Source organism: Pseudomonas sp. S2_A02, assembly GCF_054668495.1.
The window spans coordinates 4,883,953-4,940,633 of sequence record NZ_CP162776.1 but is presented as its reverse complement, the minus strand read 5'-3'; the positions used below and the strand labels follow the sequence as shown (position 1 = coordinate 4,940,633).

Sequence of the window (56,681 nt, the reverse complement as noted above, 5' to 3'; positions counted from 1 at the left end):
ATAGGGGGTGGGAAGCGACATGGAGCCGATGGGCTAAAACTCCGTTGGTACATGAGAATCCTGAGATTAAGGGTGGGCAGGTCCGTTTAAAAACATCCGAATACCATCCCCCCTAGTGCCTGACCCGGGCGTGACCGCAACGGCGACCTAAAGTTCCGCTTATTGCTGAATAACCCCGTAAAGCCTCAAAAAACAGCTGTAACTTCGCCTTTTTTAGTTTTTTTTTCGGCATTGATTATTTTTATGATGAATTGTCCTACAAGCATCGTGTAAATTTGCACGCGCTTGAATCAGCACTTCACTGACAAGCTGGCAGGGATGCCTAAAACAGACGCTGATGCGCAGGTTGTTCCCTGTCAGTTTCTGCCCTGTAAGGATACTGCCTTGAACATTTCCCACCTGCGCCGCTCGTTGTTGGCGCTGTCCGTCGCGGCTGCCACTGCCACGGTCCATGCCGCACCCGCACCCGACCTCAACTACGACCTGAGCACAGGGGCATACAGCAGCTCCGGTGATGTTTTCAATAACGCCATCTTCACCGGGACGTCGCAAAACGCAGGTGTAGAACTGACCGATGTGACCCTGGCGGGCAACCTGGTCAACCAGGGCAAAATCAACCTGACGGCCGCGAACCCCAGCGACATCCCGGCCGGTATCTCCATGACCCTCAATTCCACCGTCGCTGGCGATCTGGTAAATAATGGCGACATTACGGTGAGCGGCAACGGCGCCATGGGGCTGGACCTGTATCTGGCGAATATCGCGGGTGAAGTGAACAACAACGGCAACATCACTGTGACTGGTCAAAATGCCAATGGCATGATGATCACTTCGACCCAGTCGCGCATCAATAACTCGGGCACTATCACCGCTCGCGGCATCGACTCTGCGGGTATCGAGATCGAGAACGCTCGCTTTACCGGTCAGATGACAGGCGCCCCCTTCAAGAGTGATATCAACAACAGCGGGACTATCTCGGCCGAAGGGGTGGGTATCCACTTTATCAGCCTCGACCCCTCCAGCTATACCTTCTCCATCACGCAGACAAGTGGCCTGATCGAGGGCGGCACCGCAGCGATTCTGGCGGACGACAATGCATCTCCCTCGTATTTTTACTGGCAAGGAGGGCAAGTAAAGGGTGACCTGCTGGGCCTCAGTGGTGTGCTGGTGCGAGGGGACGCGATGTTCGATGGCTCGACCATCCGCGCCGGTTACGTCGATATCGGCGATGGCCGCCTGACTCTGCTTCGCCCGCAGACTACGATTGTGGGCGACCTCGACATGGACAGCGACACTGCGCGCTTGCGCTTGCTGCTGGATAACAACACTCTGCCCAACACGCCGATCCTGAAAGTCACCGGCAATACCTTCTTCGCTCCAGGCAGCCAGATCGAACTGCAGGCTCGCTCCGACGACTTCCGCACGTCGGCCCAGGGCACCCGCTACACCCTCATCAACTCTGGCACTTGGGAAGAGCCGCAGAACCTGTCCGTGGTTTCCTCCTCGGCGCTGCTTGAGGTGAGGAACTTCGGCATCGAAGGCCAGGACGTGAAAGCACTGGTTGCCACCCGCAGTGATGAGGTGATCACGCAAGACCTGCTGGGTGCCCGTGGTTCGCGCAACGCGGTGAACGCCATCAAACCGTTCAAGAACACAGTCTTGGGCCTGATGGACGAAAGCGACCCGGTATTCCAGCGTTTCGCCAACGCCGCCACCAGTGAAGATCTGGCCAAACTTGCCGAAACCCTGACCCCGGACGTCAGCCGTGGGGCGATCAACGCCGCCACCAACAGCCAGAACCTGGTCGCAAGTGCCATCAACCGCCGCGCCAGCAAAGCGCGTAGCGGTCTGTCCTCCGGCGACGTCCTGGCAGAACAAGGCGTATGGCTGCAAGCGCTGTCCAGCGATGCCAACCAGGACAGCCGCCACGGTATCGACGGCTACGACGCCAACACCAACGGCATCGCCGTGGGTGCCGACGGCAAGCTCAACGCCGATACCACCGTGGGCCTGGCTTACAGCTACCTGACCAGCGACGTCAAATCCGACCTGGGCAACAAAACCGACGTCAGCGGCCATGCACTGACCCTGTACGGCAACTGGGCCCGTGACAACTTCTTTGTCGACACCTCGCTGATGTATGGCTGGAACGACAACGAGTCCAAACGCTACATCGCCGGTACCCGCGCCAAGGCCGACTACGACAGTGAGATCTTCGGCGTCAACGCACTGGCAGGCTACACTTTCCAGCTCGACAAGCAGTGGCTGCTGGAACCACAGGTCGGTGCGCGCTATGCCAACGTATCGATGGATTCGTACCGTGAAAAAGGTAGCTCAGCCGCCCTCAACGTCGGCAGCCAGCGCTATGAAATCGGCGAAATGGGCCTGGGCGCTCGTCTGGCGGCCGCTTTTGACGTAGGTGTGGGCAGCCTGGAACCGGAAGCCAAGCTGATGGCCTGGCACGATTTCATCGGCGACAAGGCCGGCACCACCTCCACCTTCGTGCTCGGCGGTACCCCGTTCACCACCACAGGCGCGACACCGGCGCGCGACAGCTACGAGCTGGGACTGGGCGCGAACTACCGCGTAGGCGCGTGGAGCGTGGGAGGGACGTACAACTACCTGACCAGCAGTGGTTTCGACGCCGACACCTTCACTGCGAACGTGCGTTACGACTTCTGATCAACGTCTTCGTCTGAAACAACAAAACCCGCCAATGCGGGTTTTGTTGTTTGAGGCTGATGGTAAAGCCCGTAAGCGTCTGGGCACTGAATCAAAACCGCCCCAGGCTGTAACTGTCTCTGCGCAGAAAAGCGCTATCGATACCATGTCGGCATTGCTCTACCGAACATGGTGTCGATATTCGTTTCTGATGAGACCGGCACCACGTACCATGAACCAAGCCATTGATGACGTGGAAGAAATCGCAAACATTCTGATTTTTTACTTATAAAACAGATAGTTGCGGATCAACCCTACTCCCACTCAATGGTCGCTGGCGGCTTGCTCGACACGTCGTAAGTGACGCGGGAGATGCCTTCGATTTCATTGATGATCCGGCCGCTGACGGTTTCCAGCAGTTCGTAAGGCAGGTGTGCCCAACGCGCGGTCATGAAGTCGATGGTTTCCACGGCACGCAGAGCAACGACCCAGGCGTAACGACGGCCATCGCCCACCACGCCAACCGATTTCACCGGCTGGAACACCACGAATGCCTGGCTGACCTTGTGGTACCAGTCGGCTTTACGCAGCTCTTCGATGAAGATGTGGTCGGCGCGACGCAGCAGGTCAGCGTATTCCTTCTTCACTTCACCGAGGATCCGCACGCCCAGGCCCGGGCCCGGGAACGGGTGACGGTAGACCATGTCGTACGGCAGGCCGAGTTCCAGGCCCAGTCGACGGACTTCGTCCTTGAACAGCTCGCGCAGGGGCTCAACCAGCTTGAGGTTCATTTCTTCCGGCAGGCCACCCACGTTGTGGTGCGACTTGATCACGTGAGCCTTGCCGCTTTTGGCGCCAGCCGACTCGATCACGTCCGGGTAAATGGTGCCTTGGGCGAGGTATTTGATGTTATCCAGTTTGTTGGACTGGGCATCGAAAACGTCGATGAAGGTACGGCCGATGATCTTGCGCTTTTTCTCTGGGTCGCTTTCGCCTGCCAGATTGTCGAGGAACTGGTCCTCGGCGTTGGCGCGAATCACCTTGACGCCCATGTTCTCGGCGAACATGGCCATCACTTGCTCGCCTTCGTGCAGGCGCAGCAGGCCGTTGTCGACGAAGACGCAGGTCAGCTGGTCGCCGATAGCCTTGTGCAGCAGCGCGGCAACCACCGAGGAGTCCACACCGCCGGACAAGCCGAGCAATACGTTGTCGGTGCCGACCTGGGCGCGTACCTGAGCGATGGCGTCTTCGGCAATCTTCGAAGGCGTCCACAGGGCTTCGCAGCCGCATATGTCGAGGATGAAGCGCGAGAGGATGCGACCGCCCTGCTTGGTGTGGGTCACTTCCGGGTGGAACTGCACGCCGTAGTAGCCGCGAGCATCGTTGAACATGCCGGCAATCGGGCAGCTCGGGGTGCTGGCCAGGATGTGGAAGTCTTCCGGCATCTTGGTGACCTTGTCACCGTGGCTCATCCACACGTCGAGGCCGAACAGGCCGTCAGCGTCGATGTGGTCTTCGATGCCATCGAGCAGGCGGCTCTTGCCGACCACGTCAACGCGGGCATAACCGAATTCACGCAGCTCGGAACCTTCGACCTTGCCACCCAGCTGTTCAGCCATGGTCTGCATGCCGTAGCAGATACCGAAGACCGGTACACCCAGGTCAAACACCGCTTGCGGGCAGCGCGGGCTGTCGGCTACGTGCACGGACTCGGGGCCGCCGGCGAGAATGACGCCTTTTGGAGCGAATTCGCGAATCGCTTCGTCGTCCATGTCGAACGGATGCAGCTCGCAGTACACGCCGATTTCACGCACGCGGCGGGCAATCAGCTGGGTGTACTGGGAACCGAAGTCGAGGATCAGGATGCGGTGGGCGTGAATGTCGAGGGCCATGTGGTCAGTCTCGTCTATGCAGTTCGGTGAAGAAAATCAGAAACAACTCGGGGCTGAAAACAGCCCCGGTTACTTAACTTATTGCTGGAAGCTTCAACCTACGCGGTAGTTTGGCGCTTCTTTGGTGATTTGCACGTCGTGAACGTGGGACTCGGCCATGCCAGCGCCGGTGATCCGCACGAACTCAGGCTTGGTGCGCATTTCTTCGATATCGGCGCTACCGGTGTAGCCCATGGAAGAACGCAGGCCGCCCATCAGTTGATGGATGATGGCGCTCAGGGTGCCCTTGTACGGAACACGCCCTTCGATGCCTTCCGGAACCAGTTTCTCGGCGCCTGCCGAGGAGTCCTGGAAGTAACGGTCGGAGGAACCTTGAGCCTGGGACATGGCGCCCAGCGAACCCATGCCGCGGTAAGCCTTGTACGAACGGCCCTGGAACAGTTCGATCTCGCCTGGCGCTTCTTCAGTACCGGCGAACATCGAGCCCATCATCACGCAGGAAGCACCGGCAACGATGGCCTTGGACAGGTCACCGGAGAAACGGATGCCGCCGTCGGCGATCAACGGAACGCCAGTGCCTTCAAGGGCAGCGGCGACGTTGGCGATGGCACTGATTTGCGGGACGCCAACACCGGCGACGATACGGGTGGTGCAGATCGAGCCAGGGCCGATACCGACCTTGACTGCGTCAGCGCCGGCTTCGGCCAGGGCCTTGGCGGCAGCGCCGGTGGCGATGTTGCCGCCGATGACCTGCACTTCAGGGAAGTTCTGTTTAACCCAGCGAACGCGGTCGATCACACCTTTGGAGTGACCGTGAGCAGTGTCGACCACTACCACGTCAACGCCAGCGTGGACCAGGGCAGCGACGCGGTCACCGGTGTCTTTACCGGTACCGACTGCAGCGCCAACGCGCAGACGACCTTGATCGTCCTTGCTGGCCAGCGGGTAAGCCTTGGCTTTTTCGATGTCGTTGACGGTCATCATGCCTTTGAGGGCGAATTTGTCGTCGACGATCAGAACGCGCTCGATGCGGTGCTTGTGCAGCAGTTCACGCACATCGTTCTTGTTGGCGCCTTCCTTGACCGTGACAAGACGTTCTTTAGGCGTCATCACTTCACGGACGGAGGCGTCCAAGCGGTTCTCGAAACGCACGTCACGGGAAGTGACGATGCCGACCAGGTCGCCATCGTGCAGTACCGGAACGCCGGAGATGTTGTGCAGGCGAGTCAGTTCGAACAGTTCACGAACCGTGGCATCAGCCTCGATGGTGATCGGGTCCTTGACCACGCCGGCCTCGTACCGCTTGACCTTACGCACTTCGGCAGCTTGCTGCTCGATGGTCATGTTCTTGTGGATGATACCGATGCCACCTTCCTGAGCCATGGCAATTGCCAATCGGGCTTCAGTAACGGTGTCCATGGCAGCAGAAACCAGTGGAATATTCAGCTCGATGCCACGGGTAAGGCGGGTCTTGAGACTGACTTCGTTAGGAAGCACCTCGGAATAACCGGGCACTAGGAGAATGTCGTCGAATGTCAGAGCTTCTTGGCTGATACGCAGCATCGCGGGGGCTCCCGAGCGGGAAAATGGAAGCGCGCCATTATAGTCAGACACCCCCTCGGGTTCAATGTAAAACTCTGTCTATTATCGACACAGTGATCGACGGAGGTTTTGACACACAAATCCCGTAGGAGCGAGGCTTGCTCGCGAAGGGGCCATCACTGGCGCCAAAAGCTTCGCGGGCAAGCCTCGCTCCTACCTTTACAGTTCGACTTTGATCCAGCTCACGGGTTGATCCAGCCAATCGGCAAATTCGTCGATGAAGCTCTGCTTGAACCCGGCCTCGAGCCAGTTGTTGAAAATGAAACCCAGGTTGGAAAAGCCGCATTCCTGCAAGAACAGAAACCCGTTGATGTCGTCTTCATGTCCGCATTCTGGGCACGTGAAGTTATCGGTGCGCCCCGGCATCCACTCTTCCAGGCTTTCGAACAGCGCTTCGCCGATCTCCTTGCGGCACTCGGCGCAGCCGGCTTCTTCGAGAAACCCCTTGGCCGGTGTATAGATGCAACGCTTGGTGATGATCTCCAGGCCATTGATCGGCTCACCGAACGGCAGCGCGTCAGGGTGCAGGACCACGGCGCGGGCACCGTCGGCGATGGCGTGGGCCATGCGATTGCCGGTGCGGCCACAGGTGGTCAGTTCTTCTTTAATGATGTTCTTGCGCACCAGCCAACGCACGACCGCCCGGGCCCGGGGTTCGTGTACCGGCAGGGTGGAGATTTTCGGGACGATGATGCTTTGGGAATTCATGGTGCAAGCCTACAAATGCTGAATGATCCACCCTTGTGGGAGCGAGCCTGCTCGCGATGAGGCCATTGCAGCCAACATTGTTGTTGCCTGACCTACCGCCATCGCGAGCAGGCTCGCTCCCACAGGATTTGCGGCCGGCAGCTTAATCCCTGACGAAATCCGGTCAAGTACTCAAATAGCGCCCGATCAAGGCAATCCCGCTGGCCAGTACCAGCCAGGTCACCAGCCGCACGAATGCCTCGCGGGACAATTGCATGGTCAACCGCCGACCGACCCACAACCCCAGCGCCATCGCCGGCAACAAACACAGCGCCAATACCAACAAGGGTAGCTCGGCATACACACCGGCGATGGCAAACAGGCTCAAACGCACCACGGTGCTGCAACTGATCAGCGCACTCTGGGTTGCCCGGGCCGCATCCTTGGGCAGACGACTGTTCAAATAGATCGCATATAAAAAGCCGCCACTGCCAAACAGCGCCCCGAACATCCCCCCCACCGTGCCCATCGGCACCGCCCACCCGGCAGACAATTGCGCCGGACGGGTTTTAATCCACAGGCTGTAAATTGCATAGGCGCTGATAAACAGCCCCATCAACAGCAGCAAAACATCGGATTTGAGGTTCAGCAGAAATATCACCCCCAACGTGCAGCCCACCGCCATGCACGGCAGCAGCCGCAGCAATTCGGGCCTCGCCACATCCCGTCGCGAGGGCAGCAGATTGCCAAACGCCGCGACGAAATCCAGCAGCACCAGCAGCGGCACGATTTTCGACAGCGGCATAAACAGGATCAGAATCGGCCCGGCCACCAGCGCAGTGCCAAAACCGGCGATACCGAACACGATGTAGGCTAGGGCAACGCCCAACCCGATCACCAGCCAATCCACCGCCCCCCACGGCCATTGGTTTAACAGCTCCAGCACACTCATCGTCACGGCTTCCTTTAATTCCTGTGATGACTTTAGCCAGCGCCGAGCGTTGCGACTAATATCTTCAATGTCGACCACCTATCTCGAAAAGGCATGTCTCGTGCTTTCAACCCGTCAATTGCGCTACTTCGTAGAAATCGCCGAGAGTGGCAGCTTCAGCGCTGCGGCCGAACGTCTGTTTATTGCTCAATCAGCCTTGAGCCGACAGATCAAGGACATGGAAACCCAGCTGCAAACGCCGCTGTTCGAACGTACCGCGCGCCAGCCCCGTTTGACGGCGGCGGGTGAAGCCTTTTTGCCTCGGGCCAGAAACCTGCTGAACGAACTGACCAAGGCCAGCGAAATGGCCACTCAGGTGGGTACCGGTCAACTCGGCGTGTTGCGCCTGAGTCACTCCAGCACTGTGCCCATTAGCGGTCGGCTGCTGCGAGGCATCAGCGTCTATCTGGATCGGCACGCCGGTGTGTCGATGGACATCGTCAAGCTGTCCTCCGAGGCGCAACTGGAAGAATTGGCCGAAGGTCGCCTCGATGTGGGCCTGTTGCGCCTGCCAGTATTGCGTCAGCGTGAAGGGGTGCAGATTGTTCCGCTGTACAGCGAGCGTCTGTTGCTGGCGGTACCGCCGAATCATCGGCTGGCTGTGGATAAGTCCGCGCAAGGCATCGATCTGGCGCAGTTGAAGAATGAAGCGTTTATTTCCATCCCCCATCCACAGCGTGGCGGTCTGAGCTATCTGTCCGCCGAGTTGTGCATGCGCCAGGGTTACTTTCCCCAGGCGGCTCGGGTGGTGTCACGCAAAACCACGCAACTGCAATTGATCCAGGCCGGGTTCGGCATCGCGCTTTTACCGGAATCGATGCAGGACATCGCGCCACCGGATATCCACTTTCTGCCCTTGGCCGACCCGGATTGCCACAGCACCGTCGCCCTTGCCTGTCGGCAGAGTCCCACTGCGCTGGTTCAGCAATTCATCAAAACCTGCACAGATCATTGTGGGAGCGAGCCTGCTCGCGAAGGCGGTGTGACCGTCGACATTAATGTTGAATGTTAATCCGCCTTCGCGAGCAGGCTCGCTCCCACAAGGGATTTGCGTGGACGCATGGAGATTGATCGCCGAATGCCTTTAAACTGCGCCCCATGATTAAAGATCCCTTTGCAAGACTCGGCCTGGACCGGGAAGTCCTGACTGTCAGCCAGCTCAACGGCCGCGCGCGGGTGTTGCTCGAAGACGTGTTCAGCAACATCTGGGTCGAAGGCGAAATCTCCAACCTCGCCCGCCCGGCGTCCGGCCATGTGTATTTCACCCTCAAGGACAGCGGCGCCCAAGTGCGTTGTGCGCTGTTCCGGCAGAACGCCGCGCGGGTTCGCCAGGCGCTGAAGGACGGTTTGGCGGTCAAGGTTCGCGGCAAGGTTTCGCTGTTTGAAGGCCGTGGCGATTACCAACTGATTCTCGACACCGTGGAACCGGCCGGTGACGGCGCCCTGCGCCTGGCGTTCGATGCATTGAAGGAAAAACTCAGCGCCGAAGGCCTGTTCAGCTCCGAGCGTAAAGTGCCGCTGCCGGCGCATCCGCAACGCATCGGCATCATCAGCTCGCCCACCGGCGCGGTGATCCGCGACATCATCAGTGTGTTCCGCCGCCGCGCGCCGCAGATCCAACTGACGCTGATCCCCACCGCCGTGCAAGGCCGCGAAGCCACCGCGCAGATTGTCCGTGCACTGAAACTGGCGGACGCCCGCGGTTTCGACGCGTTGATCCTGGCCCGTGGTGGCGGCTCGCTGGAAGACCTCTGGTGTTTCAACGAAGAAGCCGTGGCCCGCGCCGTGGATGCCTGCGTGACGCCGATTGTCAGCGCCGTCGGCCACGAAACCGACGTGTCGATCAGCGACTTCGTCGCCGACGTCCGCGCCCCGACACCGTCCGCCGCTGCCGAACTGCTCGCGCCGGACTCCAGCGATCTGGTGCGTCGCGTCGAAAGTCTGCACCGACGCCTGGTGATGCGCATCCGCGACCGTTTGATGCGTGACCGGCTGCGTCTGGAAGGCATGGCCCGGCGCCTGCGTCATCCCGGCGAACGACTGCGTCAGCAAGCACAACGTCTGGATGATCTGGACATGCGTATGCGCCGCGCCTTCGAACGCAGCCTCAATACCCGTCGCGAACGTTTGATCCGTCTGGAAACCCGCCTCGCCGGGCAACATCCCGGGCGACAACTGGCAATGCTTCGCCAGCGCCTCGACAGCCTCGCCGAGCGCCTGCCCCGGGCCATGCGTGAAGGTCTTAAATCCCGTCGCCTGCAACTGCAAAGTCAGATGCAGACGCTACATGTGGTCAGCCCCTTGGCGACCCTCGCGCGTGGCTACAGCATTCTGCTGGACGAGCGCGGCAACGCGATTCGCAGCGCCGCGCAGACCCATACCGGCCAGCGCCTGAAAGCCAAACTGGGCGAAGGCGAACTGCAAGTGCGCGTCGAAGACAATCACCTGACGCCTGTCACCCTTTCTCTACTGGATTGATCCATGCCGCGTTTTTTAGCTCCGCTGCTGTTGCTGTGCCTGACCTTTAACGCCCACGCCGACAGTTACATCAGCCGCCTGTTGAACAAACCGGTGCCGGGTGGCGTGGCGGTGGTGGATCTGGGCAGCTCCGCCCAGGCCCCCAAAGCCAGCTATCAAGGCAAACCGGTATTGGTGATCAAGGAACAGAACAACTGGCTGGCCATTGTCGGCGTGCCGCTGACTGTCAAACCGGGCAGCCAATCGCTTAGCAGTGATGGTCGCAACCTGAGCTTCACCGTCGGCGGCAAGAAATACCCGGAACAGCACATCACCCTGAAAAATACGCAGCAGGTCAATCCGAACCCGGAGAATCTCAAGCGCATCGAGGGTGAGCTGGCGGAGCAGATCCAGGCCTACCGCAGCTTCAGCCCGAACACCCCGAGCAATCTGCTGCTGGACAAACCGGTCAACGGGCCGCTGTCGAGCAAGTTTGGCGTGCGCCGCTTTTTCAATGGCGAAGAACGCAATCCCCACGCCGGCCTCGACTTCGCGGTGCCTGCTGGCACGCCGATCAAAACCCCGGCCGCTGGCAAGGTGATTCTGATCGGTAACTACTTCTTCAACGGCAATACGGTGTTCGTCGACCACGGCCAGGGCTTTATCAGCATGTTTTGCCACATGTCGAAGATCGACGTGAAAGTTGGGCAACAATTGGCGCGTGGTGGCGTGGTCGGGAAAGTCGGCTCCACCGGGCGCGCGACCGGGCCGCATATGCACTGGAACATCAGCCTGAATGATGCGCGGGTGGATCCGGCGATTTTTATTGGGGCGTTTCAGCCTTAAATAGTTGTTGAGGCTGATGGCCTGCTCGCGAAGGCGGCCTCATTGGCGCCGCTTATTCCGCCTCAAGGTCCTCAATCCCGTGGACCTCCCTATGCGCCAGACACTCCTTGATCCGAGTCCGGGTTTCCTCCGAGAAACCAGCCAATTCTTCAGATGTGATCAGCTCATGAGTACACAGTCCCAGCAAGTGAGCAGGCGCCTCATTTCGTGAGTGACGAAAAACGCCAAACGCCCAATACAGCTCTTTTTGCCCGGCCTTCAGCAGTTCTTCACTGGCTTCAATACGTTCATAAGGCGCCAGGCTTTTATCCAGCACCGTACGCTCGACCGCCTCCATGATCCGGATACACATCCGCTCATGGGCTACCGGACGCAATGCGCTATAGAGCTTCCAATCCGACTCGTTCATTGCCAACCCCCGCTTTCTGGTCGTCTGGTTGAGGCTTTAAGAATAGCTGTGTCGACCGAACTGCAATCGCCAACCTTCAATTGCGCATCGCTCAAACCTCGCGCAAACATCAACACAATCCCGATCATTTACCGCAACAAAACCTCAATAAACTCGACTTTTCGAGTATTCCTCTCAATTTTTTTCGACTGCTTGCCATCCTTCACCCCCGCGGTTAGGGTTGAAGGCATGAAAACCTCTCACACCCTCATTCAGCTTCGCCAGCACCGCAGCCTGTGCCTCGTCAGTGCACGACTGCCAGGCTGAATCGCGGTGCCTCGTCTTACGCTTTACCCCCAGAACATTTGATCCACCGGCAGGCCGCCTTTTTCGGCCCACACAATAAGGATTTCCCGATGAGCATGCTCAAAGACCCGTCTTCGAAATACCGCGCGTTCCCGACCATCGACATCCCGGACCGCACCTGGCCATCGAAGACCATCACCGCAGCGCCGATCTGGTGCAGCTCGGACCTTCGTGACGGCAACCAGTCGCTGATCGAGCCCATGGACGCGGTCAAGAAGCTGCGTTTCTGGAAAACCCTGGTGCAAGTCGGCGTGAAAGAAATCGAAGCCTCGTTCCCGGCCGCCTCGCAGACTGACTTCGACTTCGTGCGCACCCTGATCGAAGACGGCCACATCCCGGACGACACCACCATTCAGGTGCTGACCCAGGGCCGTGAAGACTTGATCGCACGTACCTTCGAGTCCCTGCGCGGTGCCAAGAAGGCCATCGTTCACCTGTACAACGCGACCTCCCCTTCCTTCCGCCGCATTGTCTTCAACCAGGACAAAGACGGAATCAAGGCCATCGCCGTGAACGCCGCCAAGCTGTTCGTCAAATACGCCGCCCAGCAGCCGGAAACCGAGTGGACCTTCGAGTACTCGCCAGAAACCTTCAGCGCCACCGAACTGGAATTCGCCAAAGAAGTCTGCGACGCGGTCATCGACGTGTGGAACCCGACGCCTGAGCACAAGGTGATCCTCAACCTGCCTGCCACCGTCGAATGCGCCACCCCGAACATCTATGCCGACCAGATCGAATGGTTCGGCCGCCACATCAACCGTCGTGACAGCGTGATCATCAGCCTGCACACCCACAACGACCGTGGCACTGGCGTAGCCGCCACCGAGCTGGGCCTGATGGCCGGCGCCGACCGTGTCGAAGGCTGCCTGTTCGGCAACGGCGAGCGGACCGGTAACGTCGACCTGGTGACCGTGGCATTGAACCTCTACACCCAGGGCATCCACCCTGAACTGGACTTTTCCGATATCGACGGCGTGCGCAAAGTCGTCGAAGAATGCAACCAGATCCAGGTGCACCCACGTCACCCGTATGTCGGCGACCTGGTACACACCGCGTTCTCCGGTTCCCACCAGGATGCGATCCGCAAGGGCTTCTCCCAGCAGAAACCGGACGCCCTGTGGGAAGTGCCATACTTGCCGATCGACCCGGCCGACATCGGTCGCAGCTACGAGGCGGTGATTCGCGTCAACAGCCAGTCGGGCAAGGGCGGTATCGCTTATCTGCTGGAACAGGAATACGGCATCAACTTGCCGCGCCGCATGCAGATCGAGTTCAGCCAGGTCGTGCAGCGTGAAACTGATCGCCTGGGCCTGGAGATGACAGCCCAGCAGATCCACGCATTGCTGCACAGCGAGTACTTGCAGGCCAACACCCCGTATGCGCTGGTCAGCCATCGCTTGCAGGAAGAAAACGGTCACAGCGCCGTGGAAGTGGAAGTCTCCAGCAAAGGTCAGGGCGAAACCAACCTGCACTGGCGTGGCAAAGGCAACGGCGCCCTGGAAGCGCTGGTGGCCGGCCTGCCGATTCCGGTGGAAATCATGGACTACAACGAACACGCCATCGGCGCGGGCACCAATGCCAAGGCTGCGGCCTACATTGAACTGCGGGTGAATGGTGAGCGTGCGGTGCACGGCGTCGGTATCGATGAAAACATCACCACCGCCAGCTTCAAGGCGTTGTTCAGCGCGCTGAACCGTTCCCTGAGCCAGCCGGAAGCGAAAGCGGCGTAAAGAGCCCTGCGCTGCAATGCAAAAGGCCCCGGGGTGTGAACCTCGGGGCCTAATCGTTCCCACGCTCTGCGTGGGAATGCCTCAAGGGACGCTCCGCGTCCAGTGACGCGGAGCGTCACGGGCAGCATTCCCACGCAGAGCGTGGGAACGATCTGTTACGTGAACTCGAAGGTATCCGCATCCAGATTCGCCGGAAACCGTGCGCGATAGGCCGCCAGCTCCGCCGCGTCCAGAACGACCTTGAAGACCCCATCGGCATCGCCTGCGCTGAGCAACGTCTCACCCTGAAAATCCAGGACCTGACTGTCACCGGTATACGCAAAGCCTTTGCCATCGGTACCAATGCGGTTCACCGCCGCCACGTAGCAGAGGTTTTCGATCCCCCGTGCCGGCAGCAAACGGTTCCAGTGCTGACGCCGGGCGCCCGGCCAATTGGCGGTGTACAACAGCAAATCGGTATCTTGCGGGTCGCGGCTCCAGACCGGGAAACGCAGGTCGTAGCAAATCAGCGGCCGTACTCGCCAACCCTTCAATTCGAACTGCACCTGACGCTCGCCCGGGGTGAAATGGTTGTGCTCGCCCGCCATGCGGAACAGGTGACGCTTGTCGTAGTGCCACACCTCCCCGTCCGGCCGCGCCCACAACAGACGATTGCGATGGCTGCCGTCAGCCACCTGGACGATGATGCTGCCAGTGATTACCGCATCCAGTTTCGCCGCCTGAACCCGCAACCATTTACTGGTAGGGCCATTTTCCGGCTCGGCGAGGGTTTCCGATTCCATGGAGAAACCGGTGGTGAACATCTCCGGCAGGATGATCAGGTCCGCGCCGCGAGCCTGTTCCAGCAAGGGCTCGAAATGCTGCAGATTGGCCTGACGATCATGCCAGGCCAGGGTGGTCTGGATCAGCGCGACATTCAGATTGGGCAGAGCACTCAGATCACGCATAGTTTTGCCGCTGCTTCACGCAGGGTCTCCTCGCGTTTGGCAAAGCACAGGCGCACCAGGCGCTGGCCTTCGGGTGGCGTCTGGTAGAACACCGAGATCGGGATACTCGCGACGCCATGTTCGCGGGTCATCCACAGCGCCATCTCGACGTCATTGAGGTCCGGGCGAATCTGCGAGTAATCGACCAGCTGGAAGTAGGTACCAGCCACGCGAGTAAAACTGAAACGCGACGGCGTCAGCAGATCGCAGAACAGATCGCGCTTGGCCTGATAGAAGTCCGGCAACTCTTCGACGTGTTCCGGGTGTTCGGCCATGTAATCGGCCAACGCGTATTGCAACGGCGTCACGCCGCAGAAACTGACGTACTGGTGAACCTTGCGCAGCTCCGCGGTAAGGGCTGGCGGAGCCACCACATAACCGGTTTTCCAACCGGTGACGTGGTAAGTCTTGCCGAATGAACTGACCACAAATGCGCGCTGATAGAGTTCTTCGTGGGCCAATACGCTGACGTGAGGCACACCGTCGAACACCAAGTGCTCGTAGACCTCATCACTGATCACATAGATATCGCGGTCGCGGATCAACGCCGCCAGTTGATCCAGTTCGGCACGGCTGATCAGTGCGCCGCTAGGATTGTGCGGGGTGTTAAGAATGATCATCCGCGTACGCGGGCTCAGCGCCTCGGCAAGCTTCTGGAAGTCGATGCTGAAATCGTTGAGGCCCAGTTGCACATGCACGCAACGGCCGCCGGCCAGCTCCACCGAAGGTTCATAACTGTCATAGGCCGGATCAAACACGATGACTTCGTCACCGCTGTGGATCACCGCCTGAATGGCGCAGAAGATCGCCTGAGTCGCGCCGGGAGTGACCGTCACTTCGCTGTCGGCATCGACATGGGCGCCGTAGCTGCGAGCGATCTTCGCCGCAATCTGCTGACGCAACACTGGCAGGCCAGTCATTGGCGAATACTGGTTGTGCCCACTGGCGATATGCCGACCGACTGCATCGCGCAGGGCCTGCGGGCCGTCGAAATCGGGAAACCCCTGAGACAGATTGATCGCCCCGGTTTGCGCCGCGAGCTGAGACATCTGCGTGAAGATGGTGATGCCGACATTCGGCAGCTTACTGGTGATCATCGATGATTCCCTGCGCTACACCCGGCTCTAACGGCGGCACGGGAGAGCCCGAGGATAGCCCAAACGGCGCCCATAAAAAAAGGGCGCCCATGGGCACCCCTCTTTAATTTGATCGTTCCCACGCTCCGGCGTGGGAATGCATCCCGTGACGCTCTGCGTCACATTCGCGGTGGACGCAGAGCGCCCATGGCAGCATTCCCACGCAGAGCGTGGGAACGATCAATATCCACCTGAATCAGCGCTTGTCGCGGCGCTTTTTGTCGGCCTTCTTGTGGTGCGACATCATGCGACGCTTCTTGTTGACCTGACGGTCGGTGAGCGAATTCTTGTTGCCTTCGTACGGGTTCTCGCCGCCCTTGAACTCAATACGGATCGGAGTACCGACCAGCTTCAAGACACGACGGTAGGTGTTTTCCAGGTAACGGACGTAAGACTTCGGAACCTTCTCGATCTGGTTACCGTGGATCACGATGATCGGCGGGTTGGCACCACCCAAGTGGGCATAACGCAGTTTGATCCGGCGGTTGTTGACCATCGGTGGCGCGTGCTCGCCGACCGCATCTTCCAGAATCTGGGTCAGGCGGTTGGTCGGCCAGCGGGTGACCGCGGACTTGAACGAGTTCTGTACCGACGCGTAGAGGTTGCCTACGCCAGTGCCGTGCAGCGCCGAGATGAAGTGGATGTCAGCGTAGTCAACGAAGAACAGTCGACGTTGCAGTTCGACCTTCACGAAGTCGCGCTCGCTCGGCGTCATGCCGTCCCACTTGTTGATCGCGATCACCAGCGCACGACCCGATTCAATGGCGAAGCCGAGCAGGTTGAGGTCGTGGTCGACCACGCCTTCGCGGGCGTCCATCACGAAGATCACCACGTTGGCGTCTTTGATCGCTTGCAGCGTTTTGACCACGGAGAACTTCTCGACTTCTTCGTGGATCTTGCCGCGCTTGCGCACACCGGCGGTGTCGATCAGCGTGTACTTCTCGTCGTTACGTTCGAACGGGATGTAGATGCTGTCGCGGGTGGTGCCGGGCTGGTCATAAACGATAACCCGGTCTTCACCGAGCATGCGGTTGACCAGGGTCGACTTGCCGACGTTCGGGCGGCCGATGATGGCGATCTTGATACCGTCTTTTTCGCTTGGGCCAGGAATGCGCTTGGCTTCCTCACCTTCGGCAACGATCTCTTCTTCGCCTTCTTCCGGTTCTTCTTCGTCTTTCGGGAAGTCGCTCAGGGCGATTTCCAGCATCTGGGTGATGCCACGACCATGAGCGCCGGCGATCGGGATCGCGTGGCCCATGCCCAACGGGGCGAATTCGGCGCGGGCCATTTCAGGGTCGATGTTGTCGACCTTGTTGGCAACCACGTAAGAACGCTTGTTACGCTTGCGCAAGTGCTCGGCGATCATCTGGTCGGCCGCGGTGAAACCGGCCTTGGCATCTACCAGGAATAGAACGACATCCGCTTCTTCAATAGCCAGCAGCGACTGCTCGGCCATTTTTTCGTCCATACCGTGCTCGTCACCGGAGATACCGCCGGTGTCGACCAGAATGTAGGAACGCCCTTGCCACTTGGCCTCACCGTACTGGCGATCACGGGTCAGACCGGACAAGTCGCCGACGATGGCGTCGCGAGTCCTGGTCAGGCGGTTGAACAAGGTGGACTTGCCGACGTTCGGTCGGCCCACCAGGGCGATTACGGGAACCATGCGGCTCTCCACTTCGTTATTTCAGAAAATACAAAAGCCGCTGCGAGGCAGCGGCTGGTGCTCGGGGCAGCGCCTGTAAGCGCTGCGAGCCCCGCAGAACGGGGCCGCTTGGGGGTTAAACCCCAAGCATAGTCTTTACTTAATGGTCAGGGCTTCCAGTTTGCCACTGTTGCCATACAGATAAATCGTGTCACCCACCACCAGCGGACGGGCACGCAGGCCGTCACTGTCGATGCGCTCGCGGCCGACGAAACGACCGTCCACCTGACTCAGCAGGTGCAGGTAACCTTCCATATCACCGACTGCAACATAGCTGGAGAACACTTCCGGAGCCGACAGTTGACGGCGGGCCAGCGAATCGTTGCTCCACAAAGCAGTGGTAGAACGTTCGTCGACGCCTTCAACGGTGCCTGCAGACAGGCTCACGTAGACGCTGCCAAAACCCTGGGCAACGCCGGCATAGCTGGAAGCATCACGCTGCCAGAGTTGACGACCGCTTTCCAGGTCCAGTGCCGCGACGCGCCCCTGGTAGCTGGCGACATACAGCGTACCGCCGGACAGCAGCAAGCCACCGTCGATATCGACCACACGCTCGAGCTCCGAACGACCTTGTGGAATCGCTACGCGTTGTTCCCACACCGGCACACCGTTGGAAACATCCAGAGCGACTACTTTACCAGTCGACAGGCCAGCCACCGCGAGGCGATTGGTGACGATCGGTGCGCTGGTGCCGCGCAGGGTCAGAACCGCTGGCGTGCTGTCATACAACCAGCGCTGGTTGCCGGTAGCGGCATCCAGACCGATCAGACGGTCATCCTGAGTCTGAACCACAACAACATCACCATTGGTGGCCGGCGGCGCGAGCACTTCACTGGTCACGCGAGCGCGCCATTTCTCTTCACCGCTGCTGGCGTCCAGGGCAACGATTTCACCCTTGATCGTGCCGATCATGACCAGACCATAACCCACGCCAACGGCGCCGGAGACAGGCAGTTCAAGATCTTTCTTCCATTTGACGTCGCCATTGCTGCGATCCATCGCCATCACCACACCGGTGACGTCAGCGGCATAGATGGTATCGCCATCGATCGCCGGAACCAGCATGTTGTAGGTTTCGCCCTGACCATCACCGATCGAACGACTCCACTGCTTTTGCAGAACCACTTCTTCTTTGAAGTCGGTCAACTCGGCCGGTGGCAATTCTTTTTTACTGTTGCTGCTGCAACCCGCGGCCAATATGGCCAGAGCCAGCAATGCTGCATGTTTCCAACGGATCACGTCACGCATCCCCTTTGGCCAGGTCGTCCAGCTTGATTTGTAGGCCACCGACCGCCGCTTCATCCGACAGTGCCGCCTTGGCTTTTTGATACGCCGTGTTCGCTTCGTCGGTACGACCCAACTGCACCAGCAGGTCGCCTTTGAGTTCTTCGCGAGTAGCCAGGAAAGCCTTGTCGGCATCGCCTTCGAGCAGTTTCAGGGCTTCATCGACCTTGTTCTGCGCGGCCAGTACCTGCGCCAGACGCTGACGAGCAATTTCGCCGAGTGCCGGGTTGGCCGGTTTGGCGACAATGGCTTTCAACTCGCTGGCTGCGTCGTCGAGCTTGGCGCTGTCGACCGCAACTTTCGCCACGAACAGGCTGCCATATTGCGCGTAAGCGGTGCCGCCGAACTCGCTGTTGAGCTTGCCAGCCAGATCCGAAACACGCGCAGCATCAGGCTTGCCATCAGGTGTCAGCGTGGTTTCGAGCAATTGCTGATAGAGCATCGAGGCGCCTTGCGACTGATTGCTCTGATACTTCTGAAAGGCCTGCCAGCCGAACACGATGACCAGCGCCAACAGGCCGCCAGTGACCAGGGGCTTGCCGTTGCGTGTCCACCAGTCCTTCAACTCCGCCAGATGTTCGTCTTCGGTACTCGACACCCCAATACTCCTTAATCGCTAAATCGGCTGTTTGACAGCTTCAACCCTGCACGACGCAGGTGGCCAGGTGTGCAGCAAGCGCATCCCAGGCAATGCTTTGTTGTTCGCCCTGGCCACGCAGGGGTTTGAAACCTACCACTTGCTGGGCCATTTCGTCGTCACCGAGGATCAATGCGTACAGCGCACCGCTCTTGTCGGCTTTCTTGAACTGGCTTTTGAAGCTGCCGGCGCCGGCATTGACTTGCAGGCGCAGGTTGGGCAATTGATCACGAACACGCTCGCTCAGGGCCAGACCGGCCAACTCGGCGGCTTCACCGAAGGCGCAGAGGTAGACATCGACCTGACGGGAGATTTCTTCGGGAATCTGCTCCAGGGTTTCAAGCAGCAGCACCAGACGCTCGATGCCCATGGCGAAGCCAACGCCCGTGGTCGGCTTGCCGCCCATCTGCTCCACCAGACCGTCGTAACGACCACCGGCACACACGGTGCCCTGGGCGCCCAGCTTGTCGGTGACCCATTCAAAAACGGTCTTGCTGTAGTAATCCAGCCCGCGAACCAGCTTCGGGTTGATTACATAAGGAATGCCGGCGGCGTCCAGACGAGCCTTGAGGCCCTCGAAGTGCACGCGGGATTCTTCGTCGAGGTAGTCGGCCATCTTTGGCGCGTCGGCCAACGCCGCTTGAGTGTCGGGGTTCTTGGTATCCAGAACCCGCAGCGGGTTGGTCTTCAGACGGCGCTGGCTGTCTTCGTCCAGTTGATCCAGGCGAGCGGACAGGTATTCGACCAGTGCTTCACGATAACGACCACGGGACTCGCTGGTGCCCAGACTGTTGAGTTCGAGCTTGACCGCATCGCGGATACCCAGCTCGCCCCACAGGCGCCAGGTCAGCACGATCAGTTCGGCGTCGATGTCCGGACCGTCGAGGTTGAAGACTTCGCAACCGATCTGGTGGAACTGGCGATAACGACCTTTCTGTGGACGTTCGTGACGGAACATCGGGCCGATGTACCAGAGTTTCTGCACTTGGCCGCCGCCGGTGATGCCGTGCTCGAGCACCGCACGCACGCAGGCCGCTGTGCCTTCAGGGCGCAGGGTCAGAGAATCGCCGTTGCGGTCGTCGAAGGTGTACATCTCTTTTTCGACGATGTCGGTCACTTCACCGATGGAGCGTTTGAACAGCTCGGTGAACTCGACGATCGGCATGCGAATCTGCTTGTAACCGTAGTTATCCAGCAAACGCGAAACAGTGCCCTCGAAATGACGCCACAGGGGAGTCTGTTCGGGCAGGATGTCGTTCATGCCACGAATGGCTTGCAGAGACTTGCTCACTTTAAATCCTTAAATTCGTTCGACTTAGCCGCGCGCAATGACTGCTGCGTCAGCTTCGACCTTTTCGGCCGCTTTCTGGCGGATCAAGCGTTCAAGCTCATCCACCAGATTGTCATTAGTCAGTTTCTGCGCCGGCTTGCCGTCGATGTAAATCAGGTTTGGCGTACCGCCGGTCAAGCCGATATGGGCTTCCTTGGCTTCGCCCGGCCCGTTGACCACGCAACCGATCACCGCGACATCCAGCGGCACCAGCAGGTCTTCGAGGCGCCCTTCCAGCTCGTTCATGGTTTTGACCACATCGAAGTTCTGCCGCGAGCAGCTCGGGCAGGCGATGAAATTGATGCCACGGGAACGCAGGTGCAGGGATTTGAGAATGTCGTAGCCGACTTTCACTTCCTCGACCGGGTCGGCCGCCAACGAGATGCGAATAGTATCGCCAATCCCTTCGGCGAGCAGCATACCGAGGCCCACGGCGGATTTCACCGTGCCTGAGCGCAAACCACCGGCTTCAGTGATGCCCAAGTGCAACGGCTGGACGATTTCCTTGGCCAGCAAACGGTAGGCTTCAACGGCCATGAACACGTCGGAGGCTTTCACGCTGACCTTGAAGTCCTGGAAATTCAGGCGCTCGAGGTGTTCAACGTGACGCAAGGCGGACTCGACCAGCGCAGCGGGAGTCGGCTCGCCATATTTCTTTTGCAGGTCTTTTTCCAGGGAACCGGCGTTGACGCCGATGCGGATCGGAATCCCGCGATCACGGGCGGCATCGACCACCGCACGCACGCGGTCTTCACGACCGATGTTGCCCGGGTTGATCCGCAGGCAATCGACGCCCAGTTCGGCTACGCGCAAAGCGATCTTGTAGTCGAAGTGGATGTCGGCCACCAATGGCACTTTGACCAACTGCTTGATCTTGCCGAAGGCTTCGGCGGCGTCCATGTCCGGCACGGAAATCCGTACGATATCGACGCCAGCGGCTTCCAGACGATTGATCTGGGCCACGGTGGCGGCCACGTCATTAGTGTCGCTGTTGGTCATGCTCTGCACAGCGATAGGCGCATCGCCGCCCACGGGCACGTTACCGACCCAGATCTTGCGGGATTCGCGACGTTTGATTGGAGATTCGCCGTGCATGACTTATTGACCCAACTTCAGGCGAGCAGTCTCGCCACTGGTGAACGGAGCGACATCAACCACCTGCCCGTTGTAGCTGATCTGCGCGCCACGGGCGAAGCCCAGACGTACGGAAAAAGGTGGCTTGCCGCTGACAGTAACATTTTCGCCTTTACGCTTGAGACCACTCAACAGCACCTTGCCGGTGCCATCAGTCACTTGCGTCCAGCAATCGGCAGTGAATTGCAGTTGAACCTGGCCTTGGCCGGCCACCGGAGTTGCCGGAACTGAAGCCGGGGCGGTCGGAGCAATCGGGGCTGTGATAACCGGTGCCGGTACAGCGGGAACAGCCGGGGCTGGTGTCGCCGGTGTCGCAACAACCGGAGCAGCGCTGTGGGCCGCAGGCGTTACTGCTGGAGCCGCTGGCGCTGGAACCGGTGCGCTCGTTTCGGCACTGACTGGCTCCTCGACCGAAGTTTCGGCCTGAGGCAGCGCAAGAGGCGTTTCACCTTCAGCCTGACCTTGTGCAACGGCCTGATCTTCCGGCTCGTCCAGTGGATGGATCTGAGTGGTGCCGTCGGCGCCTTCGACTTCAACGTGTTCGGGAGCCAGGCCAACCAGATCCTTGGTGCGCAATGAGGTTTGATCCTGCCACCAGACAAAACCACCGCCAATCACCGCGAGCAGCAACAGCAGGCTGACAATTCGCAAAATGGTGTGGGAAACCCGTACCGGCTCTTCGATACGACCCAGGCTGTGAACGTTGCTGCCCTGGGAGTCGGTACCGGTGGATTGGTCGAACTGCTGGACCAGAACGGCTTGGTCCATGCCGAGCAATTTGGCATACGCGCGAATATAGCCACGAGCAAAGGTATGCCCAGGCAGCTTGTCGAAAGCGCCGGCTTCCAAGTTACTCAGGGAATTGACGGTGAGGTTGAGCTTGAGGGCCACTTCGGCCAGCGACCAGCCATTGCTTTCGCGGGCCTGGCGCAAAGTCTCACCGGGGTTAACGCGATTCGCTGCTACAACTTCGGGATGCGCCGCTTTCATCATTGCTCCGACAGGTATTGCTGATATTCCGGCGTACCGGGATAGAGTCGTTTTAATTGCAGGCCAAAACTGGCGGCCTTGTCGCGATCTTCGAACACTGTTGCCAGCCGAATGCCGAGCAACAGACTACGTGCATTTTGTTCGGTGAGCAGGCTAAAACGGTCGTAATAGTCACGCGCGGGCACATAATGCCTGTCTTCGTAAGACAACTCAGCCATTTCCAGCAATGCACGTGGCTGTTGGCGATTCAAACGCAGGGCTTTTTCCAGTTGCTGGCGGGCCAGATCACGCTGACCAAGCTTTGAAGCGGTCATGCCCAGGTTTTCGAAAACCCGTGAACGCTCAGGATACAGGGTATCGGCAGCGGCCTGTTCGAAGCGTTCATACGCCTCTTTGTAACGTTTCTCTTCGAAAAGAAAACTGCCGTAGTTATTCAGGATTCGCGCATCGGCGGGACGAGAAGACAGCGCTTTGCGAAAATGCTGATCGGCCAGTTCCGGCTCCATCTCGGCCTGAAACACCAGCCCCAGAGCCGCGTTGGCGTCAGGATCCGAGCTATCCAGGTCCAAAGCCTTCTTCAACGGGACTTTGGCCCGTTCGGTCATGCCTTGCTGCAGATACCCCAGGCCCAGCTGCACGTAGGCGGCACGCGCTTCATCACGGCCCTTGCTGGTCTTCATCGGATTGAAGTCGCCCGACAGGACACAACCAGCACAGAGGCTGGCCAACAGCACAAGCAGCGCGAAGCGCAGGGACATAGAGATCCTCTCTTAATTATTGTTCGCGGCGTTTGTTGCGATATCGTTTTCGGCGCTCAACTCACGCACGGCGATATAACGTTCGCTGCGACGGGTGCGATCCAGCACCTGCCCTACCAATTGGCCACACGCGGCATCGATGTCTTCACCGCGGGTGGTGCGTACGGTGACATTGAAGCCTGCATGGTGAAGCTGATCCTGGAACCGGCGAATCGCGTTGTTGCTCGGGCGCTCGTAACCGGAATGCGGGAACGGGTTGAACGGAATCAAGTTGATCTTGCACGGGATGTTCTTGAGCAACTCGATCATCTCAACGGCATGTTCAACCTTGTCGTTGATGTCCTTGAGCAAAGTGTACTCGATGGTCAGCACGCGCTTTTCGCCCAGGGACGACATGTAGCGCTGGCACGACTCGAGCAGCATCTTAAGCGGATATTTCTTGTTGATCGGCACCAATTGGTTACGCAATGCGTCGTTTGGTGCATGCAGCGACAACGCCAGGGACACGTCGATGTGCTTGGACAGCTCATCGATCATCGGCACCACGCCCGAAGTGGACAGGGTTACGCGGCGCTTGGAGATCCCGTAGCCCAGGTCATCCATCATCAGATGCATGGCGGCCACGACGTTGTCGAAGTTCAGCAGCGGCTCACCCATGCCCATCATCACCACGTTGGTGATGGCACGGTCGGCGGTCGCCGGGATGCTGCCGAACGATTTGTTGGCAATCCACACCTGACCGATCACTTCGGCGGCGGTGAGGTTGCTGTTGAAACCTTGCTTGCCGGTGGAGCAGAAACTGCAATCCAGGGCACAGCCTGCCTGGGACGAAACGCACAGAGTGCCGCGTTTGCCCTGGGGAATGTACACGGTCTCGACGCAGCTACCGGACGCCACGCGCACCACCCACTTACGGGTGCCATCGGTGGAGATGTCCTCGCTGACCACTTCGGGGCCGCGGACTTCAGCAATGGCCTTGAGCTTGTCGCGCAAAGCCTTGCTGACGTTCGTCATGGCGTCGAAATCATCAACGCCAAGGTGGTGAATCCATTTCATTACCTGACCGGCACGGAAACGCTTCTCCCCGATTGAGTCGAAGAATTTTTCCATTTCCTGTTGAGTCAGACCCAGCAGGTTGGTTTTTACAGTCGATGTAGTCATGGATTCACCTTCACTCTCAAGCCAATGCTTAGCGAGTGGTTACTTCAGTAGCTGCGAAGAAGTACGAGATTTCGCGAGCAGCAGCGGCTTCGGAGTCCGAACCGTGTACAGCGTTGGCGTCGATGGAATCAGCGAAGTCAGCGCGGATGGTGCCGGCAGCAGCTTCTTTAGGGTTGGTAGCGCCCATCAGCTCACGGTTCAGAGCGATAGCGTTTTCGCCTTCCAGAACCTGAACGACAACCGGACCGGAGATCATGAAAGCAACCAGGTCGCCGAAGAAACCACGAGCGCTGTGCTCAGCGTAGAAGCCTTCAGCTTCAGCTTTGGACAGTTGCTTCAGTTTCGAAGCTACAACGCGCAGGCCAGCTTTTTCGAAACGAGTGGTGATCTCGCCGATAACGTTTTTTGCAACAGCGTCAGGCTTGATGATGGAGAAAGTACGTTGAACAGCCATGGTGTAACTCCAGAAACGGTAATTTGCGAAAAATTAAACCCGCGAATTATACGCGGGTTCTTGGGTATTGCCTAACTGCGTACGGTGCAGACTCAGTCTGCTTCTTCGATCCAGGCGGCCTGAATGGCTTCAAGCACCTTCTCGCCACCGCGGGTCGGATCATCACTGAACTCCGGCAATGCCAGCACCCATTGGTGCAGATCGACGAAGTTCACGTATCGCGGATCCACTTCCGGCCTGGATTCAGCCAGCTGGATCGCGATTTCAAGCACATCAACCCATTTCAGACTCATGTCGGTTCCTTGAATCAGTGCGGCGCTTCGGCCGCATGGTTGAGCGAGTATTTCGGAATTTCGACGGTCAGGTCTTCAGTCCCGACGATCGCCTGACAGCCTAGACGCGATTGCGCTTCCAGACCCCAAGCCCGATCAAGAAAGTCTTCTTCCAGCTCATCCGCTTCTTCCAGCGAGTCAAAACCTTCGCGGATGATGCAGTGGCAGGTTGTGCAGGCGCAGACGCCGCCACAGGCGCTTTCCATCTCGATATGGTGTTCATGGGCCAGTTCAAGAATGGAAATACCGGGCTCAGCCTCTACAACCATGCCTTCCGGGCAGAACTTCTCGTGTGGCAGAAAAATGACCTGCGGCATCAGTTATCCTCGATTTCATTCAGGTTGCGCCCCGCCAGAGCGGATTTCACCGTCGAGTCCAGGCGGCGGGCAGCAAAGGCATCGGTCACTTGCGACAGACGTTTGGTCTGCTGCTCGATGGCGTAACCATCGGTGCCTTTCATCAATTCGGTCAGTTCCTGCATCTGCAATTCGATGACCATGCGCTCTTCGGCGTCGAGCAGGCGTTCGCCGTCAACTTCAAGAGCGCCCTGCACCGCCTCGATCAGGCGCTGGGCATCGACTTGCTGCTCACGCAATACGCGGGCGACTTTGTCGTCGTTGGCGTGCTGGAACGAATCCTTGAGCATTTTGGCGATTTCGCCGTCGGTCAGGCCGTAGGACGGTTTGACCTGGATGCTGGCTTCGACGCCCGAACCCAATTCGCGGGCCGAGACACTGAGCAGACCGTCGGCGTCGACCTGGAAGGTCACGCGAATCTTCGCCGCGCCGGCCACCATCGCCGGAATACCGCGCAATTCGAAGCGTGCCAGGGAGCGGCAGTCGCTAATCAACTCACGCTCGCCCTGCAAGACGTGGATCGCCATGGCCGACTGGCCATCTTTATAAGTGGTGAAGTCCTGGGCCCGGGCGACGGGGATGGTGGTGTTGCGCGGAATCACCTTCTCCATCAGGCCGCCCATGGTTTCCAGCCCCAGGGACAATGGAATCACGTCGAGCAACAGCAGTTCGCCGCCGTCACGCTTGTTGCCGGCCAGGGTATCGGCCTGGATCGCAGCACCGATGGCGACGACTTGATCCGGATCGATTTCAGTCAGCGGTTCGCGACCGAAGGCGTGCGCAACGGCTTCGCGGACGCGAGGCACGCGCGTCGAGCCGCCGACCATGACCACGGCGTGCACGTCTTCCAGCTCGACACCGGAATCACGTACCGCGCGGCGGCAGGCTTTCAGGCTGCGAGCAACCATCGGTTCGATCAGCGCATTGAAGGCTTCACGGGTCAACTCGGCCTTCCAGTCACCATAAGCGACTTCGACGGACAAGCAATTGGTCAGGGATTCTTTGGCCGCACACGCGGTTTGCAGCAGATTACGTTGCATACCCGGATCGAGATCGGCCGACAGACCAGCGCTCTCGATGATCCAGCCAGCAATGGCGTGGTCGAAGTCATCGCCACCCAGGGCGCTGTCGCCGCCGGTAGCCAGCACCTCGAAGACACCGCCAGTCAGACGCAGAATCGAAATATCGAAGGTGCCGCCGCCCAAGTCATAAATCGCGACCAGGCCTTCGGCGTGCTGATCCAGACCGTAAGCGACCGCGGCGGCGGTTGGCTCATTGAGCAAACGCAGCACGTTCAGACCGGCCAGCTTGGCAGCATCCTTGGTGGCCTGACGCTGAGCGTCATCGAAATAGGCCGGAACGGTGATCACCGCGCCAACCAATTCGCCACCCAAGGTCGCTTCAGCACGCTGACGCAGCACCTTGAGGATATCGGCGGAGACTTCAACCGGGCTTTTCGGGCCTTGCACCGTGTCGATGAACGGCATGTGCGACTCGCCGTCGACAAAACGATACGGCAACTGATCGCCCAATTGCTTGACGTCGGACAGACCACGACCCATCAAGCGCTTGACCGACAGCACAGTGTTCAAGGGATCGGACGCGGCGGCCAGTTTGGCCGACTCGCCGACTTCGACGCGATCGGCGTGATAGCGCACGGCAGACGGCAGGATGACCTGCCCTTGCGCGTCGGCCAGAGGCTCGGAAAGACCACTGCGCAATGCAGCGACCAGCGAATTGGTAGTGCCCAAGTCGATCCCCACAGCCAGACGACGCTGGTGCGGTTGAGGACTTTGGCCGGGTTCGGCGATCTGCAGTAGGGCCATCGTTATCAGGACTTATCTGTATATCAGGCGTGCGACCGGAGCGGCACTGGGTTAATCGTCGAGGCGCTCTTCTAACTGGCGCACTTCGTAGGTGAGCTTGTCGAGGAACTGCATGCGCCGCATCAGGCGTTCGGCCTGTTCACGTTGCGCTGCATCATCCCAACAGGCTGCGAAGCTTTCGTTCAGCTCATCCTGCGCGGTCTTCAGGCGACGCTTGAACACTGCAACACCCGCCAGATCGGCGCTGTCTTGCAGGTCTTCGAGCTCTTCACGCAATTCCATCTGCTGCAGAAGAAACTCCGGATCATGCACCGTGACCTCCAGCGGCAGCTCGCGACCGCCCATGGCGAGCAAGTAGCGCGCGCGTTTGGGGGGGCTTTTGAGCGTCTGGTAGGCCTCGTTGAGGCTCGCGGATTGCTCGAGCGCCAGCCGCTGCTCACGCTCGGAAGCGTCGGCAAAGCGGTCCGGATGAACACCGCGCGCCAACTCACGGTAGCGCGTGGCCAACTGCTCGAGATCCAGACGGAAGCTCGGCTGCAGTTCAAATAAAGCGAAATGACAAGGAGTTCCCACAAGCAGCCTCAGATGTTGAAGCTTTCGCCGCAGCCACATTCACCGCGCACGTTGGGGTTGTTGAACTTGAAGCCTTCGTTCAACCCTTCCTTGACGAAATCGAGTTCGGTGCCGTCCAGGTAAGCAAGGCTTTTCGGGTCGATGATCACTTTCTCGCCGTGACTTTCGAACACTTGATCCTCTGCCACCACCTCGTCGACAAACTCCAGCACGTAGGCAAGGCCGGAACAGCCTGTGGTGCGAACACCCAGACGAATCCCTTCACCTTTGCCGCGCCCGTTGAGGGAGCGTCGCACGTGTTGAGCAGCCGCTTCTGTCATGCTGATAGCCATCGGTGACTCCTTACTCGTCGCCAAATCTTGAAAGTCAGATCAAGCCTTTCTTCTGCTTGTAGTCGCGAACGGCCGCTTTGATAGCGTCTTCAGCAAGTACGGAGCAGTGAATTTTTACTGGCGGCAGAGCCAGTTCTTCGGCCAGCTGAGTGTTCTTGATGGTCTCTGCTTCATCCAGAGTCTTGCCTTTCATCCACTCGGTCGCCAGGGAGCTGGAGGCGATCGCCGAACCGCAGCCGTACGTCTTGAACTTGGCGTCTTCGATGATGCCTTGTTCGTTGACCTTGATCTGCAGGCGCATCACGTCGCCGCACGCCGGAGCGCCGACCATGCCGGTGCCGACATCAGGATCTTCCGCGTCCATCTTGCCGACGTTGCGCGGGTTCTCGTAGTGGTCGATGACCTTTTCGCTGTAAGCCATGATTCTTAATCCTCACTCATCAGGAGTCGCTCTTGAATCCCTGCCAATCGTGGATTAGCAGGGCCCGGTTGCGGCGACTTGAATATCAGTGCGCCGCCCACTCGATTTTCGAAATGTCGACGCCATCTTTGTACATGTCCCACAGCGGCGAGAGAGTGCGCAGCTTGGTAACGGCCTCGCAGACTTTCTGCGCGGCATAGTCGATTTCTTCTTCGGTGGTGAAACGGCCGAAGGTGAAGCGAATCGAGCTGTGTGCCAGTTCGTCGTTGCGACCCAGGGCGCGCAGTACGTACGAAGGCTCAAGCGACGCCGAGGTGCAGGCCGAACCGGACGAAACCGCCAGATCCTTGAGCGCCATGATCAGCGACTCGCCTTCAACGTAGTTGAAGCTCAGGTTCAGGTTGTGCGGTACGCGGGAGGTCATGCTGCCATTGACGTACAGCTCTTCGAGGCCTTCGACCTGCTTGAAGAAACGGTCGCTCAGGGCTTTGATGCGCACGTTCTCGGCAGCCATGTCTTCCTTGGCTACACGGAAAGCTTCGCCCATGCCAACGATCTGGTGGGTCGCCAGGGTGCCGGAGCGCATGCCACGTTCGTGACCGCCGCCATGCATGGTCGCTTCGATGCGAACACGCGGCTTGCGGCTGACGTACAGCGCGCCGATGCCTTTAGGGCCGTAGGTTTTGTGGGCAGAGAACGACATCATGTCGACTTTCAGTTTCGACAGGTCGATCTCGACCTTGCCGGTGGACTGAGCGGCGTCGACGTGGAACAGAATCCCCTTGGAGCGGGTCAGTTCGCCGATGGCTGCAATGTCGTTGATGGTGCCGATTTCGTTGTTCACGTGCATGATCGACACCAGGATGGTGTCGTCACGCAAGGCAGCTTCGACCATCTCTGGCGTGACCAGACCATCTTCACGAGGGTCGAGGTAGGTTACTTCGAAACCTTCACGCTCCAGTTGGCGCATGGTATCGAGGACAGCCTTGTGCTCAATCTTGGTGGTGATCAGGTGCTTGCCTTTGGTGGAGTAGAAATGCGCCGCACCCTTGATTGCCAGGTTGTCGGACTCGGTGGCACCGGAGGTCCAGACGATTTCACGCGGGTCGGCGTTAACCAGATCAGCGACCTGACGACGAGCGTTCTCGACGGACTCTTCAGCTTTCCAGCCGAACACGTGGGAACGGGACGCCGGGTTACCGAAGTTTCCGTCGACCAGCAGGCATTCACTCATTTTTTGCGCGACACGTGGATCAACTGGGGTCGTCGCAGAGTAATCAAGGTAAATCGGCAATTTCATGGACTATCTCCTAAATCAGGCTGGCTGGCGTGCCGCTAGCTCTTTGGCTGTCATTCGACGGCGGACGCTTCAATCTTGTCCAGGCGTGGCGCCTTGCTGTTGCAACGACGCTGGTCCTGACGCTGGGCTACTTCTTGCACCTCACGGCGAGTTACAAGGTCAGCCAAGCTGATACCGCTCAGAAATTCGTGAATCTGCAGGCTCAGATCGCACCACAAGTGGTGGGTCAGACAGGTGTCGCCGGAATGGCAATCGCCCTGGCCTTGGCATTTGGTTGCATCGACCGATTCGTTGACCGCATCGATCACCTGGGCGACCTGAATCCCCTCCATGTCGCGGGACAGCTGGTAACCACCGCCTGGACCGCGAACACTGGACACCAGATTGCTGCGGCGCAATTTGGCAAAAAGCTGCTCGAGGTAGGACAGGGAGATGCCTTGGCGCTCGGAGATATCGGCCAGGGACACCGGCCCGTGCTGCGCGTGCAACGCCAAGTCAAGCATGGCGGTCACGGCGTATCGGCCTTTTGTAGTCAGTCGCATGGACAATTACCACGGAGTTCGGAATGGGGCGAGTATGCAATTCCCGAGTATTTAAGTCAACTATAAGACCTAGTACTTTAGTCAGGTTTACCCGCAAAAGAGCGCGCATCATAGCAGGATCTACAGCGCAATGGCACACAGGTGAGCGCGCTGCCATTGTCTGAATACGACCTGTGTAGGAGCTGCCGAAGGCTGCGATCTTTTGATCTGCGCTTTTAAAAGCAAAATCAAAAGATCGCAGCCTTCGGCAGCTCCTATATGGACCTCAGCCAGTCTTGCTTTCATCCTTGTCCTTCACACAGGCGAAGTCTTCTTCGCGCAGTTCAGGCAGATCTTTCGCACAGTAATTGCTACCCAGGTCCTTCAGCGCCCCGCACATCCCTTCAAGGCGACCATCGACTGCCTGCAGATGATCGAGCAACTGGTTAATGGCTCGAGCCACCGGGTCCGGCACGTCTTCTCCGACACCGTAGGCATCGAAACCAATCTTCTCGGCCATGGCCTTGCGCTTGGCATCCTGCTCGTCATCGGATTTGACGATGATCCGCCCCGGAATCCCCACCACTGTCGCCCCGGGCGGAACCGCCTTGGTGACTACGGCATTGGAACCCACCTTGGCCCCGGCACCGACAGTGAACGGGCCGAGCACCTTGGCGCCCGCCCCGACCACCACGCCGTCTTCCAGAGTCGGGTGACGCTTGCCTTTGTTCCAGCTGGTGCCGCCAAGGGTCACGCCCTGATACAGAGTGACGTCGTTGCCAATTTCAGCGGTCTCACCAATAACGATGCCCATGCCATGGTCGATAAAGAAGCGACGACCGACCTTGGCGCCCGGATGGATCTCGATCCCGGTCAACCAGCGACCGAAGTTCGATACCAGCCGCGCCAGCCATTTCCAGCCCATGCCCCACAACGCTGACGACAGACGATGGATCCAGATGGCGTGCATGCCCGGGTAGCACGTCAGGACCTCAAAAGCATTACGCGCCGCCGGGTCACGATGGAAAACGCTCTGAATATCTTCACGCAAACGCTCGAACATTATTAATCCTTCCGCTTTAGAAGCTCGCCACGGGCCGCTTTCTGGGTTTCCGTGAGGATGCCACGCAATATATTCATTTCTGCCCGACTGACCGAGCTGCGTCCGTACAACCGGCGCAGGCGCGCCATCAAGTGCCGTGGTTTTTCCGGGTCGAGGAATTCGATGGCCACCAGCGTTTGCTCCAGGTGTTCATAGAATCGCTCCAGCTCATCCATGGTCGCCAGCTCACCACTTTTGATGGACGCCACTTCATCCTTCTCGACCTTGCTCGGCTGACCCGCTGCCGCCAACCAGGACATACGCACTTCATAGCTCAACACCTGCACCGCCGCCCCAAGGTTCAGCGAACTGAACTCAGGGTCTGATGGGATGTGCACGTGATAATGACATCGCTGCAGCTCTTCATTGGTCAGGCCGGAATCTTCACGACCAAACACCAATGCGATCTCGGCACCCTGCCCCGCCTCCTCGACCACCTTCACACCGCATTCGCGGGGATCGAGCAACGGCCACGGAATGCGACGATCGCGAGCACTGGTACCCAGTACCAGATTGCAGCCGACCAAGGCATCTTCCAGAGTGGCGACGACCTGAGCATTTTCAAGGATGTCACCGGCGCCGGACGCACGCGCATCAGCCTCGTGATGCGGGAACAACCGCGGCTCGACCAGCACCAGCCGCGACAGCCCCATGTTCTTCATGGCACGCGCAGCACCGCCGATATTTCCGGGGTGACTGGTATTGACCAGGACGACACGAATGTTTTGCAGCAAGGGAGGCGCTCTCGAACACTTTAATAGGGAGCAGAATCTTACAGTTCATCAGGGTGTCCCGCCTCAAAAATAACTGCTCACTTTTGGTGGCACTCAATGTTGGCATGCTGCGCTGCCACCTCCGCCCACAACAAGCTATGAGTCAGCGCGGCGCCTTGCCTGCCAACATAGACCACTCGTCAAAATATGAACGTATTTACGAGGCGGGACACACCGTTAAGCCATGAAAGCGAACACCGACCTTCACCTGTAGAAACTTTCTGATAGAATGCCCGGCTTTCTTTAACAACCTTAGGTGACACATCCATGCAGCCCATGCTGAATATCGCGCTGCGCGCCGCCCGCAGCGCCAGTGAATTGATTTTCCGCTCCATCGAGCGCCTGGATACCATCAAGGTCGACGAAAAAGACGCCAAGGATTACGTATCCGAGGTGGATCGCGCCGCCGAACAGAAAATCATCGACGCGCTGCGCAAGGCTTATCCTAATCACTCGATCATGGGTGAAGAAACCGGCATGCACGCCGGCAGCGGCATCGAAGGCGAAGAGTACCTGTGGATCATCGATCCACTGGACGGCACCACCAACTTCCTGCGCGGCATTCCTCACTTCGCTGTCAGCATTGCCTGCAAATACCGCGGTCGCCTGGAGCACGCTGTTGTTCTGGACCCGGTTCGCCAGGAAGAATTCACCGCCAGCCGTGGTCGCGGCGCCCAACTGAACGGTCGTCGCCTGCGCGTCAGCGGCCGCACCAGCCTGGACGGCGCCCTGCTGGGTACCGGCTTCCCGTTCCGCGACGAACAGATGGACAACCTCGACAACTACCTGGGCATGTTCCGCGCCCTGGTGGGCCAGACCGCCGGCATCCGCCGCGCTGGCGCAGCGAGCCTGGACCTGGCCTACGTGGCCGCCGGCCGTTTCGATGCGTTCTGGGAATCAGGCCTGTCCGAGTGGGACATGGCTGCAGGCGCCCTGCTGATCCAGGAAGCTGGCGGCTTGGTGAGCGACTTCACCGGCGGTCACGATTTCCTTGAGAAAGGCCACATCGTCGCCGGCAACACCAAGTGCTTCAAGGCAGTACTGACGGCGATCCAGCCGCACCTGCCAGCTTCGCTGAAGCGCTAAACGCGAAAGCACCTCAAGAAAAACGCCCCGACTTGTTCGGGGCGTTTTTTTTGCGCAGAAAAAAACCCCAACGCTGCACAACCCCTGCAGGATCGCCGCACCGCTCGCCCCCACAGGTTCCGCACCATAACGAAAAATGCCCCGCATCTTTCGATACGAGGCATTTTCTTGAAGCGCCAGCCTGAACAGGCTGGCGCTTCTGCATCGGAAGCTGGACTTAAGCCAGTTTTTCCTTGATGCGAGCTGCTTTACCGGACAGGTCACGCAGGTAGTACAGCTTGGCTTTACGTACGTCACCGCGACGTTTAACGGCCATGCTGTCGATTTGCGGGCTGTAGGTCTGGAAAGTACGCTCTACGCCAACACCGTTGGAGATTTTACGAACGGTGAAAGCACTGTTTACGCCGCGGTTACGCTTGGCGATAACTACGCCTTCGAACGCTTGCAGACGCGAACGATCGCCTTCCTTCACTTTCACCTGAACGACAATGGTGTCGCCCGGGGCAAAGGTAGGGATCTCTTTGGTCATCTGCTCTGCTTCGAGTGCAAGGATGATTTTGTTAGTCATGCTGTGCTCCTAAGGTAAATCGTCGGATCTACCATCGATACGTTGTTAACTATCGTCCCGCTCGCGGATGTATTCCTCGAGCAGCTTCTTCTCTTCTCCAGAAAGCGAGCGGCTTTCCAGAAGATCGGCGCGTCGTTCAAAGGTCCTACCAAGGGACTGCTGTAAACGCCAACGCCGGATGTGCGCGTGATTGCCACTTAGCAATACGTCGGGAACACGCTGATCCGCATACACCTCCGGTCGGGTGTAGTGCGGGCAATCCAGCAAACCATCCGTAAAGGAATCTTCCTCGGCGGAGTCCGCATGCCCTAAAGCTCCAGGCAGCAGTCGTGTAACCGCATCGATCAGGACCATCGCCGGCAGCTCGCCGCCAGACAGTACATAGTCGCCAATCGACCACTCTTCATCGACATGAGCATCAATAAAACGCTCGTCAATGCCTTCATAGCGGCCGGCAATCAGGATCAATGCATCCAGATTCGCCAACTCGCGCACCGCCGACTGAGTCAGTTGACGGCCTTGGGGGGACAGGTAAATTACCTTCGCCGCCTCCCCGGCTGCTGCCTTGGCCTGAACCAGAGCATCTTCCAGGGGCTTGATCTTCATCACCATGCCCGGACCACCGCCAAATGGGCGATCATCCACAGTGTGATGTCGATCCGTCGTGTAGTCTCGCGGATTCCAACAGGTAAGCTGCAACAGCCCCTGTTTCACCGCCCGACTGGTGATGCCGTACTCGCTGATGGCGGAGAACATCTCGGGAAACAAACTGATCACTTCTACGCGCAGGTTAGCCACGTTTAGAAGTCCGCATCCCATTCCACCTTCATCTCGCCTGCGGCAAGGTCGACAGCCAACACGCATTGCTCCGTATAGGGCAACAGGCGTTCGCGATCATCCAGGCTGCCAGCGCAAGGCTTGACCACCATTACATCATTGGCGCCGGTTTCCAGAAGATGATCGATTTTCCCGAGCAATTGCCCGAGTTGATCAATAACCTTCAAACCTTCCAGCTGGTACCAGTAGTACTCGCCGTCGGTCAATTCAGGGAACAGGTTGCGCGGCACACAGATCTCATAACCAGCCAGAAGACGCGCTTCTTCACGATCATCAAGACCCTTGAGCTTTGCGACCAGGAACTTGTCGTTCCCACGTCCGCTGACCAGCTCAACCTGCTTCACATTGCCTTCGCGCTTGAGCATCCAGGTTTTGTACTGCAACAGGTTTTCAGTCGGATCAGTAAAGGAATACACCTTCACTTCGCCGCGAACGCCATGAACAGAATAAATTTTGCCAATAACGATCAAATCATCGGCAACAGCTGGCGTCGCGCTCATATTGCTCAGGCCGCAGCCTTAGCAGATTCCTTCAACAACTGAGCAACGCGCTCAGAAGGTTGTGCACCAACGCTCAGCCAGTAGGCTACGCGCTCTTGGTTCACGGACAGACGAACTTCTTGACCACGAGCAACAGGGTTGAAGAAACCAACCTGTTCCTTGTGCGAACCGTCGCGCGGGTTGCGGCTGTCGGTTACGGTCAAGTGGTAAAACGGGCGCTTTTTGGAGCCGCCAAGGGCAAGACGGATTGTTAGCATGTGAACATCGTTCCTGTAGTCGGTGCTGCAAATCTAAAGGCACAGCGGGCATAGGTGCCCGAAAGGCCGCATATTCTAAGGAATATCCGGACTTTTGCAAATGTCTTTTTCCGGCGGCCTATCGGTCGCCATCCAGATTTGCTATAGAGCCGTCGTTAAAAACGGCCAGTCAGCTCCCGCCAAGTGCGGGTTTGCTGGAGATCCCACTTCCATGTGGGAGATGCAAGAGCAAGCCCTTGCGTGAATACTTTACATTTTCGGCATGCCGCCGCCGGGCAACATACCGCCCATGCCGCGCATCATTTTGGCCATTCCGCCTTTCGCGGAGAACTTCTTCATCATCTTCTGCATCTGCTTGTGCTGCTTGATCAAGCGACCGATGTCCTGCACCTGAGTGCCGGAACCCATGGCGATCCGGCGCTTGCGCGAACCGCTGATCAGCTCAGGGTCGCGGCGCTCGGCCGGGGTCATGGAGTTGATGATGGCTTCCATCTGCTTGAACTGCTTCTCTGCCGCGCCCTGGGCGTTGCCCATTTGCGCCAGATTCACACCACCGATGTTCGGCAGTTTGTCCATGAGGCCGCCGAGACCGCCCATGTTCTTCATCTGTTGCAGCTGATCGCGGAAGTCTTCGAGGTCGAAGCCCTTGCCCTTCTTCAGCTTCTTGGCCAGTTTATCGGCCTTGTCTTTGTCGAGGGTCTGTTCGGCCTGCTCGATCAGGCTGAGCACGTCGCCCATGCCGAGGATGCGCGAAGCAATACGCTCAGGGTGGAACGGCTCGAGCGCTTCGCTCTTCTCGCCCATACCGATGAACTTGATCGGCTTGCCAGTGATGGCACGTACCGACAGCGCGGCACCGCCACGGGCATCGCCGTCGACCTTGGTCAGGATCACACCGGTCAGCGGCAGTGCATCGCCGAAGGCCTTGGCCGTGTTGGCCGCGTCCTGGCCGGTCATGGCATCGACCACGAACAGGGTTTCGACCGGGTTGATCGCAGCGTGCAGCGCCTTGATCTCGCCCATCATCTCTTCGTCGATGTGCAGACGACCGGCGGTATCGACGATGACCACGTCGATGAATTTCAGTTTTGCTTCTTTAATAGCTGCTTGCGCGATGTCGACCGGCTTCTGACTCAGGTCGGACGGGAAGAAGGTAACGCCAACTTCACCCGCGAGCATTTCAAGCTGCTTGATCGCCGCTGGACGGTAAACGTCCGCGGACACGACCATGACCGACTTCTTCTTGCGCTCTTTAAGGAAGCGCGCGAGTTTGCCGGCGGTGGTGGTTTTACCCGCACCCTGCAAACCGGCCATCAACACGACAGCAGGGGGAACGGCGCTCAGGTTCAAGTCTTCGTTGGCCGCGCCCATCAGGCTTTCGAGTTCGGCCTGGACGATTTTCACGAAGGCCTGGCCCGGCGTCAGGCTGCGCGACACCTCGGTGCCAACAGCGCGTTCCTTGACCGAGTTGACGAAGTCTTTGACCACCGGCAAGGCGACGTCGGCTTCGAGCAACGCCATGCGCACTTCGCGCAGGGTGTCTTTGATGTTGTCTTCGGTCAGCTTGGCCTTGCCGGTGACATGGCGCAGCGTCTGCGAGAGACGGTCGGTTAAGTTTTCAAACATTGCGCGATCCTTTCAGGCCCTGTGTAGACCGGGATAATGGCGGCCCAGACCGGAATAAACATGTGCTCGGCGAGCCTGCGGCGTGGGCAGGTCGCGGATTATAGCGAAGACTGCGTCTGGCGGACACCTCGCCGTCAGGTTGCATGGTCTTTCGTGTCGTGGGGATTCTATGCCAAACTCAGCGCCTTTCGGGCTTGCCTAACAGGATTTATGCTCCCCTTGTCACCCAGTTTGCTTACCTCCCTCGCCGCCGCCTGCTTATATGCCGCTGCGACCCTCTATCAGGGCACTCGTCTGGCCACCGGCGCCAAGGCGAACAAGCGCCTGCTGGTCACGCTCGGTGTGCTGGCCGTGCTGGCCCACAGCGTCAGCCTGATCACCTATCTGCTGACACCGATCGGCCTGGCCCTGGACTTTTTCAGCGCCGCCAGCCTGATCGCCGCGGCGGTCATCGCCCTGACCCTGCTGGCCTGTTCGCGGATTCCGGTGGAAAACCTGCTGCTATTGCTGTTCCCGCTGGGCGCCGCCACCGTGCTGCTGGCACAGTTCGCCCCCGCTGGCACGGTGCAGATCATTGACGAAGAGCCAGGCATCCTCGCCCACATTCTCTTGTCGATCCTCGCTTACGGCATGTTCACCATCGCGGTGTTCCAGGCGTTGCTGCTGCTGGTTCAGGACCATCAGCTCAAACACAAGCATCCGTCCGGGCTGATCAAGAACTTCCCGCCACTGCAAACCATGGAGAGCCTGCTGTTTGGTTTTCTCTGGGCCGGCTGGAGCCTGCTGTCGTTGTCGTTGATTTCCGGCTGGTTGTTCGTCGAGAACTTGTTCGCCCAGCACCTGGTGCATAAAACCCTGCTGGCGTGCCTGGCCTGGATCGTGTTCAGCGTGCTGCTTTGGGGGCGCAACCGCCTCGGCTGGCGCGGACACAAAGCCATCCGCTGGACCCTTGCCGGTTTCTGCCTGCTGATGTTGGCGTACTTCGGCAGTAAGCTGGTCCGCGAATACATTCTGCATATCTGACGGGCGGCATTAATGGACGACTTGCCCATAGGGCCGATGCTCGCGGTGCTGGCCCTGCTGATTTTATGGTCGGGGCTGTTTACCGCCATCGAAGTTGCACATCATCACTTGCTGGCCCAGCGAACAGCCTCGCGCTCGAGCGACAAACCCGTGGCCAAGCTGAATTTCCCGCTCAGCAGCCTGATCCTCTGCAACACCCTGTGCCGCGCGCTGGTGGTGGTCATCAGCACCTTGCTGGCGATTTTCACCTGGGCGCAAAACGGTCCATGGATTGCCTGCCTCGGTGCCAGCGCGGTGCTGTTGGTGTTCGCCGACTACCTGCCGCGCACCCTTGCCGTGCGCTATCCGGATGCCGTCCTGACCCTGGGCAACACACTGCTCGGCATACCCTTGAAGATCGTCTACCCGGCGGCCTGGTTACTTAATGCCATCAGCCAACTGCTGATGCGACCATTCGCCCGCAAAATCAACGTGGTGCAGCAAAGCGAAGACGAGGCACCGGCAAATCGGCACGACGATCACGAACACGCAGCCAGTCGCCCGCATTTGCTGTCAGGTATCCACGCGCTGGATAACATCACGGTCAACGATATTCTGGTACCGCGCAGTGACGTCGACGGAATCAATCTGGACGATTCCCTCGAAGAAATCATCGAACAACTGCGCCATAACAGGCGCACCCGCCTGCCGGTATTCCACAGCGACATCAACCAGGTCGAAGCGGTGCTCAACACCCGGCAGATCCGTCATTTGCTGCCCGATTCAAGTCTGACTCTGGAAGCGCTGCTGGCAGCCAGTCACGAACCGTACTTCGTACCGGAAAGCACCCCGCTGCAGCTGCAATTGCTGAACTTCCACAAGCAGCAGCGGCGTTTGGGCATGGTGGTCGATGAGTACGGCGAAGTGCTGGGCATCGTGACCCTGGAAGACATTCTCGAAGAAATCGTCGGCGAGTTCGAAAGCCAGCACAGCCTGGACAACCCGCACATTCATCCGCTGGCCGATGGTCGCCTGGTGATCGAGGGCGCGGCATCGATTCGCGAATTGAACAAAAGCCTTGGCTGGCACCTACCCAGCGATGGTCCGAAAACCCTCAACGGGTTAGTGACCGAGGCGCTGGAAACGATCCCCGACAGCGCGGTTTGCCTGAAGATCGGGCGGTATCGGCTGGAGATTCTGGAGACGGAAGACAATCGCGTCACGCGCGTGCTGATCTGGCATACCAGTTCAGTGCCTGCCCTTTCCAAAATCTGACAGCCCCCCTGTAGCCAGGGGCTTGCCTGTGGCGAGGGAGCTTGCTCCCGCCGGACTGCGAAGCAGGCCCGATCACAGACAGCTCAATTACCCTGAAAGAATGCATTCAGCCGTTTGCGGCCGCTACGCACCCGAGCGGGAGCAAGCTCCCTCGCCACAAAAGCCATCGCATCCTCCAAGCCGCTTGTTGAATCATTAGCTGCCTTCCTATAATCAAGCCGCTTACCCAGCCCCGCCATACCCCGTGCTACCCGCACTCTGCGTTAAACCCACATCCCTGGGTATTCGACCATAATAATTCGCTCCACTGGGGCACATGACTGTCAGGGATTACCGCATGACGACCAGCACGACATATACCGAAACCACGCCTGCACAACCAACCAACTCCGCCACCCGAGTAGCCACCGCGAGTTTCATCGGCACGGCCATCGAATTCTACGACTTCTACGTCTATGCCACGGCAGCGGCGCTGGTGATCGGTCCGGTGTTCTTTCCGCAAACCTCCGGCACCGCCCAAATGCTGTCGGCCTTCCTCACCTTCGGTATCGCCTTCCTTGCACGGCCACTGGGTTCGGCGCTGTTCGGCCACTTCGGTGACCGCATCGGGCGTAAATCGACACTGGTCGCCTCCTTGCTGTTGATGGGCGTGTGTACCACGCTGATTGGCGTGCTGCCGGGTTACGAGAGCATTGGCGCCTGGGCGCCGATCCTGCTTTGCGTGCTGCGCTTCGGCCAGGGCCTGGGGCTGGGTGGTGAATGGGGTGGTGCCGCGTTGCTGGCCACGGAGAACGCGCCCAAAGGCAAGCGCGCCTGGTACGGCATGTTCCCGCAACTCGGTCCATCGATCGGGTTTCTGGCGGCGAACGGCCTGTTCCTGACTCTGGCCATGAGCCTCAACGACGAGCAGTTCCGTTCGTGGGGCTGGCGGATTCCGTTCCTGCTCAGTGCCGTGCTGGTGATGGTCGGTCTGTACGTGCGCCTCAAGCTCCACGAAACCCCGGTGTTCGCCAACGCCATGGCTCGTCAGGAACGGGTGAAGATCCCGCTGGTTGAGCTGTTCAGCCAGTACTGGGCGCCGATGCTGCTGGGGGCCGGCTCGATGGTAGTGTGCTACGCGCTGTTCTACATCTCGACAGTGTTTTCGCTGAGTTATGGCGTATCGACGCTCGGCTATACCCGAGAAACCTTCCTCGCCCTGCTGTGTTTCGCGGTGCTGTTCATGGCGGCCGCAACACCGCTGTCGGCTTGGGCGAGTGATCGTTTCGGGCGTAAACCGGTGCTGATCATCGGTGGCGTGCTGGCGATTCTGTCCGGATTCCTGATGGAACCGCTGCTCACCCAAGGCTCGACTTGGGGCGTGGCGCTGTTTCTGTGCATCGAACTGTTTCTGATGGGCGTGACGTTTGCGCCGATGGGCGCGCTGCTGCCAGAGCTGTTTCCGACCCACGTACGCTATACCGGCGCATCGGCGGCCTACAACTTGGGCGGGATTGTCGGAGCCTCGGCGGCACCGTTCTTTGCACAGAAACTGGTGGCGATGGGCGGTTTGAGTTATGTCGGCGGGTATGTGTCGGGGGCGGCGGTGCTGAGCTTGATCGCGGTGCTGTGCCTGAAGGAGACGCGGCATAACGATTTGAATCGGGTAGTCTGACGGGCCGCCATCGCGAGCAGGCTCGCACCCACAGGGACCACGTTCTGTCAGAAAGAATGCGGTTTAATGTGGGAGCGAGCCTGCTCGCGATAGGCGCGCCTCGGTTTAGAGCTCTACAACAACAGCCTGAGAAGCACGGGTCGCTTTCGCACGAGCAGCTTCAATCGACTCATCACGCGCCAACGCCACACCCATCCGACGCTGGCCATTGACCTCTGGCTTGCCGAACAAACGCAATGCAGTATCTGGCTCGCTCAGCGCAGCGCCCAAATTGGCGAATGCGGTTTGAGTCGACTGCCCTTCCACCAGAATCACCGCCGAAGCCGAAGGCCCGAACTGACGGATCAATGGAATCGGCAGGCCCAGGATCGCCCGTGCGTGCAGCGCGAACTGCGACAGGTCCTGGGAAATCAGGGTCACCAGACCGGTGTCATGCGGGCGCGGCGAAACTTCGCTGAACCAGACCTGATCACCTTTGATGAACAGCTCGACGCCAAACAGACCACGGCCACCCAAGGCCTCGGTCACCGCTTTGGCAACGCGCTCGGATTCAGCCAGAGCAACCGGACTCATGGCTTGTGGCTGCCAGGATTCCTGATAGTCGCCCTTCTCCTGACGATGCCCAACCGGCGCACAGAACGTAGTGCCGCCAATGTGACGCACGGTCAGCAGGGTGATTTCGTAGTCGAAGTCGATGAAACCTTCGACGATCACGCGACCTTTACCGGCGCGGCCACCTTCTTGAGCGTAATCCCAGGCCTTCTGCACGTCATCGACGCTGCGCAGCAGGCTCTGGCCTTTGCCCGAGGAACTCATGACCGGTTTGACCACGCATGGGAAACCCAGATCTTCGACAGCCTTGCTGTAGTCCTCGAAGGTGTCGGCGAAGTAGTACGGCGACGTCGGCAAGCCCAGCTCTTCAGCGGCCAGGCGACGGATGCCTTCGCGGTTCATGGTCAACTGTGCGGCGCGAGCGGTCGGGATCACGGTGAAGCCTTCGGATTCCAGTTCCACCAGGGTCGCGGTGGCGATGGCTTCGATTTCCGGCACGATGAAGTGCGGCTTCTCGGCTTCGATCACTGCACGCAGGGCGGCGCCGTCGAGCATGTTGATCACATGGCTGCGATGGGCGACTTGCATGGCTGGCGCATTGGCGTAGCGATCCACGGCAATCACTTCAACGCCCAGGCGTTGCAGCTCGATCACCACTTCCTTGCCCAACTCACCACAGCCACACAGCAATACGCGGGTCGCGGTTGGCGACAATGGAGTTCCGATACGGGTCATCTCAGGTCCTCAAGAAGCGGATCATCGAGGGAAGCGCGCTTCCCATGGGGAGAAAGCGCGGCATTTTACATGAACCTGAGGGTTTGGCTTCAGCTGACGACGGCCTGATTACGCAAGCGCCAGGCCATGATCAGCCACACGACCGTCACACCGGCGAACTTCGAGCCCATGGCGGTGAGGATCACGGCCGGAGTGAAGGCATCGATCATGCCGAAGAAGATGAAGGTGTCGAGCGGGATGCTCAGCGCCGAACTTATCCACAGGCGATCGTGCAATGGACGCTTGGTGATGCTGAACACCAGCCAGTCGATGCACTCCGACACGGCGAATGCGATGGCGCTGGCCAGGGCGATGGAGGGGTCGGAAGTGACGTAGGACAGTATCAACGCCACCAGCATCGCCGCGATCGCGCCGTGACCGAAGCGGGTTTGCACCATGTCGCGCAGCACGAACACCAGCCCACCCCAGGCCGACCAGATGATGTCCAGGTGCGGGGCGCTGGAAAAGGCGTAATTGATCAGCACGACGCTGCTGATGTAGGCGATCAGGAAGAGCATGGGGGTAGGGGATACCTGTCAATTTGGTGCAAAGAGTACTTCAGTCACGCAAAGGCTTAAATCAAAAGATCGCAGCCTGCGGCAGCTCCTTGTATCTCGACTATTGCTCCATCAGGAGCGATAGTTCTCGACTGATCATCGAGGGAGGGACCTGGAAGCCGTGCAGCTCCTTAGGCTTTTTGCCTGTGACGTAGATCGTGCTCCAACCCTCCACACTCACTCGTACAGTTCGAACGGTATCTTGGGCCCGTCTCTGGCGAGAGCCCGCATTCACAAGGTTGGACAGAGTGTAGTGATGATCGCAACTGATCTGATTGGGAGAAGACATGTCCAGTTTCGTCGGCGTCGATGTCGCTAAAAACACCTTTGATATCGCTACACACCTGCCGAATGGCAAGCATAAAACCAAAGCCAAACTGGCGAACGACGCCAAAGGATTCAAAGAGTTTGAAGCCTGGCTGCACAAGCAGGTCGAACCTTCGGCACTGATCGTGATGGAGGCCACCAGTGTCTATCACCTGGCGCTCGCCGAGTTCGTCTACAACAAGGGTTACCGGGTTTGCGTGGTGAATCCGGCCACGACCCATGCCTACGCCGGCAGTGAGTTACGCCGGATCAAAACCGATAAAAGCGACGCCAAGCTGATCGCGGACTTCGCCCGGGAAAAGGATGAAAAGCTTCAGCCATGGGCGCCGGAGCCTCTGAAGTATCGCCAGTTGAAAGCCTTGGTTCGCCGCCTGGATGACCTTCAGGAAATGCAGCAAATGGAGCTCAATCGTCTGGGGGTATCTGACGAAAAGGTCAAAGCCTCAATTAACTCCGTGCTGCACCATATCGAAAAAGAGATCGCTGAAACGCACAAAGCGATCAAAAAACACATCGATGACGACCCGGATATGCGTCAAATGCGCGACTTGATCGTGACCATCGACGGTATCGGGCAGAAAACGCTTGAGCGGCTGCTGGCCGAGCTGGGCGACCTGCGTAAATATGACGATCCTCGCAAGCTGGTTGCTGCTGCTGGGTTGAACCCCAAGCTGCAGGATTCGGGACTGCTCAAAGGCCGTACTGTGATCTCAAAAATCGGCTCAGCGCGCGTGCGGGCAGGCCTTTACATGCCCGGCCTGGTGGCGCTGCAGCACAACAAGGCGATCATGGCCATGAAGGATCGCTTGAAGGCCAACGGCAAGGCCCCCAAGCAGATCATTTGTGCCGCGATGCGCAAGCTGCTGCACTTCGTTTATGGCGTGCTCAAATCGGGCCAGCCTTATGACCCGAAACTTGCGCTTGCTCGGTGAGGTTTAAGACGGTATCTACGAGGGATCGCGTTCATCCGCGAAATCGCGACGAATACCGAATCTGGAGGAGCTGCCGAAGGCTGCGATCTTTTGATCTTCGGTTACTGACCGGGGGTTTTGCCCAACATCCAGATCAACCCACTCGACTTCGCCCGCTCATGACACAACTCCAACACCTTGCGCCGCTCTGCGTTGTCCATCCGGCTCCAGCGGGTGATTTCTTCCACCGTGCGCTGACACCCGGTGCAAATGTCATCCTCATCCAGCGCACAAATGCTCACGCACGGCGACGGGACGGGTCGTTCAATGGTGCTCATTCTTCCTGCTCGACCAGATCGCGGGCATAACGCTGCGAGTTATGCACATAGTGGGCGGCACTGGCTTCGAGCATCCTCTTTTGCGGCTCGGTCAATTCGCGTACGACCTTGCCCGGTGAGCCCATGACCAGCGAACAGTCCGGAATTTCCTTGCCTTCACCGATGAGCGAGTTGGCGCCGATGATGCAGTTCTTGCCGATTTTCGCACCGTTGAGAATCACTGCGTTAATGCCGATCAGGCTGTAATCGCCCACCGTGCAACCGTGCAGCATGGCGTTGTGGCCGATGGTCACGCCGGTGCCGATGGTCAGCGGGTAGCCCATGTCTGTGTGCATGACAGTGCCGTCCTGCACGTTGCTGTTCTTGCCGATCAGGATCAATTCGTTGTCGCCACGCAACACGGCGTTGAACCAGACGTTGGCGCCCTCTTCCAGTTTGACCTTGCCCACCAGCATGGCATTGGGGGCGACCCAGCTCTGCGGATGGGTATCGACGCGGGCGTCGCCCAGGCGGTATTTCATCTTATTGTCCTCAAGGCCAGACTGGCTCACTAACGAAAAGCCGGGGTCACGCCATACGCGCAATGGCTTCAGGTTTTGATAAAACTCTTGGGTGGTTGATGCAGGCTGATTTTCGCGTCATAGAGCAGGTTGATCAACTCGACAATCATGATCGCCGTCAGCCCCCAGATCTTGTACTCGCCATAACGGTAGCTTGGCACGTACCAGCTGTGGCCCTGATAGTCGATGCGGTGGGTATGCTCGCGCGGGTCCTTGCGAAAAAACTCCAGCGGCACGCTGAACACCGCGGCGATCTCGGCATCGTTGGCCAGGTATTCGACGAAATCCGGAATCACACCGACATAGGGCGTGACCTTGATGCCGTGCAGGGAGATCAGTGGGCTCAGCGGGCCGATCACTTCGACCAGCCCCGGCGGCAGGCCGATTTCTTCTTCGGCTTCGCGCAGGGCGGTAAAAATCAGGTCGGGGTCTTCGGGGTCGCGTCGACCGCCGGGGAAGGCGACTTCGCCGCCATGGGTCGAGAGCCCGCTGGCGCGAAGGGTCAGGACCAGTTCCGGTTCGTCACTGCGCGTGATAGGCACCAATACCGCGGCTTCGGGGAAACGTCGGTCGGTTTCCAGCGTACGCGGCGTGTGGTTGCTTACCCGGTGCAGTAGCTCGTCCAGCATGAGTCTTCTCGATCTGTGCCTTACCCTGCATCATGCACCAATCGCACCGGCCGCCCAAGCCCCGAACAGCCTCATGTCGCGAAACGACAACTTGCCGACCGACACCGCTGCACGCCAAGATAGGCGCAGCATTCAGGAACCCAAGCATGAAATTTTGCAGCCAATGCGGCAACCCGGTAACCCAGCGCATTCCCGAAGGCGATTCGCGCCTGCGTTTTGTCTGCGATAGCTGTCATACCATCCATTACCAGAACCCCAATATCGTCGCCGGTTGCGTGCCGACCTGGGGTTCGAAGGTGTTGCTGTGCCGGCGCGCCATCGAGCCACGGCTCGGTTACTGGACCCTGCCCGCCGGTTTCATGGAAAACGGTGAGACCATCGAACAGGCCGCCATTCGTGAGACCGCAGAAGAAGCCTGTGCCCGGGTGCGCAATCTGAGTATCTATACGCTGATCGACGTGCCACACATCAGCCAGGTGCATGTATTCTTTCGCGCCGAACTGGTGGACCTGGATTTTTCCGCGGGGCCCGAGAGCCTGGAAGTGCAACTGTTCGAAGAAGCCGACATCCCTTGGGGCGAACTGGCTTTCCGCACGGTGGGGCGTACCTTAGAATGCTTCTTCGCTGACCGGCGGACCGAGGTCTACCCCGTGCGGTCCGAATCGATCCCGCCGCTGGTCCAGCCTGCCATCATTTAAAGCTTCCTACCCATAAAAGCACCTATAAAATAAATAGTCGCGACACCTCTCAGGGATATCGTTTCAATGCGCTGGTTGCTTGCTTTTTTTTGCTTGTCGTTCGTCGCTGTCACCCAGGCTTCCTCCGTGGAAACGCTGGACGGCAGAGTCATCGAAAAAGTTCTGGTTCTCAAATCAGCCCATCAATTGCAATTGATCAATGATGGCAAGCCGATCAAGACCTATCGCATATCCCTGGGTAAACGCCCCAAAGGGCCGAAGCTGATGGAGGGCGACAAACGCACCCCCGAAGGCTTTTATTGGGTGGACTGGCGCAAGATCAGCGACCGTTTCAACCTGGCGATGCACATCTCCTACCCTAATATCAGCGACTCCGCCCGCGCCCGGCGCGAAGGCGTCGAGCCTGGCGGCATGATCATGATCCACGGCACCCCGGATACCGAAGACAACCCCGAAGACCTGTTCCACACCCTGGACTGGACTGATGGCTGTATCGCTATGCGCAACATGGACATGCGCGAAGTCTGGGGTCTGGTGCCGGACGGCACGATGATCGAGATTCGCCCTTAACGGTTACCTTCAGGCTGGCTAGAACCTTTTGTGGCGAGGGAGCTTGCTCCCGCTGGGCTGCGAAGCGGCCCCAAAGTTCTATCTGAAACCGCATTCGCTAATCGAGGGCCGCGCGCCCCAGCGGGAGCAAGCTCCCTCGCCACAGAAGCATCGCCTTACTTTCCATCCATGCTCTAGCTGCTTCCTTCGGCCGGAATCGAAAAATAAATTCAAAAATCGCAGCCTTCGGCAGGGCCTACAACGGAATCAGCATCAATCCAGAGAGGTCCAAACTGACAGCGCCGTCAGTTACCGGTCACCTTCCTGACGGGCGAACAGGTTTATAAAGGTATAAACCTGACAAAACTCCGACCACTCTGCCCGGCGCCCCACTCGCATGCGAACTCAGAAAAAAAACGCCCTGTTCGCCGCCCTTCTGATCGTCCTGGCAGCGCTGGGCGTGTGGTACGTCGCCAAACCCCCAACGACCAAACTGGCCACCTCCACCGCCATCCCCGTGCGAGTGGTCAGCGTCGCCGAAAAAGACGTGCCCCGCTACGTCAGCGGCATCGGCTCGGTGCTGTCGCTGCATAGCGTGGTCATACGTCCGCAGATCGACGGCATCCTCACCCAATTGCTGGTCAAGGAAGGCCAACGGGTGAACAAAGGTGACCTGCTGGCCACCCTCGACGACCGCTCGATCCGCGCCAGCCTCGACCAGGCCCGGGCGCAACTGGGGGAAAGTCAGGCGCAACTGCAAGTGGCTCAGGTCAACCTCAAACGCTACAAACTGCTGAGCGTCGACGACGGCGTGTCCAAGCAGACCTATGACCAGCAACAAGCGCTGGTCAATCAGCTCAAAGCCACCGCCCAAGGCAATCAGGCCTCGATCGATGCTGCTCTGGTACAGCTTTCCTACACACAGATTCGCTCCCCGGTCACCGGTCGTGTCGGTATTCGCACAGTGGACGAAGGCAACTTCCTGCGCATGACCGACACTCAAGGGTTGTTCACGGTGACCCAGATCGACCCGATCGCCGTGGAGTTTTCCCTGCCGCAGCAAATGCTGCCGACCCTGCAAGGCCTGATCAACGATCCACAGCACACGCCGGTCAAGGCTTACATTGGTGCCGACACCGATGGCGAAACCGGCAACCTGCTGGGCGAAGGTCATCTGACCCTGATCGACAACCAGATCAACGCCAACACCGGGACCATCCGCGCCAAGGCCGAATTCGCCAACACCGCACAGAAACTCTGGCCGGGCCTGCTGGTTACGGTAAAGATTCAGACAGCGCTGGATAAAAATGCGCTGGTGGTGCCGCCCACCGTCGTACAACGTGGCCTTGATCAGCATTTCGTCTATCGGGTCAATGGCGACAAGGTCGAAGTCGTTCAGGTGCAGATGGTTTACCAAGGCAGCGGCCAGGACATCATCAAAGGCGTGAAACCGGGCGATGTACTGGTCAGCGACGGCCAGTCGCGGCTCAAACCAGGCTCGACCGTGCAGGTAGTGACCGACCCACCGCAAGTGGTGCAATCGGAGCCGAAACCATGAAGGGCCATGGCTCGATTTCCGCGTGGTGCATCGATCATCCGGTGGCGACGGTCCTGCTGACCTTTGCCTTGGTGCTGCTCGGTGTCATCGCCTTCCCGCAACTGCCGATTGCGCCACTGCCGGAAGCGGAATTCCCGACCATCCAGGTGGCCGCGCAACTGCCGGGCGCCAACCCAGAAACCATGGCCTCGTCGGTGGCCACGCCGCTTGAAGTGCAATTCAGCGCCATCCCCGGCGTGACCCAGATGACCTCGAGCAGCGCCCTGGGCTCGACCATTCTGACCCTGCAATTCACCCTCGACAAAAGCATCGACACCGCCGCGCAGGAAGTCCAGGCCGCGATCAACACCGCCGCCGGCAAACTGCCCAAAGATATGCCGAACCTGCCGAACTGGAGAAAGGTCAACCCGGCCGACAGCCCGGTGCTGATCCTCAGCATCAACTCGCCGCAAATGCCCGGCACCGAAGTCAGTGACTTGGTGGAAACCCTGCTCGCCCGTCAGATCAGCCAGATCGACGGCGTAGGCAATATCAACATCACCGGTCAGCAACGTCCGGCAATCCGCGTGCAGGCCTCGGCGGACAAACTCGCCGCCATTGGCCTGACCCTGGCGGACATTCGTCTGGCGATCCAGCAGACCAGCCTCAACCTGGCCAAGGGTGCGTTGTATGGCGAGTCGAGCATTTCGACCTTGTCCACCAACGACCAATTATTCCACCCTCAGGAATACGGTCAGCTGATTGTTTCCTACAAGGACGGCGCACCGGTTCATCTCAAGGATGTGGCCAAAGTCGTCAACGGTTCGGAAGACGCCTATATCCAGGCCTGGGCTGACGGTCAGCCGGCGGTGAACCTGGTGATTTTCCGGCAGCCGGGGGCCAACATCGTCGAGACCGTGGACCGTATTCAAGCAGCGCTGCCGACGCTGGAGGCCATGCTGCCGGCCTCGGTGCAGGTCAAGGTGTTGATCGACCGCACCCAGACCATCCGCGCCTCGTTGCATGAAGTGGAAGTCACCCTGCTAATCGCGATCCTGCTGGTGGTGGCGGTGATGGCGCTGTTCCTGCGGCAGTTGTCGGCGACCCTGATCGTGGCGTCGGTGCTCGGTGTGTCGCTGATCGCCAGTTTTGCCCTGATGTACATCATGGGCTTCAGCCTGAATAACCTGACGCTGGTGGCGATCGTGGTGTCCGTCGGGTTTGTGGTGGACGATGCGATTGTGGTGGTGGAAAACATTCACCGCCATCTGGAGGCCGGCGACGGCATGCGCGAGGCCGCGATCAAGGGTGCCGGCGAGATCGGTTTTACCGTGGTCTCGATCAGTTTCTCACTGGTGGCGGCGTTCATTCCGCTGTTGTTCATGGGCGGCGTGGTCGGGCGGCTGTTCAAGGAATTCGCCCTGACCGCCACCTCGACCATCATGATTTCCGTGGTGGTGTCCCTGACGCTGGCGCCGACCCTGGCGGCGTTGTTCATGCGCGCGCCGGTGCATCACGCCCACGGCAAACCGGGTTTCGGCGAACGTTTGCTGGCGCTGTACGAGAAAGGCCTGCGCCGCGCCCTCGCCCATCAGAAATTGATGCTCGGTGTGTTTGGCGTGTCCCTCGGCTTGGCGGTCGCCGGGTACATTTTCATTCCGAAGGGTTTCTTCCCGGTGCAGGACACCGGTTTCGTCCTCGGCACCACCGAAGCGGCGGCGGACATTTCCTACGGCGACATGGTGAAAAAACACCTGGCAATGGCCGAAATCGTCGCCGCCGACCCTGCCGTCGAGACGTTCTCACACTCGGTCGGCGTTTCGGGCAGCAACCAGACTATCGCCAACGGCCGCTTCTGGATCTCTCTGAAAAAACGTGGCGACCGCGATGTGTCCGCCAGCCAATTCATCGACCGGATTCGCCCACAGCTGATGAAAATCCCGGGCATCGTGTTGTACCTGCGCGCAGGGCAAGACATCAACCTCAGCTCCGGCCCGAGCCGTGCGCAATACCAATACGTGCTCAAGAGCAACGACGGTGCACTCCTGAGCACCTGGACCCAGCGCCTGACGGAAAAACTGCGCAGCAACCCGGCGTTCCGCGACATTTCCAACGATCTGCAACTGGGCGGCAGCATCACCCACATCAACATCGACCGCAGTGCTGCGGCGCGTTTCGGCCTGACCGCCAGCGATGTCGATGAAGCGCTGTACGACGCTTTCGGCCAGCGGCAGATCAACGAGTTCCAGACCCAGACCAACCAGTACAACGTGATTCTGGAGCTGGACGCCAAACAGCGCGGCAAGGCCGAAAGCCTCAACTATTTCTACCTGCGCTCGCCGCTGAGCGGGGAAATGGTGCCACTGTCGGCCCTGGCGAAATTCGATGCACCGACTATCGGCCCGTTGTCCATCGCTCACGACGGGATGTTCCCGGCAGCCAACCTGTCGTTCAACCTGGCGCCCGGCGTCGCGTTGGGTGATGCGGTGATCATGCTCAATCAGGCCAAGACCGACATCGGCATGCCGACGGCCATCAGCGGTAATTTCCAGGGCGCGGCCCAAGCCTTCCAGAGTTCGCTGGCCAGCCAGCCATGGCTGATTCTGGCGGCGCTGGTGGCGGTGTACATCATTCTTGGCGTTCTGTACGAAAGCTTCGTGCACCCGCTGACGATCATCTCGACCCTGCCCTCGGCGGGGCTCGGGGCGGTGATCATGCTGTGGATCTGCGGCCAGGATTTTTCGATCATGGCGCTGATCGGGCTGGTGTTGCTGATCGGCATCGTCAAGAAGAATGGCATTCTGATGATCGACTTCGCGCTGGACGCCCAGCGCAACCGTGGCTTGCCGCCGGAAGAGGCGATCTACGAGGCGTGTATGACGCGGTTTCGGCCAATCATCATGACCACCCTCGCCGCCCTGCTTGGTGCCCTGCCGTTGATGCTCGGCTATGGCACCGGCGCCGAACTGCGCCAGCCATTGGGCATCGCGGTGGTCGGCGGCTTGCTAGTGAGCCAGGCGCTGACGCTGTTCACCACGCCGGTCATATACTTGTGGCTTGAGCGGCTATTCCATCGACACGTTCTCCCACCAGCGTCAGCACCGATGTCGGCGCTGACGACCACAGACTGAGGCGGGGTCATGCGCGTTCTGATTATCGAAGACGAAGAAAAAACCGCGGACTATCTGCACCGCGGCCTGACGGAACAGGGTTACACCGTAGACGTGGCTGGCGATGGCGTCGAAGGCCTGCACCTGGCGCTGGAAAGCGACTACGCGGTGATTGTTCTCGACGTCATGCTGCCAGGCCTCGACGGCTTCGGCGTATTGCGTGCACTGCGTGCACCAATCCACTAAGGCAATGTGTGATTTACCACTCGTCAGAAAGGTCAGAAAAGCAGTCCTCTACTGTCAGATCTGACAGTAGCTGAAATCGAGTCGGTCGTATTGAATCCAAAGGAGCGAAGGTAGCCCTGTCTTCCCCTCTTCCAAAGGAGTTCATCATGACAATTGAATCGGCCAACTCGGATAGACAACCGCACGCCAGTGAAGGTTGGGTAGATGTGACTATCGCGTACCACGGGGGGTTCGTATCTGCGATGGTGGAATACCGTGAGTCCCCGTCCGGAAGCCAATCCATCACGCTGTCTGGTCAGACCGAACCTGTGCTAGGCCAATCCAGAGGCATCCAGATTGGCTTCTATAATTCGATTGTGCCAGGGAAATACTCATTACCGACGGAGGATTTTCCTAATCGCTACTACTGCCGTTACTTCACTCAGGATGGCGCTCAGCGAACGAGCTATGAAGCGCTCGCTGGGGCCCTGACAATCCATGATTTCAATAGAGAGCAAGCGTTCGCCACCGGGGAATTCTCTTTTACCGCCAAAATCGACGACGACGCGCCTGAAGAACTCTTCGTGGGTAAATTTGATATTCGATCGATGACGAGAAAAATTAACAACTGACGAGTTAGCTGATGAATACCGGATGATCATCGACTACCGGCTCAATGTCTTCTAAGCTTCCATTAGCAAAAGGCCAGCATGTTTTGCTGGCCTTTTTTTTATCCGGCATTTATACAGGCGCTCCGGACGCGACCGGTTTCTGGGACTCTGCCCGATTTTTGTAAAAGAACTTTCATAACGCCTTATTTGCAGAAGTCAGAACCATGAGTGTGAGCAGTGCGAATTCTCAACATCCGATCCGTTCGACACGATCGGAGCGGCTTTTGGTTCTCAGCAGTTTGTTGTTGGTGATTGCGATATTGAGCATCGTGACCTTCCTGCTGATCCGTGAACGCGCCAACGCCGAATTGTCCGCCGCTCGCGCCGCCAACAATATCGTGCAATTGATCGATGCCGACGTGCTGCGCAATGTCGAACTCTATGATGTGTCCCTATTGGGCTTGATCGCTGCCTCCCAGCGAGAAGACCTCAAGAGCGTTTCTCCAGCCATTCGTCATTTGGCCTATTTCGATCGCGCCACTGCCGCGCCGTACAAGGGCAACATTTTGCTGCTCGACAACAAGGGCGACGTGATCGCCGACTCGGCCTCGGTGGAGCCCAGGCAGGGCAACTATGCCGATCGTGAGTACTTCCAGTCTCACGTGAACAACCCGGACCCGGGCATGTTCATCAGCCCGCCCTTCAGAGCCAGGTCGCCCGAACAGGATTGGCGTATCAGTTTCAGCCGACGGGTGAACGGCTCCCAGGGTGAGTTTCTGGGCGTGGCCGAAGCCGCCATGCGCTTGAGTTACTTCGATCAGTTGTTCAACAGTTTGAGCGTCGGCCGCGACAGCACGGTCAATCTGATCAGCAAGGACGGGACGCTTCTGGCTCAGCAACCACGTCTGGCCGAAGAGCTGATCGGCAAGAACTTCAGTAACCGCCCCAATTTCCAGCGCATCGTCAAAGAAGGCAACGGAAGCTTCACCAGCATGTCCGATCGATACCATGACAAGCGCTTGTACACCTTCTCCAAGGTCGGGAACTTGCCGTTGATCGTCATCGTTGCGTTGTCCAGTGATGAGGTCTTTGCGGCCTGGAAGCGCACCGCTGTGGTGGTCAGCTTTGCGACCATTGCCCTGTGCGTGAGCCTGCTGTGGCTGACCTGGTTGCTCTGCCGGGAATTGCGTCGGCGCCAAAGTGCCGAGCAGGAACTGGCACAACTGGCCGCTACCGACCCATTGACCGGCCTGGCTAACCGCCGAAGCCTGGATCAGGCCCTACGCCATGAATGGTTTCGCGCCCAACGTTCCGGCCTGCCATTGTCAGTGCTGATGATCGATGTCGATCACTTCAAGGCGTTCAACGATCGCCATGGCCATCAGGGCGGCGACGATGCCTTGCGCTGGGTGGCCAAGGTGATCAGCACTCATGTTCGACGGCCCGCGGATCTGGTCGCCCGTTACGGTGGCGAAGAGTTTTCGGTGATCCTGGCTGAAACCGACAGCGCCGGCGCGCAACAGATTGCCGACAACGTCCGCGCATCGGTGGAGGGGTTACCGTTGGTGGGGAGTGATACATCGCCGATTACTGTCAGTATTGGTATCAGCACCTGGACGACGGCAACCGACATCAGCCTGGAGCAGTTGCTGTTTGCGGCGGACAAGGCGCTGTATCAGGCCAAGGAAAACGGGCGGAATCGGGTGGTTGCTACGTAGTGAAATCTGCGTTGTGACGGCCGGCCCCATCGCGGGCAAGCCCGGCTCCCACAGGTTTTGCGGTTGACGCGGATTCGGGCACGACGCATGACCTGTGGGAGCGGGCTTGCCCGCGAAGAGGCCATGACAGACACCAGACCACTTTCCCGCAGCCATAAAAAAAGGCCACCCGAAGGTAGCCTTTAAAAAACTAGAGAGGTTTTTTGCTTACACGGCCGCAACAGGACGCATGTAAGAGATCGGTGCAGTGCTGGCGTCTTCGAAAGTCACGACTTCCCAAGCATCTGTCTGCTCAATCAACTTGCGCAGCAGCTGGTTGTTCAATGCATGTCCGGACTTGAAGCCCTTGAACTCACCAATCAGGCTATTGCCCAGTAGGTAGAGGTCACCAATTGCATCGAGGATCTTGTGCTTCACGAATTCGTCTTCATAGCGAAGGCCGTCTTCGTTCAGTACACCATCCGCGTCGACCACAATAGCGTTTTCAACGCTGCCGCCGAGTGCGAGGTTGTGCTTGCGCAGGTACTCGATGTCACTCATGAAACCAAAGGTACGGGCGCGGCTGACTTCTTTTACGAACGAAGTGCTGGAAAAATCCACGCTTGCACTTTGTGTGCGGTCACGGAAAACCGGGTGATCGAAATCGATCTCGAAGCTCACTTTGAAACCTTCGAAAGGGACGAAAGTGGCGCGCTTGTCGCCGTCTTCCACTGTCACTTCCCGCAAGATCCGGATGAACTTCTTGGCGGCGTCCTGTTCTTCCAGGCCGGCCGATTGAATCAGGAATACGAAGGGTCCAGCGCTACCATCCATGATCGGGACTTCGGACGCGGAGAGCTCGACGTAGGCGTTATCGATGCCCAGGCCAGCCATGGCCGAGAGCAAGTGCTCCACCGTGTCCACTTTGACATCACCGTTAACAAGCGTGGTCGACATAGTGGTTTCGCCAACGTTTTCCGCGCGGGCAGGAATCTGCACCACAGGGTCGAGGTCAGCACGACAAAACACAATGCCGGTGTCGACGGGCGCTGGCTTGAGGGTCAGGTAGACCTTCTCCCCGGAGTGCAGGCCGACACCTGTGGCACGGATAATATTCTTCAGGGTGCGTTGTTTTATCATGGCATGGGCCGCTTCAGCGCAAATTGCGAACTGGTATCAACAAAGGCTGGCGATGATAGCAGACCAGACCTTTGCTGAACACCAATCACCCTAATACCCCTGATACATTTCATCAATCGGCCTGACGACGCAGGAAAGCCGGGATGTCCAGGTAGTCCAGGTCATCTTGCGGGTTCATCTTCGCGGCAGTCGTAGCACCGGCCTGAGCCTGGTTGCGCATGACGGTCGGACGATCCAGGTCACGGTAATTCACCGCAGGCTGTTCTTGACGAACAGGGGCTTGTTGTTGTGGCTGGGAAGCCATCGAGGTGTGAACGGTATTGTCGATGACCTTCACAGGCTTCTCGATTTTAGCGCCTAAACCGGTGGCAACAACAGTCACGTGTAGCTCGTCGCGCATGTCCGGATCGATAACGGTACCGACCTTGACCATCGCGTGCTCGGAAGCGAAGGCTTCGATGATGCTACCCACGTCGGAGTACTCACCCAGGGACAGGTCAGGACCGGCGGTGATGTTCACCAGGATGCCGCGTGCGCCTTGCAGGTTCACGTCTTCGAGCAACGGGTTGCGAATGGCCGCTTCGGTGGCCTCACGTGCACGGTTCGGACCGCTGGCGCAGCCGGTGCCCATCATCGCCATGCCCATTTCGCTCATCACGGTACGCACGTCGGCAAAGTCGACGTTGATCATGCCCGGACGCTTGATGATGTCGGAGATACCGCGAACGGCACCGGCCAGTACATCGTCGGCCTTGGCGAAAGCCGACAGCAGGCTTGCGTCTTTACCGAGGATGGTCAGCAGCTTCTCGTTGGGAATGGTGATCAACGAGTCGACGCTTTCAGACAGCAGACGAATACCTTCGTCGGCGATCTGCATACGCTTGCGACCTTCGAACGGGAACGGACGGGTCACCACCGCAACGGTGAGGA

The 56,681-nt window shown here is 58.8% G+C and carries 55 protein-coding genes and 1 pseudogene (2 of these 56 only partly in view); 18 read left to right on the top strand and 38 right to left on the bottom strand.

Going from position 1 to position 56,681, the window contains the following annotated elements; genetic code table 11:
• Both AB4O41_RS22690 and AB4O41_RS22685 read left to right on the top strand, forming a co-directional pair.
• Positions 1 to 116: the final stretch of an alpha/beta hydrolase gene (locus AB4O41_RS22690; protein WP_460148401.1), read on the top strand. It extends 724 nt beyond the left edge of the window; the window shows 116 of its 840 coding nt (coding positions 725-840); its start codon lies beyond the left edge, outside the window; its stop codon occupies positions 114 to 116.
• 268 nt (positions 117 to 384) lie between these two features.
• The gene (locus tag AB4O41_RS22685; protein ID WP_460144768.1) at positions 385 to 2,682 is read left to right on the top strand and encodes an autotransporter family protein; all 2,298 of its coding nucleotides are present in this window, start codon (positions 385 to 387) and stop codon (positions 2,680 to 2,682) included.
• Between the two features lie 293 nt (positions 2,683 to 2,975).
• Here the strand turns inward: AB4O41_RS22685 and guaA are convergent, their stop codons facing one another.
• From guaA to AB4O41_RS22665, 4 genes are all read right to left on the bottom strand, one after another.
• Positions 2,976 to 4,553 carry a glutamine-hydrolyzing GMP synthase gene (gene guaA / locus AB4O41_RS22680; RefSeq protein WP_007903619.1) on the bottom strand — a complete coding sequence of 526 codons (1,578 nt, stop codon included), beginning with the start codon at positions 4,551 to 4,553 and terminating at the stop codon, positions 2,976 to 2,978.
• Positions 4,554 to 4,646: 93 nt separating this feature from the next.
• The gene (gene guaB / locus AB4O41_RS22675) at positions 4,647 to 6,116 is read right to left on the bottom strand and encodes an IMP dehydrogenase (RefSeq protein WP_460144767.1); all 1,470 of its coding nucleotides are present in this window, start codon (positions 6,114 to 6,116) and stop codon (positions 4,647 to 4,649) included.
• 198 nt (positions 6,117 to 6,314) lie between these two features.
• Positions 6,315 to 6,863 (bottom strand): sugar ABC transporter ATPase, encoded by a 549-nt coding sequence (locus AB4O41_RS22670; RefSeq protein ID WP_460144766.1) that lies wholly within the window; start codon positions 6,861 to 6,863, stop codon positions 6,315 to 6,317.
• 163 nt (positions 6,864 to 7,026) lie between these two features.
• Complete coding sequence (locus tag AB4O41_RS22665; protein WP_460144765.1) at positions 7,027 to 7,794, bottom strand: sulfite exporter TauE/SafE family protein; 768 nt, start codon at positions 7,792 to 7,794, stop codon at positions 7,027 to 7,029.
• A gap of 100 nt (positions 7,795 to 7,894) precedes the next feature.
• Here AB4O41_RS22665 and AB4O41_RS22660 point away from each other — a divergent pair, with 100 nt between their 5' ends.
• From AB4O41_RS22660 to AB4O41_RS22650, 3 genes are all read left to right on the top strand, one after another.
• On the top strand, positions 7,895 to 8,845 hold the full coding sequence (locus AB4O41_RS22660; protein WP_460144764.1) for a LysR family transcriptional regulator: 951 nt from the start codon (positions 7,895 to 7,897) through the stop codon (positions 8,843 to 8,845).
• Positions 8,846 to 8,931: 86 nt separating this feature from the next.
• Entirely contained in the window at positions 8,932 to 10,311 is a 1,380-nt protein-coding gene (gene xseA / locus AB4O41_RS22655) for an exodeoxyribonuclease VII large subunit (RefSeq protein ID WP_460144763.1), read from the top strand.
• Between the two features lie 3 nt (positions 10,312 to 10,314).
• Positions 10,315 to 11,136: a peptidoglycan DD-metalloendopeptidase family protein gene (locus tag AB4O41_RS22650; RefSeq protein ID WP_460144762.1), complete on the top strand. Its 822-nt coding sequence runs from the start codon at positions 10,315 to 10,317 to the stop codon at positions 11,134 to 11,136.
• A gap of 52 nt (positions 11,137 to 11,188) precedes the next feature.
• On the opposite strand, the gene AB4O41_RS22645 is transcribed toward AB4O41_RS22650, so the two are convergent.
• Positions 11,189 to 11,545 (bottom strand): hypothetical protein, encoded by a 357-nt coding sequence (locus tag AB4O41_RS22645; RefSeq protein ID WP_460144761.1) that lies wholly within the window; start codon positions 11,543 to 11,545, stop codon positions 11,189 to 11,191.
• A 395-nt stretch (positions 11,546 to 11,940) separates the two neighbouring features.
• Between AB4O41_RS22645 and leuA the strand changes: the two genes are divergently transcribed.
• Positions 11,941 to 13,620, top strand: coding sequence for a 2-isopropylmalate synthase (leuA, locus tag AB4O41_RS22640; RefSeq protein WP_367372825.1), 1,680 nt, complete (start codon positions 11,941 to 11,943; stop codon positions 13,618 to 13,620).
• A 155-nt stretch (positions 13,621 to 13,775) separates the two neighbouring features.
• On the opposite strand, the gene AB4O41_RS22635 is transcribed toward leuA, so the two are convergent.
• From AB4O41_RS22635 to trmJ, 21 genes are all read right to left on the bottom strand, one after another.
• Positions 13,776 to 14,567: an amidohydrolase gene (locus AB4O41_RS22635; RefSeq protein ID WP_217854394.1), complete on the bottom strand. Its 792-nt coding sequence runs from the start codon at positions 14,565 to 14,567 to the stop codon at positions 13,776 to 13,778.
• Positions 14,555 to 15,703 carry a pyridoxal phosphate-dependent aminotransferase gene (locus tag AB4O41_RS22630; RefSeq protein ID WP_460144760.1) on the bottom strand — a complete coding sequence of 383 codons (1,149 nt, stop codon included), beginning with the start codon at positions 15,701 to 15,703 and terminating at the stop codon, positions 14,555 to 14,557. The genes AB4O41_RS22635 and AB4O41_RS22630 overlap by 13 nt, the downstream gene beginning before the upstream one ends.
• Before the next feature lie 235 nt (positions 15,704 to 15,938).
• On the bottom strand, positions 15,939 to 17,408 hold the full coding sequence (gene der, locus AB4O41_RS22625) for a ribosome biogenesis GTPase Der (protein WP_038981746.1): 1,470 nt from the start codon (positions 17,406 to 17,408) through the stop codon (positions 15,939 to 15,941).
• Between the two features lie 135 nt (positions 17,409 to 17,543).
• Positions 17,544 to 18,695 carry an outer membrane protein assembly factor BamB gene (gene bamB, locus AB4O41_RS22620; protein WP_095051286.1) on the bottom strand — a complete coding sequence of 384 codons (1,152 nt, stop codon included), beginning with the start codon at positions 18,693 to 18,695 and terminating at the stop codon, positions 17,544 to 17,546.
• Entirely contained in the window at positions 18,688 to 19,329 is a 642-nt protein-coding gene (locus tag AB4O41_RS22615) for a tetratricopeptide repeat protein (RefSeq protein WP_454836105.1), read from the bottom strand. The genes bamB and AB4O41_RS22615 overlap by 8 nt, the downstream gene beginning before the upstream one ends.
• A gap of 40 nt (positions 19,330 to 19,369) precedes the next feature.
• Positions 19,370 to 20,659 carry a histidine--tRNA ligase gene (gene hisS / locus AB4O41_RS22610; RefSeq protein WP_460144759.1) on the bottom strand — a complete coding sequence of 430 codons (1,290 nt, stop codon included), beginning with the start codon at positions 20,657 to 20,659 and terminating at the stop codon, positions 19,370 to 19,372.
• 24 nt (positions 20,660 to 20,683) lie between these two features.
• The gene (gene ispG / locus AB4O41_RS22605) at positions 20,684 to 21,793 is read right to left on the bottom strand and encodes a flavodoxin-dependent (E)-4-hydroxy-3-methylbut-2-enyl-diphosphate synthase (protein ID WP_367372828.1); all 1,110 of its coding nucleotides are present in this window, start codon (positions 21,791 to 21,793) and stop codon (positions 20,684 to 20,686) included.
• Positions 21,794 to 21,796: 3 nt separating this feature from the next.
• Entirely contained in the window at positions 21,797 to 22,822 is a 1,026-nt protein-coding gene (locus AB4O41_RS22600; RefSeq protein WP_460144758.1) for a RodZ domain-containing protein, read from the bottom strand.
• Positions 22,822 to 23,580: a type IV pilus biogenesis/stability protein PilW gene (gene pilW / locus AB4O41_RS22595; RefSeq protein WP_460144757.1), complete on the bottom strand. Its 759-nt coding sequence runs from the start codon at positions 23,578 to 23,580 to the stop codon at positions 22,822 to 22,824. The genes AB4O41_RS22600 and pilW overlap by 1 nt, the downstream gene beginning before the upstream one ends.
• Before the next feature lie 12 nt (positions 23,581 to 23,592).
• A complete protein-coding gene (rlmN, locus tag AB4O41_RS22590; protein WP_007903600.1) occupies positions 23,593 to 24,741 on the bottom strand; it encodes a dual-specificity RNA methyltransferase RlmN in 1,149 nt (382 codons plus the stop codon).
• A 28-nt stretch (positions 24,742 to 24,769) separates the two neighbouring features.
• Positions 24,770 to 25,195: a nucleoside-diphosphate kinase gene (gene ndk, locus AB4O41_RS22585; RefSeq protein ID WP_007916882.1), complete on the bottom strand. Its 426-nt coding sequence runs from the start codon at positions 25,193 to 25,195 to the stop codon at positions 24,770 to 24,772.
• A gap of 92 nt (positions 25,196 to 25,287) precedes the next feature.
• Complete coding sequence (gene iscX / locus AB4O41_RS22580) at positions 25,288 to 25,488, bottom strand: Fe-S cluster assembly protein IscX (protein WP_007903597.1); 201 nt, start codon at positions 25,486 to 25,488, stop codon at positions 25,288 to 25,290.
• 14 nt (positions 25,489 to 25,502) lie between these two features.
• Positions 25,503 to 25,844: an ISC system 2Fe-2S type ferredoxin gene (fdx, locus tag AB4O41_RS22575; RefSeq protein WP_008014719.1), complete on the bottom strand. Its 342-nt coding sequence runs from the start codon at positions 25,842 to 25,844 to the stop codon at positions 25,503 to 25,505.
• Positions 25,844 to 27,709, bottom strand: a complete 1,866-nt coding sequence (gene hscA, locus AB4O41_RS22570) for a Fe-S protein assembly chaperone HscA (protein WP_460144756.1) — start codon at positions 27,707 to 27,709, stop codon at positions 25,844 to 25,846. Before hscA ends, fdx begins: the two co-directional genes overlap by 1 nt.
• 51 nt (positions 27,710 to 27,760) lie before the next feature.
• The gene (gene hscB, locus AB4O41_RS22565; RefSeq protein ID WP_030129844.1) at positions 27,761 to 28,282 is read right to left on the bottom strand and encodes a co-chaperone HscB; all 522 of its coding nucleotides are present in this window, start codon (positions 28,280 to 28,282) and stop codon (positions 27,761 to 27,763) included.
• Between the two features lie 8 nt (positions 28,283 to 28,290).
• A complete protein-coding gene (gene iscA, locus AB4O41_RS22560; RefSeq protein ID WP_007903589.1) occupies positions 28,291 to 28,614 on the bottom strand; it encodes an iron-sulfur cluster assembly protein IscA in 324 nt (107 codons plus the stop codon).
• A 34-nt stretch (positions 28,615 to 28,648) separates the two neighbouring features.
• Positions 28,649 to 29,035: a Fe-S cluster assembly scaffold IscU gene (gene iscU / locus AB4O41_RS22555; protein ID WP_003443374.1), complete on the bottom strand. Its 387-nt coding sequence runs from the start codon at positions 29,033 to 29,035 to the stop codon at positions 28,649 to 28,651.
• Positions 29,036 to 29,120: 85 nt separating this feature from the next.
• Positions 29,121 to 30,335, bottom strand: coding sequence for an IscS subfamily cysteine desulfurase (locus AB4O41_RS22550; protein WP_123719423.1), 1,215 nt, complete (start codon positions 30,333 to 30,335; stop codon positions 29,121 to 29,123).
• Between the two features lie 50 nt (positions 30,336 to 30,385).
• Positions 30,386 to 30,877 (bottom strand): Fe-S cluster assembly transcriptional regulator IscR, encoded by a 492-nt coding sequence (gene iscR / locus AB4O41_RS22545; RefSeq protein WP_460144755.1) that lies wholly within the window; start codon positions 30,875 to 30,877, stop codon positions 30,386 to 30,388.
• Positions 30,878 to 31,142: 265 nt separating this feature from the next.
• On the bottom strand, positions 31,143 to 31,919 hold the full coding sequence (gene cysE / locus AB4O41_RS22540) for a serine O-acetyltransferase (protein WP_460144754.1): 777 nt from the start codon (positions 31,917 to 31,919) through the stop codon (positions 31,143 to 31,145).
• Between the two features lie 2 nt (positions 31,920 to 31,921).
• Positions 31,922 to 32,692, bottom strand: a complete 771-nt coding sequence (gene trmJ, locus AB4O41_RS22535) for a tRNA (cytosine(32)/uridine(32)-2'-O)-methyltransferase TrmJ (RefSeq protein ID WP_460144753.1) — start codon at positions 32,690 to 32,692, stop codon at positions 31,922 to 31,924.
• Between the two features lie 306 nt (positions 32,693 to 32,998).
• On the opposite strand from trmJ, the gene suhB reads away from it, so the two are divergent.
• Complete coding sequence (gene suhB / locus AB4O41_RS22530; protein ID WP_123358119.1) at positions 32,999 to 33,817, top strand: type III secretion system regulator SuhB; 819 nt, start codon at positions 32,999 to 33,001, stop codon at positions 33,815 to 33,817.
• Between the two features lie 217 nt (positions 33,818 to 34,034).
• Here the strand turns inward: suhB and rplS are convergent, their stop codons facing one another.
• The 5 genes from rplS to ffh form a co-directional block, all read right to left on the bottom strand.
• On the bottom strand, positions 34,035 to 34,385 hold the full coding sequence (gene rplS, locus AB4O41_RS22525; RefSeq protein WP_003175895.1) for a 50S ribosomal protein L19: 351 nt from the start codon (positions 34,383 to 34,385) through the stop codon (positions 34,035 to 34,037).
• 45 nt (positions 34,386 to 34,430) lie between these two features.
• The gene (gene trmD / locus AB4O41_RS22520) at positions 34,431 to 35,204 is read right to left on the bottom strand and encodes a tRNA (guanosine(37)-N1)-methyltransferase TrmD (RefSeq protein ID WP_173667518.1); all 774 of its coding nucleotides are present in this window, start codon (positions 35,202 to 35,204) and stop codon (positions 34,431 to 34,433) included.
• Positions 35,186 to 35,722, bottom strand: coding sequence for a ribosome maturation factor RimM (rimM, locus tag AB4O41_RS22515; RefSeq protein ID WP_460144752.1), 537 nt, complete (start codon positions 35,720 to 35,722; stop codon positions 35,186 to 35,188). The genes trmD and rimM overlap by 19 nt, the downstream gene beginning before the upstream one ends.
• Positions 35,723 to 35,727: 5 nt before the next feature.
• Entirely contained in the window at positions 35,728 to 35,979 is a 252-nt protein-coding gene (gene rpsP, locus AB4O41_RS22510; RefSeq protein ID WP_003198088.1) for a 30S ribosomal protein S16, read from the bottom strand.
• Between the two features lie 249 nt (positions 35,980 to 36,228).
• Positions 36,229 to 37,605, bottom strand: a complete 1,377-nt coding sequence (ffh, locus tag AB4O41_RS22505; RefSeq protein ID WP_008014733.1) for a signal recognition particle protein — start codon at positions 37,603 to 37,605, stop codon at positions 36,229 to 36,231.
• A 210-nt stretch (positions 37,606 to 37,815) separates the two neighbouring features.
• Here ffh and AB4O41_RS22500 point away from each other — a divergent pair, with 210 nt between their 5' ends.
• The 3 genes from AB4O41_RS22500 to AB4O41_RS22490 all read left to right on the top strand — a co-directional run bounded on the left by AB4O41_RS22500 (position 37,816) and on the right by AB4O41_RS22490 (position 41,536).
• Positions 37,816 to 38,628: a cytochrome C assembly family protein gene (locus AB4O41_RS22500; protein WP_367372835.1), complete on the top strand. Its 813-nt coding sequence runs from the start codon at positions 37,816 to 37,818 to the stop codon at positions 38,626 to 38,628.
• A gap of 12 nt (positions 38,629 to 38,640) precedes the next feature.
• Entirely contained in the window at positions 38,641 to 39,882 is a 1,242-nt protein-coding gene (locus tag AB4O41_RS22495; RefSeq protein ID WP_460144751.1) for a transporter associated domain-containing protein, read from the top strand.
• Between the two features lie 337 nt (positions 39,883 to 40,219).
• Entirely contained in the window at positions 40,220 to 41,536 is a 1,317-nt protein-coding gene (locus tag AB4O41_RS22490; protein ID WP_460144750.1) for an MFS transporter, read from the top strand.
• A gap of 105 nt (positions 41,537 to 41,641) precedes the next feature.
• Here AB4O41_RS22490 and purT read toward each other — a convergent pair whose 3' ends face one another.
• Together purT and AB4O41_RS22480 are read right to left on the bottom strand one after the other, a co-directional pair.
• Positions 41,642 to 42,823, bottom strand: a complete 1,182-nt coding sequence (gene purT, locus AB4O41_RS22485; protein ID WP_460144749.1) for a formate-dependent phosphoribosylglycinamide formyltransferase — start codon at positions 42,821 to 42,823, stop codon at positions 41,642 to 41,644.
• Positions 42,824 to 42,912: 89 nt separating this feature from the next.
• Positions 42,913 to 43,380 (bottom strand): preQ0 transporter, encoded by a 468-nt coding sequence (locus tag AB4O41_RS22480; protein ID WP_460144748.1) that lies wholly within the window; start codon positions 43,378 to 43,380, stop codon positions 42,913 to 42,915.
• 326 nt (positions 43,381 to 43,706) lie between these two features.
• On the opposite strand from AB4O41_RS22480, the gene AB4O41_RS22475 reads away from it, so the two are divergent.
• On the top strand, positions 43,707 to 44,678 hold the full coding sequence (locus tag AB4O41_RS22475; protein WP_460144197.1) for an IS110 family RNA-guided transposase: 972 nt from the start codon (positions 43,707 to 43,709) through the stop codon (positions 44,676 to 44,678).
• Between the two features lie 101 nt (positions 44,679 to 44,779).
• Here AB4O41_RS22475 and AB4O41_RS22470 read toward each other — a convergent pair whose 3' ends face one another.
• From AB4O41_RS22470 to AB4O41_RS22460, 3 genes are all read right to left on the bottom strand, one after another.
• A complete protein-coding gene (locus AB4O41_RS22470; protein ID WP_460144747.1) occupies positions 44,780 to 44,995 on the bottom strand; it encodes a DUF1289 domain-containing protein in 216 nt (71 codons plus the stop codon).
• Positions 44,992 to 45,516, bottom strand: a complete 525-nt coding sequence (locus AB4O41_RS22465) for a gamma carbonic anhydrase family protein (protein WP_460144746.1) — start codon at positions 45,514 to 45,516, stop codon at positions 44,992 to 44,994. The genes AB4O41_RS22470 and AB4O41_RS22465 overlap by 4 nt, the downstream gene beginning before the upstream one ends.
• Positions 45,517 to 45,584: 68 nt before the next feature.
• On the bottom strand, positions 45,585 to 46,184 hold the full coding sequence (locus tag AB4O41_RS22460; protein ID WP_367372841.1) for a CoA pyrophosphatase: 600 nt from the start codon (positions 46,182 to 46,184) through the stop codon (positions 45,585 to 45,587).
• A gap of 146 nt (positions 46,185 to 46,330) precedes the next feature.
• Here AB4O41_RS22460 and AB4O41_RS22455 point away from each other — a divergent pair, with 146 nt between their 5' ends.
• The 7 genes and pseudogenes from AB4O41_RS22455 to AB4O41_RS22425 all read left to right on the top strand — a co-directional run bounded on the left by AB4O41_RS22455 (position 46,331) and on the right by AB4O41_RS22425 (position 54,632).
• Entirely contained in the window at positions 46,331 to 46,882 is a 552-nt protein-coding gene (locus AB4O41_RS22455) for an NUDIX hydrolase (RefSeq protein WP_038981700.1), read from the top strand.
• Between the two features lie 66 nt (positions 46,883 to 46,948).
• The gene (locus AB4O41_RS22450; protein ID WP_460144745.1) at positions 46,949 to 47,452 is read left to right on the top strand and encodes a L,D-transpeptidase family protein; all 504 of its coding nucleotides are present in this window, start codon (positions 46,949 to 46,951) and stop codon (positions 47,450 to 47,452) included.
• 376 nt (positions 47,453 to 47,828) lie between these two features.
• On the top strand, positions 47,829 to 48,989 hold the full coding sequence (locus tag AB4O41_RS22445) for an efflux RND transporter periplasmic adaptor subunit (protein ID WP_460144744.1): 1,161 nt from the start codon (positions 47,829 to 47,831) through the stop codon (positions 48,987 to 48,989).
• Complete coding sequence (locus tag AB4O41_RS22440) at positions 48,986 to 52,099, top strand: multidrug efflux RND transporter permease subunit (RefSeq protein ID WP_460144743.1); 3,114 nt, start codon at positions 48,986 to 48,988, stop codon at positions 52,097 to 52,099. Before AB4O41_RS22445 ends, AB4O41_RS22440 begins: the two co-directional genes overlap by 4 nt.
• Before the next feature lie 9 nt (positions 52,100 to 52,108).
• Positions 52,109 to 52,312, top strand: a pseudogene (locus AB4O41_RS22435) (response regulator); the annotation flags it as partial.
• Positions 52,313 to 52,470: 158 nt separating this feature from the next.
• A complete protein-coding gene (locus AB4O41_RS22430) occupies positions 52,471 to 52,935 on the top strand; it encodes a hypothetical protein (RefSeq protein ID WP_460144742.1) in 465 nt (154 codons plus the stop codon).
• 203 nt (positions 52,936 to 53,138) lie between these two features.
• Entirely contained in the window at positions 53,139 to 54,632 is a 1,494-nt protein-coding gene (locus tag AB4O41_RS22425) for a sensor domain-containing diguanylate cyclase (protein ID WP_460144741.1), read from the top strand.
• Between the two features lie 207 nt (positions 54,633 to 54,839).
• On the opposite strand, the gene lpxC is transcribed toward AB4O41_RS22425, so the two are convergent.
• Complete coding sequence (gene lpxC / locus AB4O41_RS22420; protein WP_007939852.1) at positions 54,840 to 55,751, bottom strand: UDP-3-O-acyl-N-acetylglucosamine deacetylase; 912 nt, start codon at positions 55,749 to 55,751, stop codon at positions 54,840 to 54,842.
• A 112-nt stretch (positions 55,752 to 55,863) separates the two neighbouring features.
• Positions 55,864 to 56,681 carry the 3' portion of a cell division protein FtsZ gene (gene ftsZ, locus AB4O41_RS22415; RefSeq protein ID WP_460144740.1) on the bottom strand. It continues 376 nt past the right edge of the window, so the window shows 818 of its 1,194 coding nt (coding positions 377-1,194); the start codon falls outside the window, past its right edge — the gene reads right to left on this strand; it ends in the stop codon at positions 55,864 to 55,866.

Excerpts from the sequence above, each read along its gene's own strand:
- rpsP (WP_003198088.1), bottom strand. The coding sequence starts at position 35,979 with ATGCTAACAATCCGTCTTGCCCTTGGCGGCTCCAAAAAGCGCCCGTTT.
- guaB (WP_460144767.1), bottom strand. The coding sequence starts at position 6,116 with ATGCTGCGTATCAGCCAAGAAGCTCTGACATTCGACGACATTCTCCTA.
- AB4O41_RS22645 (WP_460144761.1), bottom strand. The coding sequence starts at position 11,545 with ATGAACGAGTCGGATTGGAAGCTCTATAGCGCATTGCGTCCGGTAGCC.
- ndk (WP_007916882.1), bottom strand. The coding sequence starts at position 25,195 with ATGGCTGTTCAACGTACTTTCTCCATCATCAAGCCTGACGCTGTTGCA.
- AB4O41_RS22465 (WP_460144746.1), bottom strand. The coding sequence starts at position 45,516 with ATGAAATACCGCCTGGGCGACGCCCGCGTCGATACCCATCCGCAGAGC.
- ispG (WP_367372828.1), bottom strand. The coding sequence starts at position 21,793 with ATGCACGGCGAATCTCCAATCAAACGTCGCGAATCCCGCAAGATCTGG.
- AB4O41_RS22670 (WP_460144766.1), bottom strand. The coding sequence starts at position 6,863 with ATGAATTCCCAAAGCATCATCGTCCCGAAAATCTCCACCCTGCCGGTA.
- hscA (WP_460144756.1), bottom strand. The coding sequence starts at position 27,709 with ATGGCCCTACTGCAGATCGCCGAACCCGGCCAAAGTCCTCAACCGCAC.
- AB4O41_RS22440 (WP_460144743.1), top strand. The coding sequence starts at position 48,986 with ATGAAGGGCCATGGCTCGATTTCCGCGTGGTGCATCGATCATCCGGTG.
- rplS (WP_003175895.1), bottom strand. The coding sequence starts at position 34,385 with ATGACTAACAAAATCATCCTTGCACTCGAAGCAGAGCAGATGACCAAA.
- AB4O41_RS22460 (WP_367372841.1), bottom strand. The coding sequence starts at position 46,184 with ATGCTGGACGAGCTACTGCACCGGGTAAGCAACCACACGCCGCGTACG.
- cysE (WP_460144754.1), bottom strand. The coding sequence starts at position 31,919 with ATGTTCGAGCGTTTGCGTGAAGATATTCAGAGCGTTTTCCATCGTGAC.
- fdx (WP_008014719.1), bottom strand. The coding sequence starts at position 25,844 with ATGCCGCAGGTCATTTTTCTGCCACACGAGAAGTTCTGCCCGGAAGGC.
- iscA (WP_007903589.1), bottom strand. The coding sequence starts at position 28,614 with ATGGCTATCAGCATGACAGAAGCGGCTGCTCAACACGTGCGACGCTCC.
- ffh (WP_008014733.1), bottom strand. The coding sequence starts at position 37,605 with ATGTTTGAAAACTTAACCGACCGTCTCTCGCAGACGCTGCGCCATGTC.
- AB4O41_RS22455 (WP_038981700.1), top strand. The coding sequence starts at position 46,331 with ATGAAATTTTGCAGCCAATGCGGCAACCCGGTAACCCAGCGCATTCCC.
- AB4O41_RS22450 (WP_460144745.1), top strand. The coding sequence starts at position 46,949 with ATGCGCTGGTTGCTTGCTTTTTTTTGCTTGTCGTTCGTCGCTGTCACC.
- bamB (WP_095051286.1), bottom strand. The coding sequence starts at position 18,695 with ATGCGTGACGTGATCCGTTGGAAACATGCAGCATTGCTGGCTCTGGCC.
- AB4O41_RS22600 (WP_460144758.1), bottom strand. The coding sequence starts at position 22,822 with ATGAAAGCGGCGCATCCCGAAGTTGTAGCAGCGAATCGCGTTAACCCC.
- AB4O41_RS22475 (WP_460144197.1), top strand. The coding sequence starts at position 43,707 with ATGTCCAGTTTCGTCGGCGTCGATGTCGCTAAAAACACCTTTGATATC.
- lpxC (WP_007939852.1), bottom strand. The coding sequence starts at position 55,751 with ATGATAAAACAACGCACCCTGAAGAATATTATCCGTGCCACAGGTGTC.
- der (WP_038981746.1), bottom strand. The coding sequence starts at position 17,408 with ATGGTTCCCGTAATCGCCCTGGTGGGCCGACCGAACGTCGGCAAGTCC.
- purT (WP_460144749.1), bottom strand. The coding sequence starts at position 42,823 with ATGACCCGTATCGGAACTCCATTGTCGCCAACCGCGACCCGCGTATTG.
- AB4O41_RS22630 (WP_460144760.1), bottom strand. The coding sequence starts at position 15,703 with ATGATCACCAGTAAGCTGCCGAATGTCGGCATCACCATCTTCACGCAG.
- AB4O41_RS22635 (WP_217854394.1), bottom strand. The coding sequence starts at position 14,567 with ATGCGTGATCTGAGTGCTCTGCCCAATCTGAATGTCGCGCTGATCCAG.
- leuA (WP_367372825.1), top strand. The coding sequence starts at position 11,941 with ATGAGCATGCTCAAAGACCCGTCTTCGAAATACCGCGCGTTCCCGACC.
- AB4O41_RS22495 (WP_460144751.1), top strand. The coding sequence starts at position 38,641 with ATGGACGACTTGCCCATAGGGCCGATGCTCGCGGTGCTGGCCCTGCTG.
- AB4O41_RS22445 (WP_460144744.1), top strand. The coding sequence starts at position 47,829 with ATGCGAACTCAGAAAAAAAACGCCCTGTTCGCCGCCCTTCTGATCGTC.
- AB4O41_RS22480 (WP_460144748.1), bottom strand. The coding sequence starts at position 43,380 with ATGCTCTTCCTGATCGCCTACATCAGCAGCGTCGTGCTGATCAATTAC.
- trmD (WP_173667518.1), bottom strand. The coding sequence starts at position 35,204 with ATGGGATGCGGACTTCTAAACGTGGCTAACCTGCGCGTAGAAGTGATC.
- xseA (WP_460144763.1), top strand. The coding sequence starts at position 8,932 with ATGATTAAAGATCCCTTTGCAAGACTCGGCCTGGACCGGGAAGTCCTG.
- iscR (WP_460144755.1), bottom strand. The coding sequence starts at position 30,877 with ATGCGACTGACTACAAAAGGCCGATACGCCGTGACCGCCATGCTTGAC.
- AB4O41_RS22650 (WP_460144762.1), top strand. The coding sequence starts at position 10,315 with ATGCCGCGTTTTTTAGCTCCGCTGCTGTTGCTGTGCCTGACCTTTAAC.
- AB4O41_RS22665 (WP_460144765.1), bottom strand. The coding sequence starts at position 7,794 with ATGAGTGTGCTGGAGCTGTTAAACCAATGGCCGTGGGGGGCGGTGGAT.
- AB4O41_RS22500 (WP_367372835.1), top strand. The coding sequence starts at position 37,816 with ATGCTCCCCTTGTCACCCAGTTTGCTTACCTCCCTCGCCGCCGCCTGC.
- AB4O41_RS22425 (WP_460144741.1), top strand. The coding sequence starts at position 53,139 with ATGAGTGTGAGCAGTGCGAATTCTCAACATCCGATCCGTTCGACACGA.
- suhB (WP_123358119.1), top strand. The coding sequence starts at position 32,999 with ATGCAGCCCATGCTGAATATCGCGCTGCGCGCCGCCCGCAGCGCCAGT.
- rimM (WP_460144752.1), bottom strand. The coding sequence starts at position 35,722 with ATGAGCGCGACGCCAGCTGTTGCCGATGATTTGATCGTTATTGGCAAA.
- iscX (WP_007903597.1), bottom strand. The coding sequence starts at position 25,488 with ATGAGTCTGAAATGGGTTGATGTGCTTGAAATCGCGATCCAGCTGGCT.
- AB4O41_RS22430 (WP_460144742.1), top strand. The coding sequence starts at position 52,471 with ATGACAATTGAATCGGCCAACTCGGATAGACAACCGCACGCCAGTGAA.
- pilW (WP_460144757.1), bottom strand. The coding sequence starts at position 23,580 with ATGTCCCTGCGCTTCGCGCTGCTTGTGCTGTTGGCCAGCCTCTGTGCT.
- iscU (WP_003443374.1), bottom strand. The coding sequence starts at position 29,035 with ATGGCTTACAGCGAAAAGGTCATCGACCACTACGAGAACCCGCGCAAC.
- AB4O41_RS22550 (WP_123719423.1), bottom strand. The coding sequence starts at position 30,335 with ATGAAATTGCCGATTTACCTTGATTACTCTGCGACGACCCCAGTTGAT.
- guaA (WP_007903619.1), bottom strand. The coding sequence starts at position 4,553 with ATGGCCCTCGACATTCACGCCCACCGCATCCTGATCCTCGACTTCGGT.
- rlmN (WP_007903600.1), bottom strand. The coding sequence starts at position 24,741 with ATGACTACATCGACTGTAAAAACCAACCTGCTGGGTCTGACTCAACAG.
- AB4O41_RS22470 (WP_460144747.1), bottom strand. The coding sequence starts at position 44,995 with ATGAGCACCATTGAACGACCCGTCCCGTCGCCGTGCGTGAGCATTTGT.
- AB4O41_RS22490 (WP_460144750.1), top strand. The coding sequence starts at position 40,220 with ATGACGACCAGCACGACATATACCGAAACCACGCCTGCACAACCAACC.